The sequence below is a fragment of the Novosphingobium sp. FG90 genome, from assembly GCF_057808725.1.
Genome location: NZ_JBMDIO010000018.1, coordinates 1 through 54671, shown reverse-complemented (window position 1 = coordinate 54671; position 54671 = coordinate 1). Strand labels below are relative to the sequence as shown.

Sequence of the window (54671 nt, the reverse complement as noted above, 5' to 3'; positions counted from 1 at the left end):
TGAACTGCGCAGGCTGAAGCCCGCGCAGCTGCGCCAGCTTGCCGACGAACTGCGCACCGAGATGATCTCGGCCGTGGGCCAGACCGGCGGCCACCTCGGCTCCGGCCTCGGCGTGGTCGAACTGACCGTGGCGATCCACTACGTCTTCGACACGCCCGTCGACCGCCTGATCTGGGACGTCGGCCACCAGGCCTACCCGCACAAGATCCTGACCGGCCGCCGCGACCGCATCCGCACCCTGCGCCAGGGCGGCGGCCTGTCGGGCTTCACCAAGCGCTCCGAAAGCGAATACGACCCCTTCGGCACCGCGCACAGTTCCACCTCGATCTCCGCCGCGCTCGGCTTCGCCATGGGCAGCAAGATCAAGGGCCAGCCCGGCCGCGGCATCGCCGTGATCGGCGACGGCGCGATGAGCGCAGGCATGGCCTACGAGGCGATGAACAACGCGCGCGAGGCCGGCAACCGCCTCGTCGTCATCCTCAACGACAACGACATGTCGATCGCCCCGCCGGTCGGCGGCCTCTCGGCCTACCTCGCGCGGCTGGTCTCCTCGGGCCAGTTCCTCGGCCTGCGCGAGCTTGCCCGCAAGTTCGCCCGCAAGCTGCCGCGCCCGCTGCACCTCGCCGCCAAGAAGACGGACGAATTCGCGCGCGGCATGGCCATGGGCGGTACCCTGTTCGAGGAACTGGGCTTCTACTACGTCGGCCCGATCGACGGCCACGACCTCGACGCCCTCGTCCCCGTGCTGGAAAACGTGCGCGATGCGGGCGAAGGCCCGATCCTCGTCCATGTCGTGACGCAGAAGGGCAAGGGCTACGCGCCCGCAGAGAACGCGGCGGACAAGTACCACGGCGTCCAGAAGTTCGACGTCATCACCGGCGAGCAGGCCAAGGCCCCCGCCGGTCCGCCCAGCTACACCGGCACGTTCGCCAAGGCCCTCGTCGCCGAAGCGGAAAAGGACGCCACGATCTGCGCGATCACTGCCGCGATGCCCTCGGGCACCGGGCTCGACAAGTTCGCGCAGCTGTTCCCCGAGCGCAGCTTCGACGTCGGTATCGCCGAACAGCACGCCGTCACGTTCGCGGCTGGCCTCGCCGCGCAGGGGATGCGCCCGTTCTGCGCGATCTACTCCACTTTCCTGCAGCGCGCCTTCGACCAGGTCGTGCATGACGTGGCGATCCAGAACCTGCCCGTGCGCTTCGCCATCGACCGCGCGGGGCTCGTCGGCGCAGACGGCGCCACCCATGCGGGTTCGTTCGACGTCACCTACCTCGCCACCCTGCCCAACATGGTGGTCATGGCCGCGGCCGACGAAGCCGAGCTGGTCCACATGGTCCACACCGCCGCGCAGTACGACGCAGGCCCCATCGCTTTCCGCTATCCGCGCGGCAACGGCACCGGCGTCGCCCTGCCCGAAACGCCGCAGCTGCTGGAAATCGGCAAGGGCCGGATCGTGCGTGAAGGCACCAAGGTCGCCCTCCTGTCGCTCGGCACCCGCCTCGGCGAAGCCCTCAAGGCCGCCGACCAGCTGGAGGCCAGGGGCCTGTCCACCACGGTGGCCGACCTGCGCTTCGCCAAGCCGCTGGACACCGACCTCATCCGCCGCCTGATGCTGTCCCACGAAGTCGTGGTGACCGTGGAGGAAGGCTCGATCGGCGGCCTCGGCGCCCACGTCCTGACGATGGCCAGCGACGAGGGCCTGACCGACGCCGGGCTGAAGATCCGCACCATGCGCCTGCCGGACATCTTCCAGGACCACGACAAGCCCGAAGCCCAATACGACGAAGCGGGCCTGAACGCGCCGCAGATCGTCGATACAGTGCTGAAGGCGCTGCGGCATAACAGCGCGGGCGTGAACGAGGCACGGGCTTGAGGTTTTAAGTGAAGTCCTGGGGCCTTCGCCCCAGATCCCGATACCGTCGGCGCCGCGCGTGCAGGCGCGTTGAACAGGATTTTCAGCCTTGCCTGATTATTCGCGCAGCTTTCAACGTAGACGAGTAACTCACAAACCTGATTAATCACGCCCCGTCATCCCCGCGAAAACGGGGACCCAACTGATGCCCGTGCAACACGAAACGGCAGGAGATGGGTTCCCGCCTTCGCGGGAATGACGAAGAAGGGTGGGGAGCGGATCTGTCCCAAGGGCGCTTCGTCATCCTGAACTTGTTTCAGGATCCATCGGGCAGTTGGGGCCGGTATGTTGTTTCGCAAACCGCCATCTCGGCTCGCTGATCACGAAACTGCGCTATCGGCCTGATGGACCCTGAAACAAGTTCAGGGTGACGGTAGGTTTGGGTGGTTACCTGTCGAAAGTAAAACAGCATCGGGTGCAAACCGGATGAGGCTTTGCGAGGATAGTTCTCCAAGGACGCTGCTCGTCCCAATAGATGCTCTGACCGCAGCGCGGACAGGCGGTAGCTATTGCCAAGAGGCCGTTCCCCACGAGCCAAGCTGCCAGTATCCAGAAGCTTACACCGCAAGCCACCAGCAAGATCGCGACGGGTGCTAGAATAAAAGCTACGGGTCGAGCGAGAACCGCTAGCCTCAATTTTGTTGTAGGGTTCAACGTCATCAGGCGAGGTTATCTAGTTCACGAACGTCTGCAAGGGGGCGAAACCTGCCGTGGCGCCTCTGCCATGCGGACAACCGCCGCAGCCCATCGATAACGCACACAGGCCCGCCTCACGCGCGACGACGCCAGTAACGGGGGTGCAGGGGGCGATGGCCCCCTGCCTCACCTTCTCTCCTACCAGTCGTAGGCCTTGGGCAGATAGGTCTCGTCCAGATCCTTGTACCGTTCGCGCAGCCGCGCCTGGTGGCTATCCACCGGTTGCTTCACCCCGTCGATCCACACCGAGACCGGCGCGGAGGACAGTTCGAGCGGGTCGCCGTCCCACAGCACCACGTCACCCACTGCGCCGGGGGCCAGCACCCCGGCTTTTCCGCCGAAGCCGCTGATCTCGGCCGGGATCGAGGTGATCGCCGCCAGTGCCTCGCCCCAGGTGAGGCCCGAGGCGCCGGGGATCTTCGTCAGGGCGACGAGATTACCCGCTTGCTGCGGGGCGTTACGGGGCTGGTCCATGCCCATGAACATACCGATGGCGACCTTGACGCCGGCCTTCTTCATCCGGCCGACGTTGGACATGGTGGCGGCCAGCGTCTCGAAGGTGGCGGGTAGGTCGCGCATCGGCATAGTCACGACGGGCACCCCCGCTGCCGCGATCTGCGGGGCGACAAGCCAGCCCTCGGTGGCGCCGACGAGGACGAGGTCGAGCTTGGGGAACTCGGCCTTGAGCGCGAGGACGCCCCGAATATCGGAAGCGCGTTCGACGCCGACGTAGAGGATCTGCGTGCCGTCGACGACTTTCGCCAGCGCGGCAGCGTCGGCGCGGGTGAGGAGGACGTCGCCCTGCCGCTGCGCACCGGCCGGGAGCGCAGCGACTTCGCGGGCTTCGCGCAGGGCGTTGCGCAGCGCGGTGTGCGCCGCGACGCGGCTGCCGCCGGAGAGGCGCGCGCCCGATTCGCCCAGTTCGACGTACTGGAACGCGCGCGGCTTCATGACGATCGCGGCGTCCTGGCCAAGGTCGATCACGGCGCCTTGTCCGGCGAAGATCGAGGCACCGTTGATCGGCGCGACGCTGGCGCGAGTGACGCCCCCCTCGCGGCTGACGGCGATATGCTCGCTGGATGGGTTGAGCGCGGTGGCGACGTCGAGCGCGGCGTTGAAGGGCGATTTTTCAGCCGAGGTGTCGTTGCTGTCGTCGACTGCTTCGACGTCCCACAGACCCAGGTCGGTGACGGCCGAGAACAGGCCCGGTGTGACCCATTTGCCCGTTCCATCCACCACTTGAGTGCCGTTGGGTGCCGTTGTGCCGCTTCCTACCGAAACGATCTTTCCGGCCCTTACGACGACAGTAGCATGCTCGATCGGGGCGCTGCCGTCACCGGTGCCGACGGTCGCATTGGTGATGGCAAAGTCCTGAGCAGAAACGGAAATCGGCGCGGCGCCGAGCAACATGGCGAGGATCAGGCGCTTCATTTCACGTCTCCTTCGCCGGGCTGGCCAAGCTCGAAATCGCTGACCGGCTTTCGCTTGGGATCATCGGCGTCGTAGAGCAGCGCGCCGTCCGACCAGACCTTCTCCGGGCGAGAATAGACCGACAGCGGATTGCCGTTCCAGAGCACCACGTCGGCCATCTTCCCGGCCTCCAGACTGCCGGTTTTATCCCCGATTCCCATGGCCTTGGCAGCATTGTAGGTGAACCAGCCGACGACCTGCGCATCAGGCACGTCCACCCCGATCCGCCGCCCCGCCGCCTGTGCCCGCGCCGCTGCCTGATTGAGCCGCTGGATACCGTTCTCGTCATCGGAATGGATCACCACACAGGCCCCCTGCCTGGCCAAAAGTGCCGCGTTTTCAGGGATGCCGTCGTAGGCTTCCATCTTGAAACCATACCAGTCCGCCCAGATCGCGGCGCAGACGTCGTTGGCCTTGAGCAGATCGCCGATCTTGTAGGCCTCGACCGCATGGTGAAAGGCGGTGACCTTGTAGCCCATCTCCTTGGCCATATCGAGGACCTGCGCCATCTCGTCCGCGCGATAGCAATGATTCTGAACGAGAATCTCGCCCTTCAGCACGCCTTTGAGCGTGTCCTTGCCAAGATCGCGCTCGGCATGGTCACCGTCCATGTACTGCTTCGCATCGATCCACGCCTGCCGATCGACCGAGAAATTTCCCATGCGAGTCATCGGCTTCTGGTTCCTGGCGCCATAGACCCGCTTGGGATTCTCGCCGCAGGCCATCTTCAGCGAATAGGGCGCGCCGGGGTACTTCATGCCTTGCACGGTGCGGCTCGGCACGTTCTTGAGCGTCACCGCCCGCCCGCCGATGAGGTTGCCCGAACCGGGGAGAATCTGCAGCGTGGTGACGCCGCCGTTGATCAGCGCCCGCGTGAAGCCGGGGTCCTGCGGCCAGACCGAATGCTCGGCCCAGACGTCCGGCGTGGTCGGGCTGGTCATCTCATTGCCATCCGACAGCGCATCGACCGAAGGGCTGGGATAGACTCCGAGGTGCGAGTGGATGTCGATCACCCCCGGCGTCACGAACTTGCCGGAACCCTCCACGCGATCGTAACCCGCTGGAATCGCAAGGTCCGCTGCGCCCACGGCGACGACCTTGCCGTTCTCGAACAGGACAGTGCCGTTGTCGATCCGCCCACCCCGCCCGTCGTAGACGGTTGCGCCGACCAGCGCCGTCGGCCGACCCGGATAGGGCTTGTAGGTCGAGGCGTAGGGCGCCGGTGCGGACTTGGCGCCCTTGTCCTTCTTCTTCGCGTCGGCGGCGTGCCCCGTCATTGCGAGAGTGGCGATCATGGCCAGGCCACACAGCAGAAGACGCTTCCAAGGCGTTTCCCTCATTGGCAATTTCCCCTGTTGCAATACGAAACCGGCCCGGGGAGCACCCCGGGCCGGTCAGTCATCCTTCAGTTCTTCATCGCCGGATGGAAACCTGCCTCGTGAGCTTCCAGTCCAATCTCGGCGCGTCCGGCAAGATCGGCGTCCATGCCGCGGTCCTCCAGCGTATCGATATGCATCCAGCGCTTCACGATCGGCGAAAGCGCCAGCACCACGACCGCGATGCCCAGCGTGATCCAGCCGATCTTGGCATAGATCGAGAGGGTCAGCGCCTTGTCCATCGTGCCGGTTTCACCGCCGGTGGCCTCACCGATCTTGCCTGCGACGAAGTTGCCCACGGCGGTCATGTAATACCATGCCCCCATGATGAAGCTGCCGAGGTGCAGCGGCGAAAGGCGGGTCATCGCGGAAAGGCCCACGGGTGACAGGCATAGCTCGCCAGTCGTGTGCAGCAGGTAGATCAGGAAGACGAAGATCACCGAGGTCATCACCGCAGGATCGCCGGTGCCCGCGCCCCAGACGAAGACGAGGAAGCCGAGGCCGACCTGCGCCAGCGCCAGCGCGAACTTGGCGGGTGCGCTCGGCTCCAGCCCCTTCTTGCCGAGCCAGGCCCATAGCCCCGCGAAGATGGGGCCGAACAGCACGATGTATATCGGGTTGATCGACTGGAACAGGCTGGTCGGCACACCGCCGCGATCGACGAACTTGTCGGTATAGAGACTCAGCGATCCGCCTGCTTGCTCGAAAAGGCCCCAGAAGATCGGGTTAAGGGCCACTAGGAAGATGATCGCATAAATCCGTTCGCGCGCCTCCTTGGGCAGCTTCGAGGCTTCCCACAGGGTGAAGAGCAACATGGCCGTACCCGAGACGATCAGCAGATTCTGGATCACGTCGACATACTGGATGAGCATCCAGATGACCCCGACCGCAGCCAGCGCTATGCCGTAAAGCCCCATTTCCCGCTTCCACGCCAGCGGCTTGGGAGGCTCACCCCGCCCCTTGAGCGCCGGCTTGCCGATCACGAAGATGACGAGCCCCAGCGCCATGCCGATACCGGCGAGCCCGAAGCCCCAGGACCAGCCGATCGTCTCGCCCAGATAGCCGACTAGGATCGTACCCAGCGTGGCGCCGGTGTTCACGCCCATGTAAAAGATCGTGTACGCCGCATCGCGCCGGGTGTCGGTCATCTTGTAGAGTTGTCCGACGATGACCGCGATGTTCGCCTTGAGGAAGCCCGAGCCGACGATGATCAGCGCCAGTGCGAACCAGAAGACATTGATCGCCGGGTCGCCCTGCTTCGTCGCCGGGTCGGTGACGCCCTGCAGGCCCTCGTAGGCCATGAACAGGTGCCCCACCGCCAGCACGATGCCGCCGAACAGCACGGCCTTGCGCTGCCCCAGCCAGCGGTCGGCGATATAGCCGCCCAGCACCGGCGTGATGTAGACGAGGCTGGTATAGGCGCCGTAGATCAGGTTCGACTGGCCGTCGGAGAACAGCCAGAACTTGACGAGATAGAGGATCAGCAGCGCCCGCATGCCGTAGTAGGAGAAGCGCTCCCACATCTCGGCATAGAACAGCACGAAGAGGCCGCGAGGGTGGCCGGCGAATTCCTCGCTCTTGCGGGTGGCGATGATGCCGCCCACTGCGAGCACGGCGAAGAGGAAAACCGCGCCCGCGGCGCCGATCCAGTCCCCTTCCGTCCAGAGTGACATGTCTTTCATGGTGCTGATGCCTTCGCGCCCTGAATGTTTGTATATTGTTTCTTGGTCCCACGGCCACCGGCCGCGCGTGAAGGAACAGAAGGTTAGCGACCTATTTTCCGCTGTAAATGGGGACGCGCCGCCACGGATGGTGCCTGGACCAGGCTCAAATGATCACTTTTGCGCATCTCACGCGAGGCATTGCGCGAAGCCCACGCTGGTGGCATTTTCACGACAGGCCATGGGGAGGCCAAACGTAATTTTCTGTTTCGGTGCGCGGGTGAACAATTTTTAACACCCGGCCGCCATGGGCACGCTTTTTGGGGGAAAGTCGCGATGATCAGGTCCGAACTGCTTCAGGTACTGGGCAAGGACAACCCGGAACTGCGTGCGGAGGACGTCGAACGCGCTGTCGATACCTTCTTCGAGGAGATCAGCCAGCGCCTCGCCGATGGCGGCCGCGTGGAACTGCGCGGTTTCGGCGCCTTTTCCACCCGCCACCGCGATGGCCGCAAGGGCCGCAACCCGCGCACCGGCGAAAGCGTGGAAGTGCCGGAAAAGCGCGTGCCCTACTTCAAACCCGGCAAGGAAATGCGCGTTCGTCTCAACGTCGGCGAATAGAAGCCGCTGCGCGAAAGATTGCGCCGCCGCTCGCAGGCGGCTAGACGCTGCCACGCCCAGCCGGGCCGTGCGGGCGTGGCGGAATGGTAGACGCTGCGGACTTAAAATCCGCTTGGGCTTCCAGTGCGGGTTCGAGTCCCGCCGCCCGCACCAAATCATCGAAACGAGCAAATATTACGCCGTTATTCGCGACGTGGAATTTCTTCAATCGATTGTGTTTACAAATGCGTAACTTGCGAACTGGTATCAATTACTAAGTACCCATGCCAGGTACGTCACTCGGATGTTCTTGGCAGGTGTGCCTAGGGGTTATTACTGGATGTCTTTCCCGGAAAGCCTGTCCGCCGGCAGGAAACCGAGTTACGAGGAGCAGCGCGCCAGCCCGCGCTTCGCGCTGCTGTTGCGTGCTGCGAAGCTGATCGGTGCGCACGGCGAATACCTCTGCATCGTGCGCGACGTGTCCGAGACCGGGGTGAAGCTGCGCTTATTTCACTCGCTCGCCGACGAACGCCGCCTTGCGCTCGAAAGCGCCGCCGGGGATCGGCTCGGGGTGGAGAAGGTCTGGGAGAACGGCGGCGAAGCAGGCTTCCGCTTCGACGAGCCGATCGATGTCCAGCGCTTCATCGCCGAGGCCGGCCCCTATCCCAAGCGCCCTATCCGCGTCTGCGTCGGCCATCAGGCGCAATTGACGATCGCCGGGGAAACCTCCCCCGCGAAAGTACGCGACCTTTCCCGCCAGGGCGCCGGCATCGAAACCGACCACTATCTCGCCATCGGGCAGCACCTGCGCATCGCCTCGGGGCTCATGCCCGAATTCGAGGCCACCGTATGCTGGCGCCAGCATCCGTCCTACGGCATCGTCTTCCGGCAACTGATGAGCCTTGAAGAACTTGCGGTCCGGGCTTTCCGCATGCAGAAAACCCGCGACCGCCTGTAGACCCTAGCTTTCGGAAACGACGCGCCGCCACCATCTGCGACGCCCTGCCGGCGGCCCCGACTTCATCGCCCGCCTGCGGAACAGCATCGAGCCGCCACGCACCAGCAGCACCACCCACATGACCTGCCAGCCGAGCGCGGCAACGTGCGGCCAGAGCGCCGGTTCCTGCGCGGCGCGGGCCAGCATCGCGAAAGGCGAGCTGAACGGCAGGATCACCGCCAGCATCTCCACCGCGCTGCCCGGCTGCGTCATCGCGTAAGTGGCGAAGAAGAACAGCATGAGCTGCATCATCGTCACCGGCATCGACAGCGTCTGCACCTCGCGCACCGTGTTCGCGAGCGAGCCGATCGCCAGGAACACCGAGCCCAGCAGCAGGTAAGCCATCGCGAAGTAGATCACGCCGAGCCCCATCAGCACCGGCCAGCCGACCGCCGGTTCGGGCAGCTCGGCGATTGACCCTGCGGACAGGTAGACGGCTGCGCCCACGCCGCCCCACACGGCAATACCGACCAGAGACACCCCCAGCATCGCGAAGAGCTTGCCGAAGAACACCGACTCCATCGGAATCGCGGCGGCGAGAACCTCTATGATCTTGTTGCCCTTTTCCTCGACGAGGTTGGACAACACCATGCCTGCGAGCATCATCGTGAGCAGGAACAGCAACGTCTGCGCGCCTTGCGCCGTGCGCAGGCGCGAACGCGAATCCCCGGGCGCCGGCGCGGTGGTCTTCGCCAGGCGCGCACGAGGCCAGGACGCCAGCGTCCCGTCACGCGCCTCGGCGGCTATCAGTTCGACATCGCCCTGCCAGCCCTCGATTCGCGCCGCCGGCCCGATCAACACCGGCGCTGCGGGAGAGCCGGAGACCACGCCCGCGAAGGCCCCCTTGCGCGAAGCCATGAGCCTGCCCGGATCGGCCTTTTCCGCCGGCGACAGATCCTTGACCACATGCATCTCGGGCAAGCCGTCGCCCAGCCGGTCGGTCAACGCATCGTGCGCGCGGACCATCGCCTCGGCATCGGCACGCGCCATGACCACGCCGATCGCCGGCGCCTCGCCGCTCTGGTCGACGCGCTGCCCGACGCTTCCCGCCAGCAATCCTACGATCACCGGAAACAGCGGGCCGAGAAGGAAAAAGAAGAACGTGCGCGAGAACAGGATCGCGGTGAAATCCCGGCGCGCCACAACCCAGGCGGCGGCCAGCATCGACAAACGGCCGCGATGGCCAGGCTCCAGCGTTTCGCGAGTCATCGGCGCTTCCAAGCTCATCAGCGCGGCTCCTCGGGCTTTTCCGCTTCGAGGGCGCGGGCCGCAGCCTCCCCGGCGATGGCGACGAAGGCGTCGTGCAGGCCCGCCCTCTCAATGGACAGCGACAGGATGCCCGCTTCCCCTGCGATCAGTGCGCGCAGCAGCGGCTCGATCCCGCCATCGGGCAGCGCGAAGTTCCAGTAGCGCCCCTCCCTCCGCGAATCGGCGGGCAATGCGGCGCGCCACAGGCCTTCATCCGCCTGTGTTTCGAGCCGGACCTGCGCGGGAATGCGATCACGCGCGACATCGACCGGCCCGGCGAAGGGCACGCGCCCGCCGGCAATGATCGCGACTTCGTCACACAGGCGTTCGGCATGGGCGATGACATGCGTGGAGAAGATGACGGTGGTGCCGTCTTCCGCCAGCCCGCGCATCATCGCCTCCAGCTTGCCCTGGTTGAGCGCATCGAGGCCGGAGAACGGCTCATCGAAGATAACGAGGCGCGGGCGATGCACCAGAGTGCCCAGGATCTGCACCTGCTGGGCCATACCCTTGGAAAGCTGGCGAATCTGCCGATCCGCCGCATAGCCGAGCCCATGACGCTCAAGCAGGTCGCGGGCACGGCGTCGCCCTTCCTTCAGCGGCAGGCCGCGCAGGGCGCCCAGAAACGCGATCGCCTCCGTCGCCTTCATGGCGGGGTAGAGACCGCGCTCCTCCGGCAGGTAACCGATGGCATGGGCGACGTCGTGCGGGCGTTCCGCCCCGAGAATGCGGCGATAGCCCGAATCGGGCTCGATGATGCCGAGCAGCATGCGCAGCGTCGTCGTCTTGCCCGCACCGTTGGGGCCGAGGATTCCGTAGACCGAGCCTTGCGGCACTGAAAGATCGACGCCGCCCACCGCCGTCGTCCCTTCGAAATGCTTGACGAGCCCCCGCGCCTCGATCGCCAACGGCCGATCGAAACCTGACACATTGCCGGTCAACCGAGGATCTCCTACTTGCACATCCATGAAGCCCCCTGGCTCTAGCACGTGCGCCCCTGATGACGCAGTCCCGGTTAAGACCGCCCTAAGCGTTTTTGCCGAGGCGGTGGAGCATGAAGCGCGCGCACTCGGTTTCTGCGCCTTCGGGATCGCCTCCGCCGCGCCGGACGCGGATCGCGCGGCGCGCCTCGACGCATGGCTGGCCGCAGGCCTGCACGGGACGATGGCCTGGATGGAGGAGCGCGCCCACCATCGCCGCAGTCCACAGGGCCTCTGGCCCGAGGCGCGCAGCGTGATCGCGCTGGGCATGAGCTATGCCCCTGCCCAAGACCCGTTGCGGCTGGCGGACGAGGAGCGGATCGGCCGGATTTCGACATATGCGCAAGGTGCAGATTACCACGACACGGTGAAGAAGGCGCTCAAGAACCTCGCTCGCTGGATGGTGAGCGAGGGGGACAAGCGCGGGCTGGGACCGGTCGGCGTGAAGGTCTTCACCGACACTGCACCGGTGATGGAAAAGCCGCTCGCCGCCGCTGCCGGACTCGGCTGGCAGGGCAAGCATACCAATGTGGTCAGCCGCGAGCATGGCTCATGGCTGTTCCTCGGCGAGATATACACGACGCTGGACCTGCCGCTCTCCGCCCCCGCACGCGACCGCTGCGGGTCATGCCGGGCCTGTCAGGACGCCTGCCCGACCGACGCCTTTCCGGCCCCTTACCGCCTCGATGCGCGGCGCTGCGTCAGCTACCTCACCATCGAGCACAAGGGGCCGGTGCCCGAAGACATGCGCAAGGGCCTGGGCAACCGCATCTACGGCTGCGACGACTGCCTGGCGGTCTGCCCCTGGAACAAGTTCGCCGAGACGGCGCACACGATGAAAGCGTTTCTGCCGCGTGCCGAACTGACCGCGCCGGAACTTGCGGACCTGCTCACGCTGGACGATGCTGGTTTTCGCAAGCTGTTCTCGGGAAGCCCGATCAAGCGGATCGGACGCGACCGGTTCGTGCGCAACTGCCTCTACGCGGCAGGAAACAGCGGCCGTGTGGCGCTGCTGGCGCAGGTGGAGCCGCTGTTGGCGGATGCGGACGATACCATCGCCGATGCGGCGCGATGGGCCAGGGCGAAACTCCGATCCGCCCGGTCGCGCAGCGATGGGGAGGTGGCAGCGACGTAGTCGCTGACGGAGGGGGCGCCCCCTCCATCACCCGCTTCGCGGGCGGTCCCCCTCCCCATTCCTGCGGAACGGGGAGGATTCAGTTCACACCATTTCCTTGAGCGGCGTTCCCGCATCGGCGAGCCGTTCCACGTCGGGCGTGGCGCCGGCTTCCACCAGCTTGCGGCCCTGCACGTAGTCCTTGACCATGTTCACGCAGTCCAGCGCCACCACCCGGCCATCCTTGAGGTAGACCACCGAGAAACTGCGCCCTGCCACATCGCCCCGGATCACGGTCTTGTCGAAGCCCATGTTGATCCCGGCCGTCTGCAGCTTGAGATCGTACTGGTTCGACCAGAACCACGGGAACGCCTTGTACGGCTTCTCGTCGCCGCAGATCGCCTTGGCCACACACGTCGCCATGTCGTTGGCATTCTGCACCGATTCCACCCGCATCACCGTGCCGCCCGCATAGTCGCAGGCGAAGGCCGCGCAGTCGCCGATCGCGTAGACGTCCGGCAGCGAGGTGCGGCAGAACTCGTCCACGTCCACGCCGTTCGCCCCCGAGGCACCCGCCAGGATCAGCGGGCCGACGGCGGGCACGATGCCGATCCCCACGATCACCGCCTCGGCCGGGATGACCTCGCCATCGACCAGCTTCACGCCGGTGACACGGTGCCCGTCGCCCTCGAGGCATTCGACCGCGACGCCGGTGCGCAGATCGACGCCGTGCTCGCGGTGTTCCTTCTGGTAGAACTCGGACAGTTCCTCGCCCGCGACGCGCGCCAGCACGCGCGGCAGGGCTTCGAGCAGGACCACGCTGAGCCCCATCTTCGACAGCACCGCCGCCGCTTCCAAACCGATGTAGCCGCCGCCGATGACGACGATGTTGCGCGTCCCGGCATCGACCTCGGCCATCAGCGTGTCGCAATCCTCGCGCGTGCGCACCGCATGGACACCCGCCAGCTCGGCGCCGCCGCACGACAGCCGGCGCGGATCGCCGCCGGTCGCCCAGACCAGCTTGCCGTAGCCGAACGTGGTGCCGTTCGAGAGCGTCAGTTCCTTCGCGCCGGCATCCACCTTCGTCACCTCGGTGGAGAGCCTGAAGGTCACTTCCTTCTCGGCCCAGAACGTCGGAGGACGGATGTAGAGCCGGTCGAAGGTCTTCTCCCGCGCGAAGTATTCCTTCGAGAGCGGCGGGCGCTCATACGGATACTCCGGCTCGCGGTCGATGACGGTGATGGTTCCCGCGAACCCGTTCTGGCGCAGGGCAAGCGCACACTGCGCCCCCCCATGTCCCGCTCCCACAATGACGACGTCTGATTTTTCCATGAGGCGGTGAGTTCCGCAATTTAAGCGCGCGGTCAATGCCTCGCCGCGAAATCTAGTTACCTTGACAGGGTGACATCGCAGTGCTGGTCAAACCTTCACTCCACCGGCGCCCGCAGGGCATCCATCGTCAGCTCCAGCGAACGGATCTGCGCCTCGGGCTCGTAAGTCGCGATGCTGACGATCAGTTCGTCCGCCTGTGTGCGCGCGACGAAGTCTTCGATCCCCTTGCGCACCGTCTGCGGGCTGCCGACGGCGCTGACCGACCGGACCTGTTCCAGCATGGCGCGCGCTGCCCCCGGCAGGCCGGCGCGATAATCGCGCACCGGCGGCTTCAGGCGCCCCGGATTGCCCGAGCGCAGCGCCACGAAGCTCTGGTCGGTGGAAGAGGAAAGATAGACCGCTTCCTCGTCGGTATCGGCAGCGACCACGTTGATCGCCGCCATGAAGTGCGGCTTCGAGAGCGTCTCGGACGGCTCGAACCGCTCGCGATAGACGCGCGCCGCATCGTCCAGCGCGGCGGGGGCGAAGTGCGAGGCGAAGGCATAGGGCAGACCCAGCATCGCCGCCAATTGCGCGCCGAACAGGCTGGAGCCGAGTATCCACATCTGGACGTCCGCTCCCGCGGCCTGCGGCGAGGGCACGCCGCCCGCCGCCTGGCCGCCGAAACGTGCCTGCAGTTCCACGACGTCGTTGGGGAAACGCTCGGACGCCGCGTGAATGTCCTTGCGCAGCGCGTGCGCCAGCCGCCCGTCGGCACCGGGCGCGCGGCCCAGGCCAAGGTCGACACGGCCCGGGAACAGCGCCGCCAGCGTGCCGAACTGCTCCGAGATCACGTAAGGCGTATGGTTGGGCAGCATGATCCCGCCCGCGCCGATGCGGATCGTGCTCGTCGCATTGCCGAGATGCGCCAGCACCACCGAAGTCGCACCGCCCGCGATGCCGTCCATGCCGTGATGCTCCGCCACCCAGTATCGCTTGTAGCCCGCGCGCTCGGCCGCCTGGGCAGTGCGGACCGAGATATCGAGGGCCTCTGCGACCGTGCCGTCTTCGCGGACGGTGACGAGATCGAGGACGGAAAGCGGAACCATGGGGGAAACCTTATCTTGGAGAATCGGGGGAACCGAGCTGGGAGAGGTACTGCTTCGCGGTTACCGCCGCGTCGCTGGAAGGCGCTGCCGCGACCACGGAATCCCAACTGCGCCGCGCCGCATCCTCGTTATTCGAGAGCATGGCGATGACGCCCGCCTCCAGCCCGATCTCGGGATCCTGCGGGGCAAGGCTGGCAGCCTTCTCGATCTGGGTCTGCGCCTGCGCCAGCTTGTCCTGGCGACGCGAGAGCGTGGCCGAGAGGAGCCAGGCCTGCGCATTGTCAGGCTGGGCGGCCCGCGCTTCGGCAAGGGCGTTGGCGGCCTCGTCCGGCTGCTTCACTTCGACCAGCGCGCGGGCGCGGTCGAGCGCGATCGAGGCCGTCAGCTCCGCATCGCCGACGATCTTGGCGTCGGTCGCCGCAGGGGCGAGCAGCGAAAGGGCCTGCCCCGGCTGCCCGGAAGCCAGCGCAGCGTTGCCCGCCATCGCGCCAAGCCGCGCGCGGCTGGCGTGATCGGCAGGATCGGCGGCATCGCGGGCATTGGTGAAGGCGGTGCGCGCCTCGTCCCAGCGGTCGAGGTCGCTGAGCGCCACGCCGAGACACAGGCCCGCCCGCACCCGCTCGCGCCCGATTGCGTTGGCCAGAGCGCTGCGGGCGAGTTCGGCGGATTTCTCCGGGTTCGCCTCGACCGCGCTCATGCAGCCGGCGCTGCTGCGGGCAGCAGGCATCGCCACGCTCTGCGCCTCACGCGCGCGGCGGTCGCGGTCTTCCTTGTCCTTCTTCTCGATGATCTCGAGCGGCAGCTGCGAGGCATAGGGCCGTCCCGCGCTCGGCAGGGTGGATGCCGGGCCGACCTGGGCCATCAGCGGAAGAAGGAGAAGCAGCGAGGACATGGGATCAGGACTCCGGGGTGCCCTCCGCGCGCGGCGAGGCGAATGACAGGACCAGCTCCGCGACGGTGCGCAGCAGCAGGCGGATGTCGGATTCGCGCGAGAGGCGATGATCGCCGTCCTTGATCAGCGTGACCTGCACGTCGGCTGAACGCAGGCGCTCGGCCAGCTTCATGGAAATGTCCCAGGGCACGTCCGGGTCGCGCTGGCCATGGAGCAGGCGCACCGGGGCGTCGATGGCGATCGGCGCATCGAGCATCAGGTTGGCCTGCCCGTCGGCCCAGAAGCCGGGATGCGTGGGCGTCGGTTCGGGGCCGTAGGGATTGTCCTCGAAGATCGTCTCGCCATCGGCCAGCAGCGCCTTGTCCATCTGGGGGATGCCCCATTCGGTAAAGTCCGGGGCCGGCGCGATGCCGACGAGACCCGCCAGCCGGTCACCCAGCGCCAGCCCCGCCATCAACATCAGCCAGCCGCCCATCGACGAGCCGACCAGGACGATCTTTTCGTCCGTCTCCAGCGCGGCGATGAGCGCCAGCACTTCCTGCTTCCAGCGGGTGAGAGTGCCGTCGGCGAACGCACCTGGGGATTCGCCACAGCCGGAATAATCGAACAGCAGGCACGGCAGCCCGCTCGCGCGCGCCATCTCGAACAGCGCGGCGGCCTTGGAACCGGCCATGTCGGACATGTAGCCGGGGAGGAAAACGATGATCGGGCCGCCATTATCCCTGGCACCCGGGGTGAAGCGGTAGGCAATGGAACGCCCGTCGGAGAGATCGAGATAGCTGGTCGAAGTCATGGAGCCCTTAGTGGGAACCCGAGAGCACGAGGACAAGCCAAAGACTTGCTTCTGCAGGTGTAATGCGATCTTAAGTCCCCTTCGCTAACCGATCAGGCCGATATGAGCGCCAAGGTCATCCACTTTCCCACCCGCCCTTCCCGGCTTGCGCTGCGGCTCGAATGGTTCGCCACCGATCGCTCGGTCCTGCTTGGCATCTGGGCGCTGTACTTCGCCCTTCGCGCTGCGGTGCTGCTGATCGACGTCGCGCCGACTTCGGATGCGGAGTGGTACTACATCCGCGCGGCAAGCCTGGCGACGGGGAAGGGCTATCTCGACAATGCCGGAGCGCCGACGGCGTTCTGGCCCCCGGGCTGGCCGATCGCGCTCAGCCTCGTGTTCTCGCAGTTCGGCGTCTCGCAAGTGCCGCTGGGACTGTTCAACCTCGCAAGCTCGATGCTGATCGGGGCGCTGACACTGGCGCTCGGCCGGCGGCTTTTCGGCTCGGAAGGCGCGGCGCGGGCCGGGCTGCTGCTGCTGGCGGTCTATCCCAACGCCATCGGCTATGTCCCGCTGGCGCTGACCGAAGTATTCTACACCGCGCTGCTGATGGCCGGGTGCTGGGTCGTCGTGACGCGCACCAACCGATGGCATCTCGTCAGCGCCGGGTTCCTGTTCGGCCTGGCGACGCTGGTGAAGGCGCAGACTCTGGTGGTCGTTCCGCTGCTCTTCGCGATCGAGTGGCTGCGGATGGGTCAGGTATGGCAGCGGTTGCCGCGCCTGATCGGCGAGGGCCTGCTGGTGCTCGCGCTCGCCGCCCTGACGGTGCTGCCCTGGACGATCCGCAACGAGGTCCAGCTAGGCCACTGGGTCGCGGTCTCGACCAATGGCGGCTACACCCTCCTGACCGGCAATCACGACACCGCGACCGGGGACTACACGCCGGATGCCCCCGTCGTGAAGGACCTGATGGCCCGTCCCGGCCTCGACGAAGTGCAGCGCGACACCGAAGCGCGGCAGCTGGGCATGGAATGGATCACCACGCATCCCGACCGTTTCCTGAAGCTGGCGCCGAAGAAGTTCCTGCGCCTCTGGCTGCCCGACGGCGAGGCGGAGTGGGCTTATCAGGGCGGCGCTCCGGGCTATGCGAACGCGGAACTGGTCTATCGCGCCGTGCGCGTGCTCAACCAGGGATACTACATCATGCTGATGGCGGCCTTTGCCGTCGCCTTCTTCCTGATGATCGCGAGGCGGCGGCGTGACGGGCAAAGGTGGATCGGCTGGTGGCTGCTGCCTTACGGGATCGCCCTTTATCCGACGCTGATCTGCCTCGTGTTCTCCGGGCAGTCGCGCTTTCACTATCCGGTGATGCCGTGGGTCTGCATGACGGCCGGCTGGCTGGCAATGGCCCTGCTGGGAAAGCTGGGCGATCGCGGCAGCACCGCCCACACCCTGCACTAAGCTATCAGTAAAGCGCCGGTGCGAAGACCCGCAAGACCAGCTTGCCGTCGGCGCGGATGGTGCCGAGGCCGGTTTCCTCCCGCGCCTGCACCGGTTCGTCGGAAGAGTGGAAAAGGCCCAGCGACACCGCCATAGCCACGGCGATCGCTGCCGCGACACCGATCCTCGCTCCCCGCCTGCGCCTGAGTGGCCCGCCAGCCATCACTCACCCCTCTGGAATATGTCCTCGATCGCCATACCAAAGACGTCGGCAATGCGAAAGGCCAGCGGCAACGAGGGATCGTAGCGCCCCGTCTCGATCGCATTGACGCTCTGGCGCGAGACTTCGAGGCGCTCGGCCAGGTCCTGCTGGCTCCAGCCGCGCTCGGCGCGCAGGACCTTGAGGCGGTTCTTCACCCCTCCCTCCAGCGGTTGACGATAGAGCTGGCGCCCAGCCCCACCGCCCATACCGGCACGGCAGCCCAGCCGGGAACGTGCGGGACCAGTTCGAACGTCTCGAGGAAGCCCCAGACGGTCGCCACTGCCAGCAGCAGCCCGGTGGCCCAGAGAGCCGCGTTGATGACACGCAGGCGAAGATACTCGTCGGTCTCATCCACCAGATAGCGCGCCATCGTCCACAGCATGAAGAAGATCGGCAGCGCCGGCAGCAGCGCCAGCAGCCAGAGCAGAGGCCCGGACGCGCCCGACTTGGCCCCGAAGACGGCCACGAACAGGAAGATCACATAGCCGAACGCCCAGATCAGGCCCCGGCGATTGTAGCGCCGCGTTGCGGGAGAAAGCGCTCCGCATTCTGCCTGTGCCTTCTCGGAGGCGCGGACCAGCGGGATCAGCAGCAGCATCGGTGGAATCATCACCAGCGCCGAGGGAATCGACCCCAGATCCAGCGCACGCGCGGCGAACCCGGTGCCGAACATGCCCACAAAGAACGCGCCGCCCCAGAACCATGCGGGTCTGCGCGACAGGGTTTGGTCCGTCATGACAAGCCTCCTTGCTCATGTGTAAAGGGTGTTTGTCATTCGAACCACCATAAGTCAAGCAACATTGACATTATGGAAAGTGACCTCGTCGTCATCGGGTGATCCCGGGACCACGCTTGGCTTTCCGCGCCCGAATCGCTACATCCAGCCCATGCTTTTGCGCACCATTCCTACCACTACGCAGACTACCCGGCTCGACCGGGCACGGTCGGTCGCGGGCTGAACGCAGCGCACCGCCGTCGCCCGGATTTCGGGCGAGATCGGCGTCTTTCTCCCGAAATAGAGCCAATTCAGCCGACGCCGCACCTTCACCCGGAGGCGCGCCTGTGCCATGGCGCCCCAAACGTCCCGCCCACATGCTCTGGTATGGCATGGGGCAAACGAGAGAAGACTTCGTCCATGTCCGAAATGTTCAAGATCAGCCTGCCCGACGGTTCCGTGCGCGAGATGCCGCAAGGCTCCACCCCGGCCGACGTCGCCGCCGCCATCGGCCCGGGCCTCGCCAAGGCCGCCCTCGCCGCGAAGATCGATGGTGAGCTGGTCGACCTCAGCCGTCCCTTCACCGGCGACGCCAGCCTTGCCCTCGTCACCAGCCGCGACGAGGCCGAGGCGCTGGACCTGGCCCGCCACGACTTCGCGCACGTCCTTGCCGAAGCGGTGCAGGCGCTGTTCCCCGGCACGCAGATCACCTTCGGCCCTTCGACGAACGACGGCTTCTACTACGACTTCGCCCCGGCAGAGCGCCCCTTCACCGACGAGGACCTGCCCGCGATCGAGGCGGAGATGCGCAAGATCATCGCCGCCAACAAGCCGCTGCGCCGCGAGGTATGGGACCGCGAACAGCTCATCAGCCGCTGGAAGCAGCAGGGTGAGAGCTTCAAGGCCGAATGGGCCGCCGAACTCCCCGGCGACGAGCCGCTGACGGTCTACTGGTCGGGCGACGACTGGCTCGACATGTGCCGTGGCCCGCACCTGCCCTCGACCGGCAAGCTGGACCCCGCCGCCTTCAAGCTGACGCGCGTATCGGGCGCATACTGGCGCGGCGACCAGAACAACGCGATGCTTTCGCGCATCTACGGCACCGGCTGGCTCAACAAGAAGCAGCTGGCCGAGCACCTGACGCGCCTTGAAGAAGCCGCCAAGCGCGATCACCGCAAGCTGGGGGGCGAGATGGACCTGTTCCACCTCCAGCACGAAGCGCACGGTTCGGTTTTCTGGCACCCCAAGGGCTATGTGATCTATCGCGCGCTCGAAGACTACATGCGCCGCGCCATTAGCCAGGCCGACTGCAAGGAAGTGAAGACGCCGCAGGTCATGGACGCGCGCCAATGGGAGCAGTCCGGCCACTGGGGCAAGTATCGCGAGAACATGTTCGTCATCCCCGACGAAGTTCCCAACACCGAGGACGACGGCCCGATCATCTCGGACGAGGCGCAGTGGATGGCGCTCAAGCCGATGAACTGCCCGGCGCACGTGCTGATCTTCAAGCAGGGCATCAAGTCCTACCGCGACCTGCCGCTGCGCATCGTCGAGAACGGCTGCTGCCACCGCAACGAACCGCACGGCGCGCTCCACGGCCTGATGCGCGTGCGTCAGTTCACGCAGGACGACGGCCACATCTTCTGCCGCGAAGACCAGATCGTCGGCGAAGTTCAGGCGTTCTGCGAGATGGCGGACAAGGTCTACAAGGACTTCGGCTTTACCTACGCGATCAAGCTGGCGCTGCGTCCGGACAACCGCATCGGTACTGACGAACAGTGGGACAAGGCCGAAGCCGAACTGCGCGACGCGGTTATCCGCGCCGGCCTTGCCACCGAGGAATACGGCTGGGAGGAGCTTCCCGGCGAAGGCGCGTTCTATGCGCCCAAGCTGGAATGGCACCTGACCGACGCGATCGGCCGCACCTGGCAGGTCGGCACGATCCAGTCCGACCGCATGCTGCCCGAGCGCCTGGACGCGCACTACATCGGCGAGGACGGCGAGAAGCACCGCCCGGTCATGCTGCACCGCGCGATCTTCGGTTCGTATGAACGCTTCATCGGCATCCTGATCGAGCACTTCGCGGGCAAGCTGCCGGTATGGCTGGCCCCGGTTCAGGCCGTGGTCGCCACGATCGTGTCCGACGCCGATGGTTATGCCGCCGAAGTCGCCGCGAAGCTCAAGGCCGCAGGCGTGCGCGTCGAAACCGACGTGCGCAACGAGAAGATCAACTACAAGGTGCGCGAGCATTCCTTGAAGAAGGTTCCCCATCTCGTCGTCGTCGGCAAGCGCGAGGCGGAGGAAGGCACCGTCGCCCTGCGCACGCTGGGTGCCGAGCACCAGAAGATCATGTCGCTGGACGAAGTCATCGCGCTTCTGAAGGACGAGGCCACCGCGCCGGATCTGAAGGCATGATCCAGCGCGAACTCCTCGACTCTGCGTGGATTCCGGACGGCGAGAAGCTTGAGCTGTTCCGCCACGACAAGGACTTCATGATCGTCATCGGCCACAACGAGCTGATGAGCACGCGCAAGTGGGGCTCGGAAGAGGCCCTTGCGACGATGGCCTACGACCGGATCAAGGGCTCTTCCAAGCGCCCCCACTTCCTGATCGGCGGCTACGGCATGGGCTTCACCCTGCGCGCCGCGCTGCGGGTGCTGCCCGCCGACGCGAAGATCACCGTCGTCGAACTGGTGCCCGAGATCATCCAGTGGGCACGCGGCCCGATGGCACACCTGACCGGGGACTGCCTCGAAGATCCGCGCGTCAACCTGGTGATGGGCGACGTCGCGCAGGCCATCATCGATGGTCATGGCGACTACGATGCGATCCTGCTCGATGTCGACAACGGCCCCGACGGGCTGGTGCGCGAGGACAACAACGTCATCTATTCCAAGGTGGGCCTGCGCGAGGCTTACGGGGCGCTGACCCCGGACGGTGTGCTGGCGATCTGGTCGGCCGGCGCCGACCCCGCCTTTACCCGCCGCATCGAACGCGCGAGGTTCGCGGTGGACGAAGTGAAGGTCCACGCGCGCAGCAACGGCAAAGGGCCGAAGCACGTGATCTGGTTTGCGTCCAAGAGCGAATAAATAAGGGAAATCCTGGGGCCATCGCCCCAGACCCCTTTACTGTCGTCGTGGCGCGCGCAGCAGCCTCAGCCCCACATTGCGCCGCAGGCTATCAAGCTCACGACTGAGCAATGCGAACACAGCGCCGCTGCGCGAACCTAGCTCGACGGTAACGGGGGTGCAGGGGGGCTATGCTCCCCTGCCTTCTTCCTGCCCTTGGAAACCGCCACGATCACCGCACTGCCGAGCAGTATCCCGGTAACCATGGCCCCGACAGCCAGAAGCCCGACCGGACTGAAATCCGTTCGGGCTTCCGCGCTGAAGACCTTGCCGAAGCGCAGCGTGGCGCTGGTGACCTGGCGATTCTTGTAGAGCTTCATGCCCTGAAGGCTACCACAGCACCCCGTGCTTGTCAGGCGTGACCGGGCCGGGCGCTTCTTCGCCGATGCACTGCAGCAGGTCGATCTCGATCGTGCGGCACATGGCATTGAGCGGCAGGTCGTGGACGTCGTTGGCGAAGGGGTCGACGAGATCATCGCCGATCGCCAGCACCGCGAGGAACATGAGCCCCGCGATCGTCGAGCCCAGCGGCGTCGCGAACTGCAGCGTCTCCACCAGCCCGATCGGCAGAAGGACGCAGAACAGGTGCGTGAAGACTTCCGGGATGAAGCGGTACTGGAACGGTAGCGGAGTGTTCTTGAGGCGCTCCATGCCGCCCTGCGAGTTGGCGATATCGACAAGGACGGCTTCCATCTGCGCCTGCTGGATGGTGTCGATCCAGCCTTTGCGGCGTGCTTCGTCGATGCGGCGGCCGGTGCCGTCGAGAATGCCGTTCGCCACGTTGACTCGCTGGAGGGCGAGGTCCTTTTCGTGCTTGGGCAGGAGACGCAGCACTTCCTCGTCCTGCGGCAGACGGCGCAGCTGGCAGCGCAGCGCGTTAACGTAAGCGATCTGCCGGTAGATGATCTGCTTCTTGAGGTCCGCCGCTTCCGGATCGGGCAGGAAGTTGCGGGTCGCACGCGCGATGTTGCGGCTCGCGTTGATCATCAGCCCCCACAGCCCGCGCCCTTCCCACCAGCGCTGGTAGGCCGAATTGCTACGGAAGCCGAGGAACAGCGCAAGCGCCGAGCCGAACAGCGTGATCGGCAGTTCCGGCGCTTTGAACGGCAGGATGTAGTACGTGATCGTCACGAGCACGTCCCACACGAACAGCAGAGTCAGCGGTCTCCAGATCTCCTGGAAGACGCGCCGGGAACTTGGAATTTTTGCGACGATCATTGGGTCTTGGCAGGCTCCACTGTCACCGGCGTACCCGCTGCCGGGCCAACCTTCGGTGCGCCTTCGGTCGAACGGGCCATGGCGATCGAGGTTCCGGTAGCAGGCCGGATCGAGAACCAGTCTACACGGTCCACGGCGACCAGGAAGGCCAGAACGCCGCAGCCGAACAGGAAAAGCAGGCCGTTGCCGATGAACGATTCGCGCAGGCGGGCGCGGTCGGCGTCAGTCATGGTGCGCATTGTCATCTCCATCAAACGGGTGAGCCCCAAGAGTGGGCATCCGTGATTTCGATTGCATCATCCTAATGCGACAAAACTTTGCTGCGACGCACAATGAAGGTGTGCAGTGCAACAAGCGAGACAAGATGTAGCCATCCTACGTTACGAAACGTTGAATTTGTTCGGAAAGATTGCTGCCGGATGAACGGCAGCGCGCTCAGAAGGGCAGCGCGTCGCGTGCCAGGATAAGCGCCAGCGCGCAGCCGCCGACGATCAGCGGACGCAGCCACTCCATCCCGGAAACGGGACGATGAGCCTGTGCGAGAGCGACAATGCGAGCCATGCGCGCGACCATGCGCGCGCAGTGGTTTCCAAAGCGTTAAGCCAAAGCCTGTCCCAACCAAGCTCGTCATTGCGAGCGTAGCGAAGCAATCCAGGGCAGCGCGAACCGCCTCAGATTGCTTCGCTACGCTCGCAATGACGAAAGACTGGGAAAGACCCGGCCTTAAACCGAAGGCATCTGCTGGCTGGAACAGTGGAACGAACCGCCACCCGCCAGCACCGCGTCGGCCATGATGCCGACGGTGTCGCGGTCCGGGAACAGCGCGGCGATCGCGGCGACGCCTTCTTCGTCGTGTTCGGTGCCGTAGATCGGCACGACCACCAGCTTCGAGGTAATCGCGAAGTTCATGTAGCTGGCAGGCTCGACCCGGCCATCGGTCTCGACCCGGCCCGGCGAGGGCACTTCGGCGACCTTGACGCCCATCGCCTCGGCCCGCGCCTTGGCATCAGCGTAGATCGCGGCGTTGGGATCGTCCTTGCCGGTGGCGCGGGGGACAGCCAGCAGGTTCGGCGCCACAAAGCGGGCGAGGTTGTCGACGTGACCGTCGGTATGGTCGTTGATGAGGCCATCGCCCAGCCACAGCACCCGATCATAGCCGAGATCACGCTGCAGCCGCATGTCGAGGTCGGCGCGGGTGAGGTGCGGATTGCGGTTGGGGTTGAGGAAGACCTGCTCGGTCACCGCCACCAGACCGGTGCCGTCGCCGTCGATCGCGCCGCCTTCGAGAATCCAGTCCGCCATTTCGACCTCGAGCCCGGCATCGCGCGCCAGTTCCTCGCCGATCTCCTGATCGCCGTCCATCAGGTACTTGCCGCCCCAACCGTTGAAGCCGAAGCGCATGCCCTTGCGGTTACCGTGAGCGTCAGCGACCACCAGCGGCCCGGTATCCCGCAACCAGACGTCACCGTAGCGGCGGGTTTCCAGCTTCACCTTGTCCGACGCCAGTTCCGACGCACGGGCGCGATTCGCCTCGTCGCGCACAATCAGGCGCACTTCCTGCCCGCTCTCGGCGACGGCGCTGGCAAAGTCCGCCATCTGTTCCTGCGCGCGTTCGAGGAAGCCGGGCCACTCGACCGGATCATGCGGGAATCCGATCCACAGCCAGTCCTGCGCGGCCCATTCGGGGGGGAGAGTGAAAGTCACTTGGTGTTGCATCCCTTGGTTGCAGCGGCGCAGTCCCTGTTGTGGATGGCCTTATCGCGGATCGCGCGGAATTCGTCGCCTGCCCGCCAGTTCGGCCACATCGTGCCGTCCGCCAGCGTGCGGCCGAGGTCGTAGAACAGTTCGACGTCCTGGGTGATACCGCTCCAGTCCCAGTTTTCCGAGTATTCGTCGGCCGGGGCGTGGTAGCGGTTGTCGGTATAGTCCTGCGCGGCCTTCTCGCCCGCCGCCGTGCCGCCCTCGACCAGATCGCCGCTGCGTTCGACGTTGAACATCGGCACGCCGCGCTTGGCGAGGCTGAAGTGGTCGGAGCGGTAGTAGCCGCCGCGCTCGGGGTGATCCTCAGGCACGTCGGTCAGCCCGCGCGCCTTCAGCGCAGCGAGATAGAGATCGCCCAGCTCGGACTTGTCGCCGCCGGTCTGGGTGTAGGACTTCGCGCGGCCCGCAGGCAGCAGCGCGTCCATGTTCACCCCGCCGACGGTGTGATCGAGCGGATAGATCGGATTGGCGCCGTAGAACTCCGAGCCGAGCAGGCCCGATTCCTCCAGCGTCAGCGCCACGAAGACCTGGCTGCGCTCGGCAGGCCCGGCCTCCGCGTTCATCTTGGCGATGGCGGTGAGCGCCGCGACGCCGTCGGCATTGTCGACCGCGCCGTTGCAGATGTCGTCGTTCGGCTTGCCTGCCTGCGGCGTGCAGTGACCGAGGTGGTCCCAGTGCGCCGAATAGAGCACGACCTCGTCCGGCCGCGACTTGCCCGGCAGCACGCCGACGACGTTGTTGGACGTCGAGCGGCGGATCGCGTTATCGAACCCGAAGCTGACCTTGAGGCCGAGCGGCACCGGCTTGAAGCCCTTTGTCTGCCCCGCTTTCGTCAGCGCTGCGAGGTCCTTGCCCGAGGCTTTGAGGATCGCCTCGGCCACCGGCTTCTGGATCCAGCCGTTGGCGACCGTCTGGTCCATCGCATCGTTCGGGGTCTGCACCGAATACTGCGCGCCGGTCCAGCTGGAGTTGACGACGTTCCAGCCGTAAGCCGCCGGGAACGTATCATGCACGATCAGCGCGGCGGTCGCGCCCTGCCGCGCGGCTTCCTCGAACTTGTAGGTCCAGCGGCCGTAGTAGGTCATGCGGCGGCCCTTGAAGAGGCCCTGCTCGCCCTCCATCGCATAGTCCGGATCGTTGACGAGGATCACCGCCGTCTTGCCCTTCATGTCGATGCCGGCATAGTCGTTCCAGCCGAGTTCGGGCGCATTGATGCCGTAGCCGACGAAGACCAGTTCGCTGTCCTGCACCTGCGACTTCGGCGTCACCCGGTAGCTCGATGCGACATAGTCGTCGCCCGGCTTGAACGAGAGCGACGCCGCCGCGCCGGAAACCCTGAGCGGCGTGTAGCCGCTCGCGGTGATCTCCACGGTCGGCACCGGCTGGAGCCACTGGCCCTTGTTGCCCGGCTGCAGGCCCGCCGCCTTGAACTGGGCGACGATGTAGTCGAGCACCTTGGGCTCGATCGCGGTGCTCGGCGCGCGGCCCTCGAAATCGTCGGCGGAGAGGCGCTTGGTGACGGCCTTCATCAGGTCCACCGGCACGTCCGGCTGCGCGCCTGCATCGGCGGGCGGCTTCAGCGCGGTGCCCTTGGGCAAGGGCCGGGCCGAAACTTGCGCCGAAGCGGCGAGCGAAACGCCAAGCGCGGCCAACGCGACGAGCGGCAGGTAAGGCTTCATGGGGGACCTCCAGACGAACGGGCGCACAGGTGCCAGACGGCGCGGATGGGGGCAAGGGTGGGCCTGTACGATGGGGCTTCGACAAGCTGTGCCTGACCCTTCGACAAGCTCAGGGTGAGCGGAGGTAGTGCAAGACCCTCTAATCCCGCTCAGACTGAGCTTGTCGAAGCCCCATCCGCACAAATCACCCATGCTGTCGATCACGAAATCTTGCTCCGCCCCTCACACGCGGGCAGAACGCCCGCCATGAGTGCCGACTGGACCAGCGCGATCGACCGCGCCCGCGCCCATGCGCCGTTCCTTGCGAACGCGCTCAATCGCCTGCCCGCCGTGACGGAACTGCTGCAGGCCGGCGATGGTCAGGCCGCCCTCGCGCTGGCCCGCAAGGCCGGAGAAGGCATCGCCGACACCGCATCCGCCCTGCGCCGGGAGAAGCAGGCGCTCGGCCTCGCGCTCGCGATCGGCGACCTTGCGGGCGCGTTTCCGCTGCTGGAGGTGACCGGTGCCCTCTCCGCCTTCGCCGACCGGGCGCTCGACGCCGCGATCGTGGCCGGAATCCGCCGCCGCGTGCCCGACTACGACCCCGCCGAGCCTAAAGGCTTCTTCGCCCTCGCACTGGGCAAGCACGGCGCCGGGGAGCTGAACTACAGCTCCGACATCGATCCGATCCTGCTGTTCGACCCGAAACTCCTGCCCCGCCGCGAGCGCGACGAGCCCGGCGAGGCCGCCCAGCGCGTCGCCCGCGCGGTCGTCGAGATCCTCTCGCACGTCGGACACGAAGGCTACGTCTTCCGCGTCGACTTGCGCCTGCGCCCGGCCTCCGAAGTCAGCCCGCTGGCGATCCCGGTCGAAGGCGCGCTGAGCCATTACGAATCCTCCGCCCTGACCTGGGAACGCGCCGCCTTCATCCGTGCCCGGTCCTGCGCCGGGGACGTCGCGGCGGGCGAGGCGTTCCTCGCCGCGATCCGCCCCTTCGTCTGGCGCCGCAGCCTCGACTTCGGCGCCATCGCCGAGATCGGCCGCCTGACCGCGCAGATTCGCGCCAGCACGCGCGGCTCCCCGCAAGTCGGCCCCGGCTTCGACCTCAAGAAGGGCCGCGGCGGCATCCGCGAGATCGAGTTCTACGCCCAGACCCATCAGCTGATCCACGGCGGCCGTCACCCGGCCCTGCGCCTGCGCGGCACCCGCGCGACGCTCGACGCGCTGGCCGAGGCGGGGCTGGTCCCGGCCGAGGAAGCGCGCCTGCTCGGCGAGCACTACGACCGCCTGCGCACGATCGAGCATCGCCTGCAGATGCAGCACGACCAGCAGACCCACAGCCTGCCGAAAACCGCCGAGGGCATCGAGGCGGTCGCCCGGCTCGACGGCATGGCGAGCGGTCAGGCCCTGCTCGACGAACTCACCGCCATCACCGAGGCGGTGGGCGAGCGCTACGACACGCTGATCATGGCGAATACGCCCACCGGCGCGGTCGCGGTGCCCGACCAGTCGACCATGCCCGAGGACCTCGAAGCACTGGGCTTCGCCGATCCCGCCGCCGTCGCCCAGCGCATCGAGGGCTGGCTCGGCGGCAAGGTCCGCGCCCTGCGTTCCGATGCCGCGCGGGCGGCGTTCGTCGCGATCGCCCCGGACCTCCTCGCCGCGCTTGCCGCCGCGCCCGAACCCGATCGCGCGCTCGCCCGGTGGGAGCAGTTGCTCGGCAACCTGCCGAGCGCCATCAACCTGTTCAACCTGCTGCAGGCCCGCCCGGCGCTGATCGAGATGCTGGCGCGCATTCTCGGCCTTGCCCCGCCGCTGGCCGATGCCCTCGCCCGCCGCGCCGACCTGCTCGACCCGCTGATCGACGCCAGCGCCTTCGACCTGCCCGGCAGCGTTGCGGAACTGGTCGCCGAACTGACGCGGTTCGAGGCGGGCGACGACTACGAACGCAAGCTCGACGCGGTGCGGCGTAAGGTCGGCGAGCTGCGCTTCAAGCTGGGCGTCCAGCTGATCGAGGGCGCCAACGATCCCGTCGCGATCGGCCACGCCCTCGCCCGCATCGCCGAAGCCGCACTGGTCGTCCTTACCGACGCCACCGCCGAGGAATTCGAGGGCACCCACGGGCATATCGCGCAGAGCGAGATGCTGATCCTCGGCCTCGGCCGCATGGGCGGCGGAGTGCTGACGCACGCCTCGGACCTCGACCTTGTATACTTGTTCAGCGGTGACTTCCGCCGCGAGTCGGACGGCCGCCGCCCGCTGGGCGCCACGCATTATTACAACCGCCTGTCGCAGCGGGCGATCTCGGCGCTGTCGGTCGCGACCGCACAAGGCGCATTGTTCGAGGTCGATACCCGTCTGCGCCCCTCCGGCGAGCAGGGGCCACCCGCAGCCAGCCTCGAAAGCTTCGAAACCTACCAGCGCGAGCAGGCGTGGACGTGGGAGCACATGGCCCTGTGCCGCGCCCGCCCGCTCTACGGCTCGCCCGAAGGCCGCGCGGCGCTGGCCGAAGTCGTGCACGCCGTCCTCACCGCCCCGCGCGATGCGAACAAGCTGCGCGCCGACGTGCTGGACATGCGCGAGAAGATGGCCCGCCACAAGCCGCCGGGCGGCCCGCTCGACGTCAAACTGATGCGCGGCGGGCTGGTCGATCTGGAGTTCATCGTCCACTTCATCCAGCTGCGTGAACGCGGACCCGGCCTCGATCCCGATCTCGGCGAGGCGGTGCGCGGACTGGCCGTAGCGGGACTCGTCGATGCCGCGCTGGTCGAGGCGCACGACGCGCTTACCCGCCTGCTCGTCGCCGGACGGCTGCTGGCGCCCGATGCGCAAGTGCCCGGCCCTGCAGCGCGCTTGGCACTCGTGCGCGCATGCGGCTATGGGGACTGGGAAGCGCTCGAAACGGGCCTCGCAACGGCGCGCCGCCACATCGCGGATGCCTGGCGCGCGGCCTTCGACGAAACCCTGGAGATAGACGTATGACCCGCCCGCACATCGGCGACCCGTTCCCCGACATTGCCCTTGAAACGCCGGAAGGCGGCAGCGTGAAGGCCTCCGACTTCGCCGGTCGCAAGCTGGTGGTGTTCTTCTACCCCAAGGACGCGACCCCCGGCTGCACCACCGAAAACATCGAGTTTTCCGCGCTGCAGGGCGAGTTCGAAGCGGCAAACACCGCCCTGCTCGGCGTCAGCAAGGACTCGGCGAAGAAGCACCAGAACTTCATCGCCAAGCACGACCTCAAGGCCCCACTGGCGACCGACGCCGAGGAAAACGGCCTCTCCGACGCGCTCGGCATCTGGACCGAGAAGCAGAACTACGGCCGCACCTACATGGGCATGGTCCGCACCACGTACCTGATCGGAGCGGACGGCAACATCGCGCAAGTCTGGGACAAGGTGAAGGTCAAGGACCACGCCGCCAAAGTGCTGGAAGCCGCAAAGGCGTTGTGACGCAAGCGGGGGGAGGAACAGCTTTCCCCTCCCCCTCCCACCCCCGTCACCCTGAACTTGTTTCAGGGTCCATCGTGCCGCAAGCGCGGTGGTGGCGGCCGCAAACCGCGAGGGCCGCTGGTGAAATGACATCTCCGGCACCAACCGCACGATGGACCCTGAAACAAGTTCAGGGTGACGGCGTGTCTCCTCGCAAATGCATGAGTATCCGAATGCCGAGCGCTCCATCCATCGCCGCCGCCATCCGCGCCGCCCTGCTCGAGTGCGATCCGCTCGCCAAGGTGATGGCGACGCGCAAGGTCGCGCGCGACTGGCGGCTCGGGAGGCTCGCCTTCACGTTCGACGCCGCGATGCCCGAGACGCCCCGCCGTCCGGACGCGCCCGAACTGCTGCCGCCCGGCAAGATGCCCCGGCGCAAGGGAGGGGGCGAACGGGGCCGCATCGCCCTGTGGCACGCGCTCGCGCATATCGAGTTCGTGGCGATCGATCTCGCGCTCGACATGGCAGGGCGGTTCGGGGAATCGATGGGGCGGCAGTTCGTGTCCGACTTTCTCAAGGTCGCGGCGGACGAGGCCATGCACTTTTCCCTGATCGACAGGCATTTGCGCACACAAGGCAGCCACTACGGAGCCCTGCCGGCCCATGACGGGCTGTGGAGCGCCGCGCACGAGACACGGGGCGATGTCGGCGGCCGCCTCGCCGTCGTGCCGATGGTGCTGGAGGCGCGCGCGCTGGACGTCACCCCGGCGGCGATCGAGCGGGTCCGCACAATGGGCGACGAGCGCGGCGCACGCATCCTCGAACGCATCCTTGACGACGAAATCGCCCACGTTCGATTCGGCGCAAATCATTTCGCCGAGCACGCCGAACGGTTGGGCGAGGAGCCCGGAGAACTGTGGAAATCCTTGGTTTTTCGTTACTTTCACGGGTCGGTTAAACCGCCGTTCAACGACTCGGCGCGCCTCGCTGCCGGTTTGTCGCGCGATCTGTATACAGCGCTTGCCTGAGTCAAAACTAACGGCATAAGTCACATTCGCGAGACGGCGGGGGGTTCCGACCATCTCCATACTCCTTGGCGCGACCGGTTTCGGCGTGCTCAAAATAGCGTCGCTTTCCTCGGAATGACGGCGGATAAGCAAGGTATTGCGAGTGGTCGTAACGAAATTTTTCGCCAAGTTCCGCGCAGTGACCGGCGTTTTCGTCGCAGCGGGACTTTCCATTGCAGCGCATCCTGCAATGGCCAACAGCAGCGCCGCCGCTGCCGACATTTCCTCCACCCTGCGCACCAGCCAGGCCGCGAACCAGTCGGTCACCGGCGGTGAGGACGAGCAGTTCAGCCAGCTGTTCAGCTCCTGGCAGAACTATGAGGAAACCGGCCTTGCCGCCGCCAAGCCCAAGGCAGCGGTCGGCGGTATCGCCACCGTCGCCATCCCCTCGCGCAACCCCCTCGCTCAAGAGCGCATGACCAGCACCTTCGGCATGCGCGAACATCCCATTCTCGGCGGCCGCCGCGCCCACAAGGGCGTCGATCTCGCCGCTCCCACCGGCACCCCGGTCTACGCCACCGCAGACGGCACCGTCAGCCGCGCCTCGTGGTTCAGCGGCTACGGCCTGTTCGTCAGCCTCGAGCACGGCGGCGACATGCAGACCCGCTACGGCCACATGTCGCGCCTCAACGTCGCCGACGGCCAGCGTGTCCACAAGGGCGATATCATCGGATACGTCGGTTCCACCGGCAACTCGACCGGCCCGCACCTCCACTACGAAGTGCGCGTCAATGGCGAGGCCGTGAACCCGGTTCCCTACATGCAGCAGCCGAGCCTCGCTTCGGCCAACTGATCAGAGTTTTCCTGTTGAGAGGAGGAAGAGGCGGCCGCGAGGTCGCCTTTTCTTTTGCCTGCGTTCGATAGCTGGCAAAAAAATGGGCCAAAAAATAGGGCGGCCCGTCACGAGGGTGGGCCGCCCCTTGAAGTTGGGGAGAAGCGGTTACCGCACCGGGGCTCCGCCGGAGCGGATGGGGTGGTGCGGTGGACCGGCAAGACGGTCTTCGCACTTGCGGCGGTGTCTCACATTGATCGCGGTCAAATCCACCTGAACCAGCGGAATTTCTTGCCCGCGCGGCCGTTCTTGGCCTGAAATGGACACGTCCCGCTTCCGGCCCACCCCGATCCTGCGCGAACGGCGCCGCAGGCGCTGCACCCGCTTTGCTCTGACCGATTCGCGTGGGCATCGGATCGCAGTGATCGTGCGCGACATCTCCTCGCGCGGGCTCAGCGCCGCCGCTTCCGGCGAACCGCCGCGCCTCAACGAAGTGGTCCGCGCCACGCTGGAAGACGGCCGCGAGGTCTGGGGCCTCGTGCGCTGGCGCGAGGGCAACCTGTTCGGGGTGGAGTTCGATACGCGGGGGTGAACCTCACACCGCCGAACTGAAGCGCCGCAGCGAATCCTTGCGATAGGGGTCGAACCGCGCCGCGATCGAGCGTGCGTAAGGCAGCCCCCCCGGCAGCACCACGAGGTCATCGCCATCCGTCTCGCACAGCCCGGCTTCGAGGTAGGGGCGCAGCAGCGGCACGGCCTCCTGCCACAAGTCCGCCGCCACAGTCGCGCGGCCCTGGCACAGCAGCGCCTCGATCACTGCGCCGCGCCGCTGGTCCTCGGCGCTGCGCACGATGCCCCGCGTCGCGGTCAGCCGGTCCTGCGAGAGCATCATGCGATAGCGCCCGGTGTTCTTCTCGTTCTGGACGAGCAGGTCCGGGAGGCCGCCGATCGCCGAAGCGCCCAGCCCCAGCAGGACCGGCGCCTGATCGTCCGTGAAGCCCTGGAAATTGCGCTTGAGGTGCCCGGTCAGCGTGGCCTGCGCCAGCGGATCGCCGGGCAGCGCGAAGTGGTCGAAGCCCACCGCGACGTAGCCCCGGTCGAGCAGGAAGGCATGGCCGTAAGCCGCCATCGCGAAGCGCGCCTGTGCATCGGGAAGTTCGCTCGCATCGATCTTGCGCTGGCGGGGGATCAGGTGCGGAACGTGGGCATAGCCGAACAGCGCGATGCGGTCGGCGCCGAGCGCGACGGTGCGCTCCAACGAGTCCGTCAGGTGCGCTATGGTCTGGCCCGGCAGGCCGTACATGAGATCGAAGTTCAGCGACCCCACGCCTGCGCCGCGCAGCATGGCGACGGCCTGCTCGATCATCGCCGTGGGCTGAACCCGCCCGATCGCCTGCTGCAACTGCGGTGCAAAGGTCTGCACGCCAAGGCTGGCCCGCTCGATCCCGACCGAGGCGATCACCCCCGCCCACCCGGGGCCGAGGGTGCGCGGGTCCAGTTCGATCGAAGTGACCGGGTGCGACGTGTCGAACTGCAGCGTCAGCGCATCGACCAGCCGCACGAAGTCGATCGGGGAGATGCCGTTGGGACTGCCGCCCCCAAAAGCGATCCGGCTCACCCGTGCGCCCGTGGGGAGGCGTTCGGCGACGAGGTCGATTTCGCGATGGAGCGCATCGAGATAGCTCGCGACGCGGTCGCGGCGGTTGGCGACGCTGGTGTTGCAACCGCAGTACCAGCAGATCTTCTCGCAGAACGGGATGTGGACGTAGAGCGATACATCCCCCTGCGTGCGCTCCAGCGCCTCCTCGTACTGGCGCGCGCCTATCCCGTCGCCGAACTCGGCGGCGGTGGGGAAGCTGGTGTAGCGCGGCACGGGAATCGCCAGCAGTTCGGGGTGATAGGTCCACATGCCCGCAACTTTGCCTTATCCCTCCGCGCCGTCATTGCGATCGATCAAGCCGCTTGCGTTTGGAATCGGAATGGCAGCCCTTGGCGCAACATGGCCCCTGCGGCGGCCCCGGCGGTGCGGGGACCGGCACACTCACCACGCCGCCGCCGCAGGTCATGGCGACGAAGTCACGCGCCTCGGCCTGCAGCGGGCCGACCATCGCCGGGACCAGCGCCAGCGCGCCGAACAGCGCGAGCGGGCGCCGTGTCATGGCGCGTCCTCGTCGATCAGGATGCGGTTGGCGGCGCCGTCCATGTCCTCGTACTGGCCCGAGCGCATCGTCCAGAAGAACGTGCCCAGCGCGCAGAGCCCCATCGCCAGCGACAACGGGATCATGAAGCCGAGGATCGTCATTGCACGTCCTTTCCTGCCGCGCGGGCCAGCCGCAGCGAATTGCCGACCACCAGCAGCGAAGAGCCCGACATCGCCAGCGCCGCCACCAGCGGGGTGACGTGGCCGAGGATCGCCAGCGGCACCGCCAGCACGTTGTAGCCCACCGCCATCGCGAAGTTCTGGCGCACCACCCGCATCGTGGCGCGCGCCACCTTCACCGCCGTCGCCACCGGCATCAGCCGCTCGCCGACGAACACGCCGTCGGCCGCCTGCTGCGACACGTCGCTCGCCCCGCCGGGCGCGAGGCTGACGTGGGCGCCCGCCAGCGCCGGGCCGTCGTTGAGTCCGTCGCCCACCATCAGCACCTTATGACCGAGGGCCGCGCGGCGTTCGAGCAGCGCCAGCTTGTCCGCCGGGCGCATCGCCGCCGTGGCGAACAGGCCCAGTTTGCGTGCGACGCCGCCGACCGCCTCCACCCGGTCGCCCGAGGCGATCGCGGCGGTGAGGCCCTGCGCCTTCATCGCCGCCAGCGTCTCGGTCACGTCGGGGCGCATGCTGTCGGCAAAGGCGATGCGGGTCCGGGTGCCGTCGACGAGCAGGTCCACCGCAAGGCTGTCCGTCTCCACCTCGGGCCGCAGCAGCGCGACTTCGGCGCCGTCGCAGCGCCCGACCATGCCGGAGCCCGCCGCCTCGCGCACCAGTTCGACCGGTGCGGGCTCGACACCCTCGCCGCGCAGCGCATGGGCGAGGCCACGGCTCAGCGGATGGCGGCTCGCCTGCGCCAGACCCAGCGCGATGGCGCGGCTGCGTGGGCCGAGCATGGCCAGCGTGATCGGGCGCGGTTCGCCCAGCGTCAGGGTGCCGGTCTTGTCGAGCAACACTTCATCCGCCTCGGCCAGCCGCTCCAGCGCCGAGCCGTCCTTGATGAGCAGGCCCCGCCGCATCAGCGCCCCCGCCGCGACGACTTGCGCCGCCGGAACCGCAAGGCCGAGCGCGCAAGGGCAGGTGATGATGAGGACGGCGGTGGCGATCGTCAGCGCCTTGTAGACGCTCGCCCCTGCGATCAGCCAACTGCAGAAGCTGAGGAACGCGAGGGTGTGGACGGCGGGCGCATAGAGCCGCGCCGCGCGGTCGGCCACGCGCACGTAGCGCGAGCGGGACTGGCCCGCCTCGTCCATCAGCCGCGCGATGTCGGCGATGGCGGTGTCCTGCGCGGCCGCGGTGACGCGCACCCGCACCGGGTTGCCGAGGTTGATCGTGCCCGCGTGGACGAGGTCGCCGGGCGCAGCGGGGCGCGGCGCGCTCTCGCCGGTCAGCATCGCGGTGTCGATGGTGGTGCGGCCTTCGACGACCTCGCCGTCGGCGGCGAGCGCTTCGCCTGCCGCCACCAGCATCGTCATGCCGGGGCGCAGCTTGTCGGCCTCGAGATAGCGGGCGGTGCCGTCCTCGCCGAGAACGTGCGCCCCCCGCCCCATGCGGCCGAGCAAGGCGGCGATGCCGGAGCGGGCCCGGCCGCGCATCATCGCGTCGAGCGTGCGGCCTGCGAGCAGGAAGAACAGCAGCATCACCGCGCCGTCGAAGTAGGCGTGCTCGCCCCCGGTCAGCGTCTCGTAGAGGCTCATGCCCGTCGCCAGGATCACGCCGATGGAGATCGGCACGTCCATGTTGGTGCGCCGGTACTTCAGCGCCATCCACGCCGAGGCGAAGAACGGGCGGCCCGAATAGACCACCACCGGGATGCCGATCAGCGCGCTGATCCAGTGGAACATGCCGCGCGTCACCGCGTCGGTGCCCGACCACACCGAGACCGAGAACAGCATGATGTTCATCATGCCGAAGCCCGCCACCGCCAGCGCGCGGATCAGGCGCTTCGTCTCCACATCGCCGCGGGCGAGCGGGTTGTCGGCGGCGCGTTCGGCCTCGAAGCCGAGCTTGCGCAGTTCCTCGATCAGCGTTTCGGCATCGAGCGTCTCGGCATGGCTGACGGCGACGCGCTTGGCGGAGAGGTTTACGCGCGCTGAGGCGACGCCGGGGACGAGGGCAAGGCCGCGCTCGATCTTGCCGATGCAGCCGGCGCAGCGGATGCCGGGGACGGTGAAGCGGCTGTCGATGTGCGGAGCGGCTTCGGCGGGAACCAGAGGCGGGGGCGTGATCGCGTTCATGCGCCGATCTCCTGTTCGGTGCGCCATTGGCGGCCTTCGGTTTCGACGTCGAAGCGCAGGGTCCAGCGGCCTGCGGGCAGCGGCTGCGTGCTGATCCACTGCGCGCCCTCGCGGTGGAAGGTGAGCGCGATGTCGGGGAGACGGCCGAGGGGGTGGCGGGCGATGGCGGTGAGCGTGGTGCGGGCGGCGGGGGCTTCGACAAGCTCAGCCTGAGCGGGATTTATAGCGGGGCGATTACTCCCACCCCGCTCATCCTGAGTCCTGAGCTTGTCGAAGGATCGAAGGATGGATGGCGCGACTTCCAGATCCACCACCACCCTGCCCTCGGCCCCGCGCCGCGCTGCCAGCCGCCAGCCGAGCGCCTTCTCCTTCGCCGCCTCATCGAGCCAGCGGTTGAAGTCCTGGCTAGCGACGTAGGAATTCTCCACCACGATCCCGCCGAAGGTGGTGCTGGCGAGCGTCGCCATCGTCACGTTGACCGCCACCACCACGCCGAACCCGGCGACGAGGATCGCGGTCATATGCCTGCCGTTGAAGGATTTGCGGGTCTGCACGGTCATGGGGTCGCCTCCTGCGGCGTGTCGAAGGTCACTTCGGATAGGGCGGTCTCGCGCGCCTCGCCCTCGGCGGTGACGCGGAAGGTGAAGTCCTGTGCGGCGGTCGTCGGCGGGACGACGACGTAGACGCGCAAGGCCTGCGTGGCGTCGGCGGGGATCGTGCGGGTCAGGATGCGGGCGGCGTCGGCGCGGGCGCTGTCGTCGGTCCACATCGCCGCGCCGGGGAGGCCGACGATGGCGATCTCCATCTTGCGCGGGCGGCCCTCCATGTTGCGCAGGCGCAGGGTATAGGCATTGCGCACCGAGCCGTCGCTCATGAGGATATACGGCGGGTTGCGGTCTTTGGCGACGGTCAGCCCCGTATGAACGCGGGTGCCCAGCGCGAACAGCAGGGCAAGGCCGATACCCGCCCATATCGCGAGATACGCCAGCGTGCGCGGGCGCCAGATGAGTTTCAGGTGGCGCGTCGGCGGCTGTCCGGCCTTCTCGCGCTCGCTGTCCTCCAGCGTGGCGTAGTCGATCAGCCCGCGCGGGCGGCCGACGTCCTGCATCACCCGGTCGCAGGCGTCGATGCACAAGGCGCAGGTGATGCAGCCGACTTGCGGGCCTTGCCGGATGTCGATGCCGGTGGGGCAGACGGCGACGCACTGGTTGCAGTCGATGCAGTCGCCGAACACGTCGGGCGCTTTCTGCGATTTCTTGAGGCTGGCGCGCGGTTCGCCGCGGAAGTCCTTGTAGGTGACCGTCAGCGATTTCTCGTCGGTCATCGCGGTCTGGATGCGCGGCCAGGGGCACATGTAGATGCACACCTGTTCGCGCATGAAGCCGCCGAGCACGAAAGTGGTCGCGGTCAGCATCGCCACGGTGGCGTAGGCGACGGGATCGGCGGTGCCGCTCCAGAATGCGCTCCACAGCTTCGGCGCGTCAGCGAAGTAATAGATCCACGCGCCGCCGGTGGCGAGGCTGATGGCGAGGTAGATCGCCCACTTCACCAGCCGCCGGGCGATCTTGGCCGGTCCCCACGGGGCCTTGTAGAGCCTGAGCCGCGCATTGCGGTCGCCGTCAATCAGGCGGTCGACGTGCTGGAACAGGTCGGTCCAGACGGTCTGCGGGCAGGCATAGCCGCACCACGCCCGCCCCACCGCGCTGGTGACGAGGAACAGGCCGATCCCCGCCATGATGAGCAGGCCCGCCACGAAGTAGAACTCGTGCGGCCAGATCTCGATGCCGAACATGTAGAAGCGGCGGTGGGCGAGGTCGATCAGCACCGCTTGGTCGGGGGCGTAAGGGCCGCGATCCCAGCGCAGCCAGGGGGTTACCCAGTAGACCGCGAGGCACAGCGCCATGATCGCCCACTTGATGCGGCGGAACTTGCCGTCGATGCGGCGATTGAAGACGGGCTCTCGTTTTGCGTAGAGCGAGAGCTGGGTCATGTTGGGGGGCTTGTTCATGGTACTTGTCCCGCCTGGGAGTGCTTCCTTTTTCTCCGTCATCCCCGCGAAGGCGGGGACCCATCTCCTGAACTGGCATGTTGCACGGTCATCAGATGGGTTCCCGCCTTCGCGGGAATGACGGGTCAGGGGGTGGCGGCAGCTTCGGGCTCGGGCGCAGGCGTCTTTTCCCCCCCGCCGAGCGAGTGGACGTAAGCCGCCAGCATCTTGATCGTCACCGGATCGAGGCGGCCGTTCCACGCGGGCATCACCCCCATGTGCGGCTTGCCGATCTGCGCGACGACATCGTCCTTCGTGCCGCCGTCGAGCCAGATCGCATCGGTCAGGTTCGGCGCGCCGAACTGGCGGCTGCCCTTGCCCGCCGGGCCGTGACAGACGGCGCAGTTGTCGGCGAAGAGCTTCGCGCCCTCGGCGTTGCCGCGCGCCTTGCCCGAAAGCGAGAGGACGTGCCCGGCCACCGCGTCGATCTGCGCCGCCGTCAGCAGGCCGTCGCTGCCGAAGTTGGGCATGATCGACTGCCGCGTGACGTCATCGCCGGGCTGGCGGATGCCGTGGAGCAGCGTCGTCTCGATGGTCTTGAGGTCGCCGCCCCAGAGCCAGTCGTCGTCGTTGAGGTTGGGGAAGCCCTTCGATCCCGCCGCGCCCGCGCCGTGGCACTGGACGCAGTTGATCCGGAACGCCGCCGCGCCGCCCGCCACCGCCGCGCGCATCAGTTCGGGGTGCTTCGGAAGCTCCTCGATTCTCATGTCCGCCAGCGCCGCCACGGTCTTCGCGCGGGCGGCGGCGGCGGCCTTCATGTCCTTGTCCAGTTCCCCCCGGCTGGTCCAGCCGAGCGTGCCTTGCGTCGCGCTCGAAAGCATCGGCCATGCCGGGTAGACCACGCTGTAGCCCAGCGCGAAGACGATGCAGGCGTAGAAGGTCCAGAGCCACCAGCGCGGCAGCGGGGTGTTGAGTTCCTCGATCCCGTCCCACTCGTGGCCGACGGTTTCGGTGTTCGTGGCTTCGTCGAGGCGGCCCTTTATATCAGCCATCGTTCTCGTCCTTGAAGATCATCGTCGCGGCGGCGTCGTTCTTCGCGCGGTGGCCGGGCCGGAAGGGCCAGGCGATCAGCACGACGAACACCACCAGCATCGCCAGCAGGCCCCAGCTGTCGGCCAGATGCCGCAGCATGTCGTAGGTGGAGTGAGTGCTGAGGGAGAAGGTCATCGCCCCTTCTCCTTGGCCAGCTTCTCCTGCGCGGCGGCGGCGTTGACATCGACCATGGTACCCAGCACCTGCAGGTAGGCGACGAGCGCATCCATCTCGGTCACCCGCTTGGGATCGCCGTCGAAGTCGCGGATCTGCGCCTTGGGGTAGCGCTTGAGGAGATCGCCGGGATCGGCCTCCGGGTCGGCCTGCGCGTTGAGGTCGGCCAGTGCGCTGGTGATGTCGCGGTCGGTATAGGGCACGCCCACGCGGCGCAGCGCCGTCAGGTTCGCGGCCGGGTCGGCCACCTGAAGGTCACGCTCTGCAAGGAAGCCGTATTTCGGCATCACCGATTCGGGCACGACCCCTTCCGGGTTGGTCAGGTGCTGAACGTGCCAGCTGTCCGAATACTTGCCGCCCACGCGCGCAAGGTCCGGCCCGGTGCGCTTGGAGCCCCACTGGAACGGATGGTCGTACATCGATTCCGCGGCGAGGCTATAGTGGCCGTAGCGCTCCACCTCGTCGCGGAAGGGGCGGATCATCTGGCTGTGGCAGGTGTAGCACCCCTCGCGCACGTAGATGTCGCGGCCCGCCTGCTCCAGCGGGGTGTAGGGGCGCACGCCCTGAACTTTCTCGATGGTGTTGTCGATCCAGAACAGCGGCGCGATCTCGACGATGCCGCCGATGGCGACAACGACCAGCGCGCAGATGCCCAGCAGGGTGATGTTCTTTTCAAGCGTCTTGTGGCGTTCGACGATGGTGGTCATGGTTCTTGTCCCTGTTCGTCGTCAGTTCGCGAGGATCGGGCGATCGGCGGCCGGATCGTAGGCGGCGTCGCGCAGGGGTTTCTCCTCGCGCAGCTTGCCAAGGATCGTCGCCCAGACGTTGACCGTCATGATCACCGCGCCCGCGAGGTAGAGCGTGCCGCCGAAGGCGCGCAGCGCGTACATCGGGTGGAGCGCCGCCACGGAGTCCGCGAAAGAGTTCACGAGGTAGCCGTCGGCCCCGTATTCCCGCCACATCAGGCCCTGGGTGATGCCCGCCACCCACATGCTGGCGGCGTAGAAGACGATTCCCAAGGTCGCGAGCCAGAAGTGCCAGTTCACCATGCGCAGCGAGTACAGGCGCTCCCGGCCCCACAGGCGCGGCACGAGGTAGTAGATCGCGCCGAAGGTGATCATCCCGTTCCAGCCCAGCGCGCCGGAGTGGACGTGGCCGATGGTCCAGTCGGTATAGTGCGAGAGCGAGTTGACGCTCTTGATCGACATCACCGGGCCTTCGAAGGTGCTCATGCCGTAGAAGGCCAGCGCCATCACCATCATGCGGATGATCGGATCGGTGCGGACCTTGTCCCAGGCGCCGTTGAGCGTCATCAGCCCGTTGATCATGCCGCCCCAGCTCGGCATCCACAGCATGATCGAGAACACCATGCCCAGCGTCTGCGCCCAGTCGGGCAGCGCGGTGTAGTGCAGGTGGTGCGGCCCCGCCCAGATGTAGAGGAAGATCAGCGACCAGAAGTGGATAATCGACAGGCGGTAGGAATAGACCGGCCGCTCGGCCTGCTTGGGCACGAAGTAGTACATCATCGCCAGGAAGCCGGCGGTCAGGAAGAAGCCCACCGCGTTGTGGCCGTACCACCACTGCACCAGCGCCCCCTGCACGCCCGCGAACAGCGGGTAGCTCTTGGAACCGAGCAGGCTGACCGGCAGGTCGAGGTTGTTGACCACGTGCAGCATCGCCACGGTGACGATGAAGGCGAGGTAGAACCAGTTGGCGACGTAGATGTGCGGCTCGGAGCGCCTGACGATCGTGCCGACGAAGACCGCGAGGTAGCAGACCCACACGATGGTCAGCCACCAGTCGACGTACCATTCGGGCTCGGCGTATTCCTTGCCCTCGCTGATGCCGAGAAGGTAGCCGGTGGCGGCCAGCACGATGAACAGCTGGTAGCCCCAGAACACGAAACGGGCGAGGCCGGGGAAGGCCAGCCGCGCGCGGCAGGTGCGCTGGACGACGTAGAAGCTCGTCGCGATCAGGGCATTGCCGCCGAACGCGAAGATCACCGCCGAGGTGTGCAGCGGGCGGACCCGGCCGAAGTTGAGGTAGGGCTCCAGATTGAGCCAGGGCCAGGTCAGCTGCGCGGCGATGAACACGCCCGCGAGGAAGCCCGCCATGCCCCAGAACACCGTGGCGATCATGCCCCAGCGGATCGGGTCGTCGTCATAGCGGCCCTGATCGGGGAAGCGCAGCACGCCGCGGGCGATGCCGTCATAGTCGGCGCCGCGCAGGGTAAACCACAAGGCGGTCATCGCCGCGATGGCGACGATCCCCATGTGGATGGCGAAGCCCTGATCCACCGCCAGCGCGGAGGCCATCACGGCCAGAAAGAGCACGGCAAGCCACACGCCTGCCCGCGCCAGCACCGAAACCATAAGCTGTCTCTTTTCGAGATGAGTTGCTGATCAGGGTCCGCCTTGGACGCGGGGCGCGGGAGTCGCATTGACGGGGATCAAAAAGCCTCGTCGCCCCGGACCTGATCCGGGACCGCTGGCCGTGAACGACCGACCTCGCGGTGCGCGCAGCAGGGGCTTCGACAAGCTCAGCCTGAGCGGTGTTGAGAGGAAGTTTATCAGTCCCGCTCAGGCTGAGCTTGTCGAAGCCCCCGCCGGGCAGCACGCGCCTAAAGACAGCCACCGGTCCCGGATCGAGTCCGGGACGACGTCTGGACGAGCGCAAAATTCGCCCCAACTTGCGCCCGATCAATTCATCCCGGTTGCATGAAGCGCAAACAGCGAGGGCCGCTCAAGAGGGGGGACATGCATGGTGCAGCCCCGGCGGTCATTCGAAAGACACGCGATATGCGCAAGATCACCCTGCTCGCCGCTGTGCTGGCCGCCACCGCCTTCACCACGCCCGCGATGGCCGGCAGCCCGGACGGCAAGATCCAGGTCAAGGTGCTGGGCACGGCAGTGCTGCCTGACGGCGGGATCGACAAGGTCAAGTCGATCGATTCGGGCCTTGCCACGACACTCACCGGCATGGGCGTCACCGATGTGGATGCCAGGGCCAACGACAACGTCGTGCCCACCCTCGCGGTCGAATACTTCTTCACCAAGGCCGTGTCGGTCGAAACGATCTGCTGCTTCACCCAGCACCATGTGAACGGCGCGGCGGACCTCGCTGGCACGCGGCTGGTCGATCACGTGCTGATCCTGCCCGCGACGGTGACCGCCAAGTACCACCTCGACACCGGCACCCCGATCAAGCCCTATGTCGGTGCCGGTCCGGCGCTGTTCTTCGTGTTCGATGAAAAGCCCGGCGCCACCGCGCAGGCGCTCGGCGTGGACAAGGTGAAGATGTCGAACTCCTTCGGCGCGGTGCTGCAGGCAGGCGTGGACATCGCGCTCGGCCAGAGCGGCTACGGCGTGACGCTGGACGCCAAGAAGTACTTCATCAAGCCGACCGCCAGCTTCTATGCCGATGGGGCGAAGGTGCTGGAAACGAAGCACGATCTCGGCCCGTGGGTGCTGAGCGTAGGGCTTTCCTACCGGTTCTGAATGCGTTCATTCTTGACAAATATAACCACATGGGTTATATGCCCCAACATCCGGAGCGGCGCCGTACACGTCGCTCCGGTGTATCGGGTCGGCGTCGTGGGCCGGGATGCGGTTTCAGCCGCGATCGCGCAAACCACGCGCCCAACGAAGACCCGGACCGTCCTCTCGGCTCTGGAAACGTCCTTCGAACCGCTTTGTCCTCATGGACAGACAACGCGAAGGCTATCCCGGATGACCCATGACCGCCAACGACGCGAACCCTAACGTCGGTCATACGGGACGGCTCCGATGGAATGCCAAGGTCGAGCCGGGCTGACCACCGCTACCCGGCCGCTCGTCAGAGCAGGTGGAAAACAAACCCCCGCGTCCCTGCTTGGACGCTCCCGACGCCGACCCGATGTTCACTCTCGGATGCGTTGATTTCCCCGGCGTTAGGCCCGCACTCGCCAGCGGGTATTTTTGTGTGCGCTAACTGCACACACACCGTCATCCCAGCGAAGGCTGGGACCGCTGGCCTGTTACGGCCAACTATCGTCAAGGCGCACTGCCGAGGGTTGGGCTTCATGCGGCCAGCGGTCCCAGCCTTCGCTGGGATGACGAGCTTTTTTTGCAAATTCTTCCCCGTACCGGGGAGGAATTACACTTCGTGGAAGTTCAGGGTCGCGTTCAGGATGAACACCAGCGTGCCCGAGCACAGCGAGACGATCACCCGCGCGAGCAGATAATGCGCGTCGAACACCGTCGTCAGCAGCGCGAAGCCGCCGAGGATCACCGCCAGCCCAACCAGCGCGTTGGTGAGGTAATAGACATAGCCGGTGAAGATCCCGCGATCACTCTCCCGGAACACCCAGACCCGCGCGAGCACGTAGTTCAGCGAGTTGGCGAAGAGGAACCCCGCCGTCACCGCCACGAACTTGTCGATACCCAGCTGCGAGACCATCAACCAGATCAGCGCCATGTCGATCGCGAAGCACAGGCACGAGGCCACAGCGTTGCGCACGAACAGCACGGCGGTGTGCCGACTGAACAGGCCGTAGTGCGGGTGAGCGCCAAGGGAGCCCGGCACGATGGGCGAATGAAACATGCCAGTGGCAACGCCGCCGCCTCGCCATGGTTTCCCGCGAGCCGGTAACAGGGACGAACCGTTACCCTGCCTCGGCGACCAGCGTGTCGAAATCGAGGATCGTCACTTCGCGGCGCGAGGGCAGGTCGATCACGCCCTCGTTCTTGAGGCGGGTGAACTGGCGGCTGACGGTCTCGATGGTCAGGCCCAGCACGTCGGCGATCTGCTGGCGCGAGAACGGCAGGGTCAGGATGCGCCGCCCCGGATGCTCGAAATCGATACGGCAGCCCGAACCGCCGAGCCGCTCGGTCATCTCGACGAGGAAGCTCGCCATCTTCTCCGCCGCCGACTTGCGGCCGAGCAGCAGCATCCAGCGGCGCGTGCGGTCCAGTTCGCCCAGCGTGCGCTCCAGCAGCTTGTGCTCCAGCGCCGGATGCTCGCGCGCGAAGGCGTCGAAGTCGCGGCGGGAAAAGACGCAGACGCTGGCATCGGTCAGCGCCGTGACGCCGTGCCCGGTGGTGCCGCCGAAGGGCCGGCCGATGAAGTCGGAAGGATAGACCACGCCGACGATCTGCTCGCGCCCGTCCTCGGTGTTGGTGGAGAGCTTGAGCACGCCGTCGATGACGTTGGCGACGAGGACCGAATCCTCGCCCTCCCAGATGATCGATTCCCCGGCGGTCAGCTTGCGCGTGCGCCCGATGGCGTTGAGCGCGCTGAGTTCGCTCGAGTCGAGCGCGGCACAGATCGCCCGGTTGCGGACGACGCAAAGATCACAGCTGGACATGGTTTCCGATCACCGGGGGCTTTTCGTGGGTTGCATAGCGTATTGGCGGCTGGCGGGAAACTGCAGGGGCTTCGACAGGCTCAGCCTGAGCGGGGTTGGAGGTTTACGCTACCTCCGCTCACCCTGAGCTTGTCGAAGGGGTCAAACCTGCCGCTTCTCGAGCTTGCGCGCCAGCGTGCGGCGGTGGAGGCCGAGGCGGCGCGCGGTTTCGGAGATGTTGAACTCGCACTCCACCAGCGTCTGGTGGATGTACTCCCACTCCAGCGTCTTGATGGAGGTCTTGCGGCCCTCCACCGGCACGCTGGCATCACCGCGAAGGCTGGCGAAGGCGGCCTCGATATCGTCGGTGTTGGAAGGCTTGGCGAGGTAGTGCGAGGCGCCCAGCTTGATCGCCTCGACGGCGGTGGCGATGCTGGCGTAGCCGGTCAGCACGACGATGCGCGTCTGCGGCGCATGGGCATGCAGCGCCTCGACCACGGTGAGGCCGGAACCGGCGCCGAGTTTCAGGTCGACCACCGCGAACTCGAAGCTGTCCGCCAGGAACAGCGCCTCGGCCTCTTCGGGGCTGGCCGCGGAGGCGACACGGTAGCCGCGCCGTTCGAACGAGCGGCGCAGGGTTCGCGCGAAAGTGGGATCGTCCTCGACGATGAGCAGGCTGGCGCCCGTCGCGCCGATGGCGGAGGGAGTGTCGGTCATTGCTTCTCCTGCCGTTGTTCTTGTTCTTCGAGCGCCAGTGTAGCGAGGGGGATCGCCAGTTGCACGCTCGCACCGCCGGTTTCACGGTTCTCCACCGAGACCGCGCCGCCCAGCTTGCGGATCACGTTGACGACGAGGAACAGGCCGAGCCCGCCCCCGTCGCGCCCCTTGGTCGAGATGTAGGGCTGGCCGATGCGGCGCAGCACTTCGGGCGCGAAGCCGGGGCCGCGATCGCTGACGGTGAGCATGACCTGGCGTGCGGCGCCGTCGCCTTCCAGCCATACCTCGATCAGCACGAGGTCGGGCGAGACTTCGATGGCATTGTCGATGACGTTGCCGACGATCTGGCGCAGGCCGGGATCGGCGATGATCTCGACGTCGCCTGCCATGCGGTCGATCACCCGCAGTTCACCGGGGATGCGGGCGCGCCATTCCTCGGCGAGATCGTCGATGAAGCCGCGCACGGTGGTCACCGCCGGATCGACGCCGCGCACTTCTCCCGCCGACATGAGGATGCCCGACACGATGGTCTTGCAGCGCTCCAGCTCGCGGCGCACGTCGGCGAGGTCGGCGGCCATGTCCGGGTCGTCCATGATCGTCGGCTCGTGGCTCCAGTCGCCAAGGATCACCGAGATCGACGAGAGCGGGGTGCCCAGTTCATGCGCCGCGCCCGAGGCGAGCAGGCCCATGCGGATGATGTGATCCTCCTCCGCCGCCTGCTGGTAATAGTCGGCGAGGCGCGCGTCGCTCTCGCGGCGGTTGCGGTCGAGCCGCACGACGAAGACGATCAGCAGCACGGCGGCGAGGACGAAGCAGAACAGGCTGCCGTAGATGTAGAGGTGGAAGTGGTCGCCCGCGAGCCGGTCCGGCAGCTGCAGCGGCTCGTAGTAGAAGGTCAGGAGCGCCATGCACAGGCAGGCGTTGAGCGCGACCAGCCAGCTCCAGCGCGCCTCCAGGATGATCGCGCCGATGACGATCTGGAGGAGGAACAGAAAGGTGAACGGGTTTGTCGCCCCGCCCGAGTAATAAAGCTGCCAGCACAGCGCGACGACGTCGATCATCAGCGCCGAGAACATCTCGCGCTGGGAGAACGATTCGCGTTGCAGCACGACGCGCGCGACGGTCAGGTTGATGACGATCAGCAGCAGCGGCGCGAGCAGCAGCGGCGCCAGCGGCAGGCGGACCTTGAGCACCGCGGAGACCACAACGATGGTGGCCAGCTGGCCGAACACCGCGATCCAGCGCAGCTGGGTCAGCAGGACGACGCTGGAACGGCTGGGGGTGCTGCCGGGCACCTCCGGCGGCGCGAACAGCGCCGCCAGACGGTCGATCACGCCCGGCGCCATGTATAGGCGAGCGCGACGAGCGACAGCGCCGCCATCGCGAACCAGGTCAAAGCGTAGCTGAGGTGGCTGTCGGGGAACCTGATCTGGGTGAGGCCGGGGACGGGCTTGAGGGCGGGCGCGGTGCTCGCCTGCTCCGTCTGCACGTCGACGAAGGCAGGGGACACAGCACCCAGCTTGCGGGCCTGCGCCAGTGCGGCGGTGTCGCGCGAATACCAGCGATCGTCCTGCGGGGCGTTGGACTGCAGGATGCTGCCCTTGGGCTCGGGCAGGCGCAGCAGGCCGACGATCGACACCTTGCCCGCAGGCGCCGAGGCTTCGGCGGCGGCGCGGGTGGTCCCGGCGGGCACGAAGCCGCGGTTGATCCACAGGAGCCTGCCGTCTTCGAGGCGCAGCGGCGTCATCGTCCAGTAGCCCGTTCCGCGTTCCGTGGCGGCCCGCACCAGCGCGGTCGCAGGACCGTCATAGACGCCCGAGACGCGGACGCGAAGATATTCGAGATCGAGGCCGAGCCTGCCGTTCTGCGGCAGCGCCTGCGGAGCGGCATGGACGCGCGCATCGACGCGGGCGATCAGCGCATGCTTCCAGTGCATCCGCTGGACCTGCCAGACGCCCAGCGCGACAAACATCGCGAAGGCCACTAGCAGAAGCGCGGCAAGCCCGATGGGCCGCCGCGCTCCTTTTGCCGCCGTTGTGCGGTCCTCGGTCAGGGCAGCTGGCCCATGTCGTGAACGCTCATCGGCATCATGTTGGTGTTGAGGTGGAACATGACCCACAGCGAACCGGACAGCGTGATGATGACCAGAACGATCGTGAAGATCAGCGCCATGACCGTCCAGCCGTTCTCCGACTTGGTGTTCATGTGCAGGAAGTAGATCATGTGGACCACGATCTGCACCACGGCGAAGGCCATGATGACCAGCGCGGTGGTCTGCTTGTCGGGGATCGCGCCCGTCATCACCAGCCAGAACGGGATCGCGGTGAGCACGACCGACAGCAGGAAGCCGACGACGTACTCGCGCATCGAGCCATGGCTCGCGCCGTGCTCGTCGTGGTGATCGTGGGCGCTAGGGTTGGGGTGCGCGTGTTCAGTGCCCATCAGAGCATTCCCATCAGGTAGACGAAGGTGAAGACGCCGATCCAGATGACGTCGAGGAAGTGCCAGAACAGCGACAGGCACATGAGGCGGCGCTTGTTGGCCGGGATCAGACCCTTCTTCGCCACCTGCACGACGAGCGTGAACAGCCAGATCATGCCGAAGGTGACGTGAAGACCGTGCGTGCCCACCAGCGAGAAGAACGCGGTGAGGAAGCCCGAGCGCATCGGCGTCGCGCCTTCGTGGATCAGGTGGCTGAACTCGTAGAGTTCGATGAAGAGGAACGCGCCGCCGAAGACGGCGGTGACCAGCAGCCAGAGCTGCGTGCCGCCCTTGTTGCCCTTCTCCATGGCGAGCATGGCGAAGCCGTAAGTGATCGACGAGAACAGCAGCATGGCGGTGTTGAGCGCCACCAGCGGCAGGTCGAACAGGTCCTTCGGCCCCGGCCCGGCGGCCAGGCTGCCGCCCAGCACGCCGTATGCCGCGAAGAGCATGGCGAAGATGAGACAGTCGCTCATCAGGTAGACCCAGAAGCCCAGCATGGTGCTGCCGCCTTCGGGGTGGTCATGCTCGTTCAGGTCATAGAACGCGGCCTGAAGCTGCGCCTGATCGAGGTTGTGTGCAGTGCTAGCGGTCATGTCTCAGGCTCCCGCGGCGGCGAGCTGGCGGGTGCGTTCCGCCTCGGTCGCTTCGACCGTCTCGACGGGGATGTGGTAGTCCCGCTTGTAGTTGAAGGTATGGAAGATCGCGTAGCCGATGATCCCGGCGAACGAGACCGCCGCAAGCCACCAGATGTACCAGATCATCGCGAAGCCGAGCGCCGTCGACAGACCCGCCAGGATCAGGCCGGTCCCCGTGCCGCTGGGCATGTGGATCGGACGGAAGCCGGAGGTCGGGCGCTGGACGCCGCAGCGCTTCATGTCGTCCCAGGCGTCGAGGTCGTGGACCAGCGGCGTGAAGGCAAAGTTGTACTCCGGCGGCGGCGACGAGGTCGACCACTCCAGCGTACGGCCGTTCCACGGATCGCCCGTCTCGTCCTTCAGTTCCTCGCGCTTCCAGATGGAGACGGCGAACTGGACCAGCATGGCGCCGATGCCACCGGCGATCATCACGGCGCCGAAGGCGGCGATGACGAACCAGATCTGGATCGACGGATCGTCGAACACGCGCATGCGGCGGGTGACGCCCATCAGGCCGAGGATATAGAGCGGCATGAAGGCGAACCAGAAGCCGGGAACCCAAAGCCAGAAGCTGACCTTGCCCCAGAACACGTTGAGTTTGAAGCCGAAGGCCTTGGGCCACCAGAAGTTGATCGCCGCGAAGATGCCGAACAGCACGCCGCCGATGATCACGTTATGGAAGTGCGCGATCAGGAACAGCGAGTTGTGCAGCACGAAGTCCGCAGGCGGCACCGCGAGCAGCACGCCGGTCATGCCGCCGACCGTGAAGGTCAGCATGAACGCGACGGTCCACATCATCGGCAGCTCGTAGCGGATGCGGCCGCGGTACATCGTGAACAGCCAGTTGAACAGCTTCGCGCCGGTCGGGATCGAAATCACCATCGTGGTGATGCCGAAGAACGAGTTGACGCTCGCGCCCGAACCCATCGTGAAGAAATGGTGCAGCCACACGAGGTACGACAGGATGGTGATGACCAGCGTGGCGTAGACCATCGACGAGTAGCCGAACAGGCGCTTGCCCGAGAAGGTCGAGACGACTTCCGAGAACACGCCGAACAGCGGCAGGATGAGAATGTAGACCTCGGGGTGGCCCCAGATCCAGATCAGGTTCACGTACATCATCGGCGAGCCGCCGAAGTCGTTCGAGAAGAAGTTGAAGCCGAGGTAGCGGTCGACGGTCAGCATCGTCATCACCGCCGTCAGCACCGGGAAGGCGGCGACGATCAGGATGTTGGTGCACAGCGAGGTCCAGGTGAACACCGGCATGCGCATCATGGTCATGCCGGGCGCGCGCATCTTGACGATGGTGCACACCAGATTGACGCCCGAAAGCAGCGTGCCGACACCCGCGATCTGCAGGGACCAGATGTAGTAGTCGACGCCGACCCACGGGCTGTACGCCAGGTTCGACAGCGGCGGATAGGCCAGCCAGCCGGTCTGCGCGAACTCACCCACGAACAGCGACATCATGACCAGCACGGCGCCGGCGGTCGTCATCCAGAAGCTGAAGTTGTTCAGGAACGGGAAGCTGACGTCACGTGCGCCGATCTGCAGCGGCACGATGTAGTTCATGAGGCCCGTGACGAAAGGCATCGCCACGAAGAAGATCATGATCACGCCGTGCGCGGTGAAGACCTGGTCGTAGTGGTGGGCGTTGAGGTAACCGTCGTTGCCGTTGAACGCCATCGCCTGCTGGGCGCGCATCATGATCGCGTCGGCAAAGCCGCGCAGGAACATGATCAGACCCAGGATCATGTACATGATGCCGATCTTCTTGTGATCGACGCTGGTGAACCACTCCTTCCAGAGATAGCCCCAGAGCTTGAAGTAGGTCAGGCCCGCGACGAGCGCGGCGCCGCCGAGCAGCACGACCACGAAGGTCGCGAGCACGATCGGCTCCTGCGGGATGGCATCCAGCCACAGGCGCCCGAGTAGCGGGCTCCAGTGGTTATGGGCTTCGGCTTCGATGGCCATGAGTGTCAGTTCCGCGAATTCAGGGAAATGTGAGCGGGCTTCGGCGAAGATGCGGCGGGCGCATCCTCACCACCGAAGCCGATCGACTGCGGCGCGGGGATCCCGGCGCCGTTCAGCGAGCGAAGGTCGGAAGGCGCCTTGACGGAACCGTCGCGCACCTGACCGGGCATCTGCTCGCACAGGGCACGGACCCAGGCCAGCTCGCGCTTGACCGCTTCGGAGGGGTTGGCGCTCTCGGCGACCGCGCGGTCGCGGCCGTCCTTGTCGTAAGACAGCATCTGCACGTTGCGGATGCCCGCCTTGCCCAGACCGCCGCGCGCGTCGAGAGCCATCATCTCGCTCATGCACATCTTGCCCGGCTGGACGCACATGTTGACGACGGCGTCATAGAGCTTGGGGTCGACATTGGCGAAGCGGATCGCCGGAACCTTCTGCGTCGGCTTTTCAAGCTCGAGGTAGGCCGTGCGGTCGAGCGTGCCGCCCATCTGCTTGGCCGGAACGCCTTCGAATTCCGAAGCGGCGATCACGTCGCCGGCGGGCTGCGGCTTGGTGCCGGTCGCCTTCACGTCGCCGACCCACTTGGCGAAGTCCGCGTCCGAAACCGAACGCATCTTGAAGCGCATGTGGGTGAAGCCCGCGCCCGAGTAGTTGGCCGAGAAGCCGACCGATTCGACGTTGGAGTTCATCACCGCGTGCAGGCGCGTTTCCATGCCCGGCATCGCGTAGATCTGGCCCGCCATCGCCGGAACGTAGAACGAGTTCATGACGTTCGCGGAAGTGATCTTGAAGTTCAGCGGGCGGCCGCTCGGCACGACCAGTTCGTTGACGGTGGCAACGCCCTGCTCGGGGTAGATGAACAGCCACTTCCAGTCGAGCGCGACGACTTCCACCTCGAGAGGCTTCGCATCCTGCGAAACCTGGGTCTGGGCGTCGATGCGGCCGATGGTGCGGTAGGGATCGAGAAGGTGGGTGCTGGTCCAGGTCACGGCGCCAAGGCAGATGATGATGAGCAGCGGCGCGGCCCAGATCATCAGCTCGAGCTGGGTCGAGTGATCCCAGTCCGGCTCGTACTTCGCGTCCTTGTTGTTGGCGCGGTAGCGCCACGCGAAGATCACCACCGCCAGCATCACCGGCACGACGATCAGCAGCATCAGCAGCGTCGCGACGACCACGAGGTCGCCCTGCTGCTGTGCAACATCGCCCGACGGCTTGAGCACGAGGGTGTTGCACGCCGACAGCGCAGCGGTCAGCCCGAGGGCGCCCACGACGCGCATCGCGCGGTTACGGAACGGGCCGAAACGACGGCCGGGCGGGTTCAGACGTGACTCGGGCGGTTGCATGGCGCGTCGCCTAGGCCCGTGCTGCGGATGCGAACATAGGACATTTTGTCCAATCCCCTTACGGCGTTTCAGATACAATAGGGCGGCCAATTGTGAAGCCGCGCGTCCGTCGCGCCGGTGCGATTCGCGGACGGGCGGGACTCTCGCTTATTCCCGTGTTATACCAGACGAAGGCCGAGATACGCCAGATGAGCACAACCACGACCCCGACCCGCGAGGAACTCGGCCTGCCGACGTTCAAGCCGCACCACGCGATTTCGCCCGGCGAGATCGCGATCGGCGTGATCATCGGCCGTACCTCGGAATTCTTCGACTTCTTCGTCTACGCCATCGCCTCGGTGCTGGTGTTCCCGAAGCTGTTCTTCCCCTTCGTCGATCCGCTGACCGGCACGCTCTACAGCTTCGCGATCTTCGCGCTGGCCTTCATCGCGCGCCCGTTCGGTTCGCTGTTCTTCATGGCGCTCGACCGTGCCTACGGCCGCGGCGTCAAGCTGACGATCGCGCTGTTCGGCCTAGGCGGCTCGACGGCGGCGATCGCCTTCCTGCCGACTTATGAGACGATGGGCGCCACCGCGATCTGGCTGCTGGCGATCTTCCGCATCGCACAGGGCTTCGCGCTCGGCGGCACCTGGGACGGCCTCGCCTCGCTGCTCGCGCTCAACGCCCCGGAAAACCGCCGTGGCTGGTGGGCGATGGTGCCGCAGCTCGGTGCGCCGTTCGGCCTCATCGTCGCCAGCGCGCTGTTCGCCTACATGATCGCCGTACTGCCCGCCGCCGACTTCCTGGAGTGGGGCTGGCGCTATCCGTTCTTCGTGGCGCTCGCGATCAACGTCGTCGCGCTCTTCGCGCGCCTGCGCATCGTCGTCACCGAGGAATTCCAGACCCTGTTCGAAAGCCGCGACCTGCAGCCCGTCAGCGTCATGGGCACCGTGAGCAAGGAAGGTCGCACCGTCCTGATCGGCGCCTTCGCCCCGCTCGCCAGCTTCGCGATGTTCCACATGGTCACCGTGTTCCCGCTCTCGTGGGTGTTCCTGTTCACCAAGGAAGCGCCGACCCGCTTCCTGCTGATCGAGGTGCTGGCCGCCGTCTTCGGCCTCGTCGCCGTGCTGTTCTCGGGCCGTCTCGCCGACCGTTACGGCCGCCGTACCCTGCTCGGCACCTGCGCTGTCGGCATCGCGGTGTTCAGCGGCTTCGCGCCGCAGCTGCTCGACGCGGGCACCGCCGGTGAGCTGGTGTTCATGATCGGCGGCTTCATCCTGCTGGGCCTGTCGTTCGGCCAGTCCTCGGGCGTCGTCGCCTCGGCCTTCGCGACCGACCACCGCTACACCGGTTCGGCGCTCACCAGCGACCTTGCCTGGCTGTTCGGCGCGGGCTTCGCCCCGCTGGCGGCGCTGCTGCTCTCCACCCACTTCGGCCTGATCGCCTCGGGCGGCTACCTGCTCTCGGGCGCACTGGCCACCCTGCTGGCCCTGTGGCTGAACAAGGAACTCGCCAGCCGCTGATCGACCAGTCATCCAGATAAAGAAAGGCCGCGCCCCAAGGGTTGCGGCCTTTCTTATATGCACATGTTCCCCAATGACGACCGCTCCTCCGATGCGGCCGATTGTCACGCGCAGACATAATCGCCTGTTACCCCGATCGGATAGACAGGAGGCGCTGATGATTCTGAGCCGCGCACAAAGACGAGGGTTAGATGGAAAAGCCTTCCTGCTCGGATATATAGACCGAACAGGATATACGATCGCTGGCGACAAAGCCTGGACCAGGGACGAGTTGAACGCCGTGCGGCGGCTCTATCCCGACGCTGCGGCATTATCGGTTGCATTGCCCTGCCGATCTCCTGCCGCCATCGGACATAAGGCCCGGCACATGGGGCTCGTCGTTCCTCGCAAGATCTGGTCGCAAGCAGAGATTCTCGCCTTACGGCGCCCCTACATTTCAGGAATGCCCGTCCAGGAGATCGAGCGGTTGCTGCCGGGCAGAAGCAGGCATCAAATCTGGCATAGAGCTCATCGGTCGGGCTTCAGACGACCGCGCATTGCTCCAAGGCCGACAGGTATTCCAATCGTAGATGCCGTAAGGCTGCGTGCCCACGATCACCGGCTCACGATGGGTGATCTGGATGCTTTCGTCGGAAAGCGACGGTATTTTGTCTCGCCGCGCCGAATCGACTGGAATGCTCTTCAAAGGGCGATGACGATGCTCGGCGGCATACCGTTCATCGTATGGAACGAGCTTTGATGCACCGCGCAGCGCGAAACTGTTACCGGTGGACAGCTGAAGAGGACGCCGAAATCTGCAAAGGGTATCCTTGCTATCCCCTTTTGATGCAACGGCTTCCCGATCGAACTCTAGCTGCGCTCAAACATCGGGCGCGATGGCTGGGCGTGGTTGCAACCAGACATATCTGGACCAGCCGTGAGGTACGCGACCTCACCAGAATTTATAGCGACCATCCCAGCAACGGAGAACTCACACGCCTTTTCCCGCATCTGACATTACGCCAAATAACAAGCAAGGCGGCTCATCTCGGTCTTCAGCGCCGAGCAAAATGTTTGAGGATGCTTGGTGTGCCGGCATTGGATGCCATTCGTCAGCGTGCGAGCAGTGTAGGGCTGTCACTGGTTGAATTGGACCGTAGAGCGCGAACAGGTCGCTATTTCCAAAAATCTCGACGTGATCCCATCCTCAAGTACATTGCTCGGGCCGCGATGCTACTTGGAGGCGACGTCGTAATAACGTGGGATGAACTCGAATGACCCCGCCGCCGGAATGGCGGCGCAGGCATACTTTTCCATAATAAAAAAACCGCCTAGGATTTCCCTGAGACGGCTTGGCGTTCTGTCGGTTGGTTGCGGGGGTAGGATTTGAACCTACGACCTTCAGGTTATGAGCCTGACGAGCTACCGGGCTGC

General features: G+C 66.3%; 52 protein-coding genes and 1 tRNA gene (1 of these 53 running past the window's edge). 16 read left to right on the top strand and 37 right to left on the bottom strand.

The genetic code is table 11. The annotated features are described in order from the left end of the window. Window positions 1-1873: the 3' portion of a 1-deoxy-D-xylulose-5-phosphate synthase gene (gene dxs / locus ACODRZ_RS16170; protein ID WP_488972062.1), read on the top strand. 50 nt of this gene lie to the left of the window's left edge; 1873 of the gene's 1923 nt are visible here — the last part of the coding sequence; the start codon falls outside the window, past its left edge; its stop codon occupies window positions 1871-1873. An 873-nt stretch (window positions 1874-2746) separates the two neighbouring features. On the opposite strand, the gene ACODRZ_RS16165 is transcribed toward dxs, so the two are convergent. From ACODRZ_RS16165 to ACODRZ_RS16155, 3 genes are all read right to left on the bottom strand, one after another. Next, window positions 2747-4039: an amidohydrolase family protein gene (locus tag ACODRZ_RS16165; RefSeq protein WP_488972063.1), complete on the bottom strand. Its 1293-nt coding sequence runs from the start codon at window positions 4037-4039 to the stop codon at window positions 2747-2749. Then, window positions 4036-5418, bottom strand: a complete 1383-nt coding sequence (locus tag ACODRZ_RS16160) for an amidohydrolase (protein WP_488972064.1) — start codon at window positions 5416-5418, stop codon at window positions 4036-4038. The genes ACODRZ_RS16165 and ACODRZ_RS16160 overlap by 4 nt, the downstream gene beginning before the upstream one ends. A gap of 65 nt (window positions 5419-5483) precedes the next feature. Continuing rightward, on the bottom strand, window positions 5484-7136 hold the full coding sequence (locus ACODRZ_RS16155; protein WP_488972065.1) for a peptide MFS transporter: 1653 nt from the start codon (window positions 7134-7136) through the stop codon (window positions 5484-5486). Between the two features lie 315 nt (window positions 7137-7451). Between ACODRZ_RS16155 and ACODRZ_RS16150 the strand changes: the two genes are divergently transcribed. The 3 genes from ACODRZ_RS16150 (at window position 7452) to ACODRZ_RS16140 (ending at window position 8673) form a co-directional block, all read left to right on the top strand. Next, a complete protein-coding gene (locus tag ACODRZ_RS16150; protein ID WP_036525893.1) occupies window positions 7452-7736 on the top strand; it encodes an integration host factor subunit beta in 285 nt (94 codons plus the stop codon). Window positions 7737-7805: 69 nt separating this feature from the next. Then, window positions 7806-7889, top strand: a tRNA-Leu gene (locus ACODRZ_RS16145). A gap of 166 nt (window positions 7890-8055) precedes the next feature. Further along, on the top strand, window positions 8056-8673 hold the full coding sequence (locus tag ACODRZ_RS16140) for a PilZ domain-containing protein (RefSeq protein WP_488972066.1): 618 nt from the start codon (window positions 8056-8058) through the stop codon (window positions 8671-8673). A gap of 3 nt (window positions 8674-8676) precedes the next feature. Here ACODRZ_RS16140 and ACODRZ_RS16135 read toward each other — a convergent pair whose 3' ends face one another. Together ACODRZ_RS16135 and ACODRZ_RS16130 are read right to left on the bottom strand one after the other, a co-directional pair. Then, entirely contained in the window at window positions 8677-9939 is a 1263-nt protein-coding gene (locus tag ACODRZ_RS16135) for an ABC transporter permease (RefSeq protein ID WP_488972067.1), read from the bottom strand. Further along, entirely contained in the window at window positions 9939-10928 is a 990-nt protein-coding gene (locus tag ACODRZ_RS16130; RefSeq protein ID WP_488972068.1) for an ABC transporter ATP-binding protein, read from the bottom strand. The genes ACODRZ_RS16135 and ACODRZ_RS16130 overlap by 1 nt, the downstream gene beginning before the upstream one ends. Window positions 10929-11007: 79 nt before the next feature. On the opposite strand from ACODRZ_RS16130, the gene queG reads away from it, so the two are divergent. Next, complete coding sequence (gene queG / locus ACODRZ_RS16125) at window positions 11008-12075, top strand: tRNA epoxyqueuosine(34) reductase QueG (RefSeq protein WP_488972069.1); 1068 nt, start codon at window positions 11008-11010, stop codon at window positions 12073-12075. A gap of 84 nt (window positions 12076-12159) precedes the next feature. Here the strand turns inward: queG and ACODRZ_RS16120 are convergent, their stop codons facing one another. From ACODRZ_RS16120 to ACODRZ_RS16105, 4 genes are all read right to left on the bottom strand, one after another. Next, complete coding sequence (locus ACODRZ_RS16120; RefSeq protein WP_488972070.1) at window positions 12160-13386, bottom strand: NAD(P)/FAD-dependent oxidoreductase; 1227 nt, start codon at window positions 13384-13386, stop codon at window positions 12160-12162. A 95-nt stretch (window positions 13387-13481) separates the two neighbouring features. Continuing rightward, entirely contained in the window at window positions 13482-14474 is a 993-nt protein-coding gene (locus tag ACODRZ_RS16115; protein WP_488972071.1) for an LLM class flavin-dependent oxidoreductase, read from the bottom strand. Between the two features lie 10 nt (window positions 14475-14484). Then, entirely contained in the window at window positions 14485-15366 is an 882-nt protein-coding gene (locus tag ACODRZ_RS16110) for a tetratricopeptide repeat protein (protein WP_488972072.1), read from the bottom strand. Between the two features lie 4 nt (window positions 15367-15370). Next, window positions 15371-16159 carry an alpha/beta hydrolase gene (locus ACODRZ_RS16105; RefSeq protein WP_488972073.1) on the bottom strand — a complete coding sequence of 263 codons (789 nt, stop codon included), beginning with the start codon at window positions 16157-16159 and terminating at the stop codon, window positions 15371-15373. A 102-nt stretch (window positions 16160-16261) separates the two neighbouring features. Between ACODRZ_RS16105 and ACODRZ_RS16100 the strand changes: the two genes are divergently transcribed. Next, a complete protein-coding gene (locus ACODRZ_RS16100; protein WP_488972074.1) occupies window positions 16262-17599 on the top strand; it encodes a glycosyltransferase family 39 protein in 1338 nt (445 codons plus the stop codon). A 4-nt stretch (window positions 17600-17603) separates the two neighbouring features. Here ACODRZ_RS16100 and ACODRZ_RS16095 read toward each other — a convergent pair whose 3' ends face one another. The 3 genes from ACODRZ_RS16095 to ACODRZ_RS16085 are packed head-to-tail and all read right to left on the bottom strand — an operon-like array spanning window position 17604 to window position 18576. Further along, window positions 17604-17801: a hypothetical protein gene (locus ACODRZ_RS16095; protein ID WP_488972075.1), complete on the bottom strand. Its 198-nt coding sequence runs from the start codon at window positions 17799-17801 to the stop codon at window positions 17604-17606. Further along, complete coding sequence (locus ACODRZ_RS16090; RefSeq protein WP_103096826.1) at window positions 17801-17995, bottom strand: helix-turn-helix transcriptional regulator; 195 nt, start codon at window positions 17993-17995, stop codon at window positions 17801-17803. Before ACODRZ_RS16090 ends, ACODRZ_RS16095 begins: the two co-directional genes overlap by 1 nt. After that, window positions 17992-18576 (bottom strand): hypothetical protein, encoded by a 585-nt coding sequence (locus tag ACODRZ_RS16085; protein ID WP_488972076.1) that lies wholly within the window; start codon window positions 18574-18576, stop codon window positions 17992-17994. The genes ACODRZ_RS16090 and ACODRZ_RS16085 overlap by 4 nt, the downstream gene beginning before the upstream one ends. Window positions 18577-18975: 399 nt before the next feature. On the opposite strand from ACODRZ_RS16085, the gene thrS reads away from it, so the two are divergent. Both thrS and ACODRZ_RS16075 read left to right on the top strand, forming a co-directional pair. Then, window positions 18976-20970 carry a threonine--tRNA ligase gene (gene thrS / locus ACODRZ_RS16080; RefSeq protein ID WP_488972077.1) on the top strand — a complete coding sequence of 665 codons (1995 nt, stop codon included), beginning with the start codon at window positions 18976-18978 and terminating at the stop codon, window positions 20968-20970. Then, window positions 20967-21644, top strand: a complete 678-nt coding sequence (locus ACODRZ_RS16075) for a spermidine synthase (protein WP_488972078.1) — start codon at window positions 20967-20969, stop codon at window positions 21642-21644. The genes thrS and ACODRZ_RS16075 overlap by 4 nt, the downstream gene beginning before the upstream one ends. A 137-nt stretch (window positions 21645-21781) precedes the next feature. Here the strand turns inward: ACODRZ_RS16075 and ACODRZ_RS16070 are convergent, their stop codons facing one another. From ACODRZ_RS16070 to ACODRZ_RS16045, 6 genes are all read right to left on the bottom strand, one after another. Further along, window positions 21782-22003, bottom strand: coding sequence for a hypothetical protein (locus tag ACODRZ_RS16070; RefSeq protein ID WP_488972079.1), 222 nt, complete (start codon window positions 22001-22003; stop codon window positions 21782-21784). Between the two features lie 10 nt (window positions 22004-22013). Further along, entirely contained in the window at window positions 22014-22901 is an 888-nt protein-coding gene (locus tag ACODRZ_RS16065) for a bestrophin family protein (protein WP_488972080.1), read from the bottom strand. Further along, the gene (locus ACODRZ_RS16060) at window positions 22898-23140 is read right to left on the bottom strand and encodes a hypothetical protein (protein ID WP_488972081.1); all 243 of its coding nucleotides are present in this window, start codon (window positions 23138-23140) and stop codon (window positions 22898-22900) included. The genes ACODRZ_RS16065 and ACODRZ_RS16060 overlap by 4 nt, the downstream gene beginning before the upstream one ends. Before the next feature lie 196 nt (window positions 23141-23336). Further along, a complete protein-coding gene (locus tag ACODRZ_RS16055; RefSeq protein WP_488972082.1) occupies window positions 23337-23462 on the bottom strand; it encodes a hypothetical protein in 126 nt (41 codons plus the stop codon). 162 nt (window positions 23463-23624) lie between these two features. Next, window positions 23625-24617: an agmatine deiminase family protein gene (locus ACODRZ_RS16050; protein WP_488972083.1), complete on the bottom strand. Its 993-nt coding sequence runs from the start codon at window positions 24615-24617 to the stop codon at window positions 23625-23627. After that, complete coding sequence (locus ACODRZ_RS16045; protein WP_488972084.1) at window positions 24602-26341, bottom strand: M28 family metallopeptidase; 1740 nt, start codon at window positions 26339-26341, stop codon at window positions 24602-24604. Before ACODRZ_RS16045 ends, ACODRZ_RS16050 begins: the two co-directional genes overlap by 16 nt. Before the next feature lie 246 nt (window positions 26342-26587). Between ACODRZ_RS16045 and ACODRZ_RS16040 the strand changes: the two genes are divergently transcribed. The 5 genes from ACODRZ_RS16040 (at window position 26588) to ACODRZ_RS16020 (ending at window position 32179) form a co-directional block, all read left to right on the top strand. Next, window positions 26588-29302, top strand: a complete 2715-nt coding sequence (locus ACODRZ_RS16040) for a bifunctional [glutamine synthetase] adenylyltransferase/[glutamine synthetase]-adenylyl-L-tyrosine phosphorylase (protein ID WP_488972085.1) — start codon at window positions 26588-26590, stop codon at window positions 29300-29302. Continuing rightward, window positions 29299-29769: a peroxiredoxin gene (locus tag ACODRZ_RS16035; protein ID WP_488972086.1), complete on the top strand. Its 471-nt coding sequence runs from the start codon at window positions 29299-29301 to the stop codon at window positions 29767-29769. The genes ACODRZ_RS16040 and ACODRZ_RS16035 overlap by 4 nt, the downstream gene beginning before the upstream one ends. A gap of 212 nt (window positions 29770-29981) precedes the next feature. Continuing rightward, complete coding sequence (locus tag ACODRZ_RS16030; RefSeq protein ID WP_488972087.1) at window positions 29982-30776, top strand: ferritin-like domain-containing protein; 795 nt, start codon at window positions 29982-29984, stop codon at window positions 30774-30776. Between the two features lie 142 nt (window positions 30777-30918). Then, a complete protein-coding gene (locus tag ACODRZ_RS16025; RefSeq protein ID WP_488972088.1) occupies window positions 30919-31608 on the top strand; it encodes a M23 family metallopeptidase in 690 nt (229 codons plus the stop codon). Window positions 31609-31906: 298 nt separating this feature from the next. Then, a complete protein-coding gene (locus tag ACODRZ_RS16020) occupies window positions 31907-32179 on the top strand; it encodes a PilZ domain-containing protein (RefSeq protein ID WP_488972089.1) in 273 nt (90 codons plus the stop codon). Between the two features lie 3 nt (window positions 32180-32182). On the opposite strand, the gene hemN is transcribed toward ACODRZ_RS16020, so the two are convergent. The 10 genes from hemN to ccoN all read right to left on the bottom strand — a co-directional run bounded on the left by hemN (window position 32183) and on the right by ccoN (window position 41655). Beyond that, entirely contained in the window at window positions 32183-33496 is a 1314-nt protein-coding gene (hemN, locus tag ACODRZ_RS16015) for an oxygen-independent coproporphyrinogen III oxidase (protein WP_488972090.1), read from the bottom strand. Between the two features lie 31 nt (window positions 33497-33527). Next, on the bottom strand, window positions 33528-33746 hold the full coding sequence (locus ACODRZ_RS16010; protein ID WP_488972091.1) for a hypothetical protein: 219 nt from the start codon (window positions 33744-33746) through the stop codon (window positions 33528-33530). Further along, on the bottom strand, window positions 33743-33889 hold the full coding sequence (gene ccoS, locus ACODRZ_RS16005) for a cbb3-type cytochrome oxidase assembly protein CcoS (RefSeq protein ID WP_008832429.1): 147 nt from the start codon (window positions 33887-33889) through the stop codon (window positions 33743-33745). Before ccoS ends, ACODRZ_RS16010 begins: the two co-directional genes overlap by 4 nt. Continuing rightward, complete coding sequence (locus ACODRZ_RS16000) at window positions 33886-36030, bottom strand: heavy metal translocating P-type ATPase (RefSeq protein ID WP_488972092.1); 2145 nt, start codon at window positions 36028-36030, stop codon at window positions 33886-33888. Before ACODRZ_RS16000 ends, ccoS begins: the two co-directional genes overlap by 4 nt. Further along, on the bottom strand, window positions 36027-36590 hold the full coding sequence (locus ACODRZ_RS15995; protein ID WP_488972093.1) for a FixH family protein: 564 nt from the start codon (window positions 36588-36590) through the stop codon (window positions 36027-36029). Before ACODRZ_RS15995 ends, ACODRZ_RS16000 begins: the two co-directional genes overlap by 4 nt. Continuing rightward, on the bottom strand, window positions 36587-38038 hold the full coding sequence (gene ccoG, locus ACODRZ_RS15990) for a cytochrome c oxidase accessory protein CcoG (RefSeq protein WP_488972094.1): 1452 nt from the start codon (window positions 38036-38038) through the stop codon (window positions 36587-36589). The genes ACODRZ_RS15995 and ccoG overlap by 4 nt, the downstream gene beginning before the upstream one ends. A gap of 125 nt (window positions 38039-38163) precedes the next feature. Continuing rightward, the gene (gene ccoP, locus ACODRZ_RS15985) at window positions 38164-39069 is read right to left on the bottom strand and encodes a cytochrome-c oxidase, cbb3-type subunit III (protein ID WP_488972095.1); all 906 of its coding nucleotides are present in this window, start codon (window positions 39067-39069) and stop codon (window positions 38164-38166) included. After that, entirely contained in the window at window positions 39062-39244 is a 183-nt protein-coding gene (locus ACODRZ_RS15980) for a cbb3-type cytochrome c oxidase subunit 3 (RefSeq protein ID WP_008828422.1), read from the bottom strand. The genes ccoP and ACODRZ_RS15980 overlap by 8 nt, the downstream gene beginning before the upstream one ends. Beyond that, window positions 39241-39990 carry a cytochrome-c oxidase, cbb3-type subunit II gene (ccoO, locus tag ACODRZ_RS15975; protein ID WP_488972096.1) on the bottom strand — a complete coding sequence of 250 codons (750 nt, stop codon included), beginning with the start codon at window positions 39988-39990 and terminating at the stop codon, window positions 39241-39243. The genes ACODRZ_RS15980 and ccoO overlap by 4 nt, the downstream gene beginning before the upstream one ends. Window positions 39991-40011: 21 nt before the next feature. Beyond that, window positions 40012-41655 (bottom strand): cytochrome-c oxidase, cbb3-type subunit I, encoded by a 1644-nt coding sequence (gene ccoN, locus ACODRZ_RS15970; RefSeq protein ID WP_488972097.1) that lies wholly within the window; start codon window positions 41653-41655, stop codon window positions 40012-40014. A 426-nt stretch (window positions 41656-42081) separates the two neighbouring features. Between ccoN and ACODRZ_RS15965 the strand changes: the two genes are divergently transcribed. Continuing rightward, window positions 42082-42780, top strand: a complete 699-nt coding sequence (locus ACODRZ_RS15965) for an OmpW/AlkL family protein (protein ID WP_488972098.1) — start codon at window positions 42082-42084, stop codon at window positions 42778-42780. A gap of 637 nt (window positions 42781-43417) precedes the next feature. On the opposite strand, the gene ACODRZ_RS15960 is transcribed toward ACODRZ_RS15965, so the two are convergent. From ACODRZ_RS15960 to cyoA, 9 genes are all read right to left on the bottom strand, one after another. After that, entirely contained in the window at window positions 43418-43864 is a 447-nt protein-coding gene (locus ACODRZ_RS15960) for a GtrA family protein (RefSeq protein WP_488973071.1), read from the bottom strand. A gap of 61 nt (window positions 43865-43925) precedes the next feature. Continuing rightward, entirely contained in the window at window positions 43926-44627 is a 702-nt protein-coding gene (locus ACODRZ_RS15955; protein ID WP_488973072.1) for a Crp/Fnr family transcriptional regulator, read from the bottom strand. 141 nt (window positions 44628-44768) lie between these two features. Next, entirely contained in the window at window positions 44769-45323 is a 555-nt protein-coding gene (locus tag ACODRZ_RS15950) for a response regulator transcription factor (protein WP_069708543.1), read from the bottom strand. Next, window positions 45320-46669: an ATP-binding protein gene (locus ACODRZ_RS15945; RefSeq protein WP_488973073.1), complete on the bottom strand. Its 1350-nt coding sequence runs from the start codon at window positions 46667-46669 to the stop codon at window positions 45320-45322. Before ACODRZ_RS15945 ends, ACODRZ_RS15950 begins: the two co-directional genes overlap by 4 nt. After that, window positions 46654-47295, bottom strand: a complete 642-nt coding sequence (locus ACODRZ_RS15940; RefSeq protein ID WP_488973074.1) for an SURF1 family protein — start codon at window positions 47293-47295, stop codon at window positions 46654-46656. The genes ACODRZ_RS15945 and ACODRZ_RS15940 overlap by 16 nt, the downstream gene beginning before the upstream one ends. Window positions 47296-47372: 77 nt before the next feature. Then, complete coding sequence (gene cyoD / locus ACODRZ_RS15935) at window positions 47373-47765, bottom strand: cytochrome o ubiquinol oxidase subunit IV (protein WP_488973075.1); 393 nt, start codon at window positions 47763-47765, stop codon at window positions 47373-47375. Further along, on the bottom strand, window positions 47765-48304 hold the full coding sequence (gene cyoC, locus ACODRZ_RS15930) for a cytochrome o ubiquinol oxidase subunit III (protein WP_488973080.1): 540 nt from the start codon (window positions 48302-48304) through the stop codon (window positions 47765-47767). Before cyoC ends, cyoD begins: the two co-directional genes overlap by 1 nt. Before the next feature lie 99 nt (window positions 48305-48403). Beyond that, entirely contained in the window at window positions 48404-50416 is a 2013-nt protein-coding gene (gene cyoB / locus ACODRZ_RS15925; RefSeq protein WP_488973076.1) for a cytochrome o ubiquinol oxidase subunit I, read from the bottom strand. Window positions 50417-50421: 5 nt separating this feature from the next. Continuing rightward, window positions 50422-51756, bottom strand: a complete 1335-nt coding sequence (cyoA, locus tag ACODRZ_RS15920) for a ubiquinol oxidase subunit II (RefSeq protein WP_488973077.1) — start codon at window positions 51754-51756, stop codon at window positions 50422-50424. 188 nt (window positions 51757-51944) lie between these two features. On the opposite strand from cyoA, the gene ACODRZ_RS15915 reads away from it, so the two are divergent. Together ACODRZ_RS15915 and ACODRZ_RS15910 are read left to right on the top strand one after the other, a co-directional pair. Continuing rightward, window positions 51945-53258, top strand: coding sequence for an MFS transporter (locus ACODRZ_RS15915; RefSeq protein ID WP_488973078.1), 1314 nt, complete (start codon window positions 51945-51947; stop codon window positions 53256-53258). Between the two features lie 157 nt (window positions 53259-53415). Continuing rightward, window positions 53416-53997, top strand: a complete 582-nt coding sequence (locus ACODRZ_RS15910; protein ID WP_488973079.1) for a hypothetical protein — start codon at window positions 53416-53418, stop codon at window positions 53995-53997. Window positions 53998-54671: the final 674 nt, after the last annotated feature.

Excerpts from the sequence above, each read along its gene's own strand:
- ACODRZ_RS16165 (WP_488972063.1), bottom strand. The coding sequence starts at position 4,039 with ATGAAGCGCCTGATCCTCGCCATGTTGCTCGGCGCCGCGCCGATTTCC.
- ACODRZ_RS16160 (WP_488972064.1), bottom strand. The coding sequence starts at position 5,418 with ATGAGGGAAACGCCTTGGAAGCGTCTTCTGCTGTGTGGCCTGGCCATG.
- ACODRZ_RS16155 (WP_488972065.1), bottom strand. The coding sequence starts at position 7,136 with ATGAAAGACATGTCACTCTGGACGGAAGGGGACTGGATCGGCGCCGCG.
- ACODRZ_RS16150 (WP_036525893.1), top strand. The coding sequence starts at position 7,452 with ATGATCAGGTCCGAACTGCTTCAGGTACTGGGCAAGGACAACCCGGAA.
- ACODRZ_RS16140 (WP_488972066.1), top strand. The coding sequence starts at position 8,056 with ATGTCTTTCCCGGAAAGCCTGTCCGCCGGCAGGAAACCGAGTTACGAG.
- ACODRZ_RS16135 (WP_488972067.1), bottom strand. The coding sequence starts at position 9,939 with ATGAGCTTGGAAGCGCCGATGACTCGCGAAACGCTGGAGCCTGGCCAT.
- ACODRZ_RS16130 (WP_488972068.1), bottom strand. The coding sequence starts at position 10,928 with ATGGATGTGCAAGTAGGAGATCCTCGGTTGACCGGCAATGTGTCAGGT.
- ACODRZ_RS16120 (WP_488972070.1), bottom strand. The coding sequence starts at position 13,386 with ATGGAAAAATCAGACGTCGTCATTGTGGGAGCGGGACATGGGGGGGCG.
- ACODRZ_RS16115 (WP_488972071.1), bottom strand. The coding sequence starts at position 14,474 with ATGGTTCCGCTTTCCGTCCTCGATCTCGTCACCGTCCGCGAAGACGGC.
- ACODRZ_RS16110 (WP_488972072.1), bottom strand. The coding sequence starts at position 15,366 with ATGTCCTCGCTGCTTCTCCTTCTTCCGCTGATGGCCCAGGTCGGCCCG.
- ACODRZ_RS16105 (WP_488972073.1), bottom strand. The coding sequence starts at position 16,159 with ATGACTTCGACCAGCTATCTCGATCTCTCCGACGGGCGTTCCATTGCC.
- ACODRZ_RS16100 (WP_488972074.1), top strand. The coding sequence starts at position 16,262 with ATGAGCGCCAAGGTCATCCACTTTCCCACCCGCCCTTCCCGGCTTGCG.
- ACODRZ_RS16095 (WP_488972075.1), bottom strand. The coding sequence starts at position 17,801 with ATGGCTGGCGGGCCACTCAGGCGCAGGCGGGGAGCGAGGATCGGTGTC.
- ACODRZ_RS16085 (WP_488972076.1), bottom strand. The coding sequence starts at position 18,576 with ATGACGGACCAAACCCTGTCGCGCAGACCCGCATGGTTCTGGGGCGGC.
- thrS (WP_488972077.1), top strand. The coding sequence starts at position 18,976 with ATGTCCGAAATGTTCAAGATCAGCCTGCCCGACGGTTCCGTGCGCGAG.
- ACODRZ_RS16075 (WP_488972078.1), top strand. The coding sequence starts at position 20,967 with ATGATCCAGCGCGAACTCCTCGACTCTGCGTGGATTCCGGACGGCGAG.
- ACODRZ_RS16070 (WP_488972079.1), bottom strand. The coding sequence starts at position 22,003 with ATGAAGCTCTACAAGAATCGCCAGGTCACCAGCGCCACGCTGCGCTTC.
- ACODRZ_RS16065 (WP_488972080.1), bottom strand. The coding sequence starts at position 22,901 with ATGATCGTCGCAAAAATTCCAAGTTCCCGGCGCGTCTTCCAGGAGATC.
- ACODRZ_RS16060 (WP_488972081.1), bottom strand. The coding sequence starts at position 23,140 with ATGCGCACCATGACTGACGCCGACCGCGCCCGCCTGCGCGAATCGTTC.
- ACODRZ_RS16055 (WP_488972082.1), bottom strand. The coding sequence starts at position 23,462 with ATGGCTCGCATTGTCGCTCTCGCACAGGCTCATCGTCCCGTTTCCGGG.
- ACODRZ_RS16050 (WP_488972083.1), bottom strand. The coding sequence starts at position 24,617 with ATGCAACACCAAGTGACTTTCACTCTCCCCCCCGAATGGGCCGCGCAG.
- ACODRZ_RS16045 (WP_488972084.1), bottom strand. The coding sequence starts at position 26,341 with ATGAAGCCTTACCTGCCGCTCGTCGCGTTGGCCGCGCTTGGCGTTTCG.
- ACODRZ_RS16040 (WP_488972085.1), top strand. The coding sequence starts at position 26,588 with ATGAGTGCCGACTGGACCAGCGCGATCGACCGCGCCCGCGCCCATGCG.
- ACODRZ_RS16035 (WP_488972086.1), top strand. The coding sequence starts at position 29,299 with ATGACCCGCCCGCACATCGGCGACCCGTTCCCCGACATTGCCCTTGAA.
- ACODRZ_RS16030 (WP_488972087.1), top strand. The coding sequence starts at position 29,982 with ATGCCGAGCGCTCCATCCATCGCCGCCGCCATCCGCGCCGCCCTGCTC.
- ACODRZ_RS16020 (WP_488972089.1), top strand. The coding sequence starts at position 31,907 with ATGGACACGTCCCGCTTCCGGCCCACCCCGATCCTGCGCGAACGGCGC.
- hemN (WP_488972090.1), bottom strand. The coding sequence starts at position 33,496 with ATGTGGACCTATCACCCCGAACTGCTGGCGATTCCCGTGCCGCGCTAC.
- ACODRZ_RS16010 (WP_488972091.1), bottom strand. The coding sequence starts at position 33,746 with ATGACACGGCGCCCGCTCGCGCTGTTCGGCGCGCTGGCGCTGGTCCCG.
- ccoS (WP_008832429.1), bottom strand. The coding sequence starts at position 33,889 with ATGACGATCCTCGGCTTCATGATCCCGTTGTCGCTGGCGATGGGGCTC.
- ACODRZ_RS16000 (WP_488972092.1), bottom strand. The coding sequence starts at position 36,030 with ATGAACGCGATCACGCCCCCGCCTCTGGTTCCCGCCGAAGCCGCTCCG.
- ACODRZ_RS15995 (WP_488972093.1), bottom strand. The coding sequence starts at position 36,590 with ATGACCGTGCAGACCCGCAAATCCTTCAACGGCAGGCATATGACCGCG.
- ccoG (WP_488972094.1), bottom strand. The coding sequence starts at position 38,038 with ATGAACAAGCCCCCCAACATGACCCAGCTCTCGCTCTACGCAAAACGA.
- ccoP (WP_488972095.1), bottom strand. The coding sequence starts at position 39,069 with ATGGCTGATATAAAGGGCCGCCTCGACGAAGCCACGAACACCGAAACC.
- ACODRZ_RS15980 (WP_008828422.1), bottom strand. The coding sequence starts at position 39,244 with ATGACCTTCTCCCTCAGCACTCACTCCACCTACGACATGCTGCGGCAT.
- ccoO (WP_488972096.1), bottom strand. The coding sequence starts at position 39,990 with ATGACCACCATCGTCGAACGCCACAAGACGCTTGAAAAGAACATCACC.
- ccoN (WP_488972097.1), bottom strand. The coding sequence starts at position 41,655 with ATGGTTTCGGTGCTGGCGCGGGCAGGCGTGTGGCTTGCCGTGCTCTTT.
- ACODRZ_RS15965 (WP_488972098.1), top strand. The coding sequence starts at position 42,082 with ATGCGCAAGATCACCCTGCTCGCCGCTGTGCTGGCCGCCACCGCCTTC.
- ACODRZ_RS15960 (WP_488973071.1), bottom strand. The coding sequence starts at position 43,864 with ATGTTTCATTCGCCCATCGTGCCGGGCTCCCTTGGCGCTCACCCGCAC.
- ACODRZ_RS15955 (WP_488973072.1), bottom strand. The coding sequence starts at position 44,627 with ATGTCCAGCTGTGATCTTTGCGTCGTCCGCAACCGGGCGATCTGTGCC.
- ACODRZ_RS15950 (WP_069708543.1), bottom strand. The coding sequence starts at position 45,323 with ATGACCGACACTCCCTCCGCCATCGGCGCGACGGGCGCCAGCCTGCTC.
- ACODRZ_RS15945 (WP_488973073.1), bottom strand. The coding sequence starts at position 46,669 with ATGGCGCCGGGCGTGATCGACCGTCTGGCGGCGCTGTTCGCGCCGCCG.
- ACODRZ_RS15940 (WP_488973074.1), bottom strand. The coding sequence starts at position 47,295 with ATGTTTGTCGCGCTGGGCGTCTGGCAGGTCCAGCGGATGCACTGGAAG.
- cyoD (WP_488973075.1), bottom strand. The coding sequence starts at position 47,765 with ATGGGCACTGAACACGCGCACCCCAACCCTAGCGCCCACGATCACCAC.
- cyoC (WP_488973080.1), bottom strand. The coding sequence starts at position 48,304 with ATGCTGGGCTTCTGGGTCTACCTGATGAGCGACTGTCTCATCTTCGCC.
- cyoB (WP_488973076.1), bottom strand. The coding sequence starts at position 50,416 with ATGGCCATCGAAGCCGAAGCCCATAACCACTGGAGCCCGCTACTCGGG.
- cyoA (WP_488973077.1), bottom strand. The coding sequence starts at position 51,756 with ATGCAACCGCCCGAGTCACGTCTGAACCCGCCCGGCCGTCGTTTCGGC.
- ACODRZ_RS15915 (WP_488973078.1), top strand. The coding sequence starts at position 51,945 with ATGAGCACAACCACGACCCCGACCCGCGAGGAACTCGGCCTGCCGACG.
- ACODRZ_RS15910 (WP_488973079.1), top strand. The coding sequence starts at position 53,416 with ATGATTCTGAGCCGCGCACAAAGACGAGGGTTAGATGGAAAAGCCTTC.